Origin of the sequence: Paenarthrobacter nitroguajacolicus (assembly GCF_007786235.1) — a bacterium.
Classification (GTDB): Bacteria; Actinomycetota; Actinomycetes; order Actinomycetales; family Micrococcaceae; genus Arthrobacter; species Arthrobacter nitroguajacolicus_A.
The window spans coordinates 1-57,671 of record NZ_VNFK01000023.1 but is presented as its reverse complement, the minus strand read 5'-3'; the positions used below and the strand labels follow the sequence as shown (position 1 = coordinate 57,671).

Sequence of the window (57,671 nt, the reverse complement as noted above, 5' to 3'; positions counted from 1 at the left end):
ACAGCGCAGCGTCGCCCAAGGTGTCCAAACGCAAAGGCGCCGTGGGAGTGCTGAGGGTGATGGTGCCGGCGTCGGGCCTCAAAATCCCGGCGAGGCAATGCAGAAGGGTGGTCTTGCCGGAACCTGACGGCCCGATGATCGCAATGGATTCACCGGCGTTCGCAATGAAGTCGACGTGGTCCAGGGCGATGCTGCCGGGGTAGTGCTTTGTGAGTTGCTGAGCGTGGAGGATGGCGTTCATAAGACCAGCATCGCCAATGAGCCCACGCCGCAGCGTCCGTCTACCGGCTGAACTCCGCGAGCCGGGGTCCACCCAAGGTATGAGAAGTTACGCCCCTGCGATCCTCAGCCTTGCTACGTTCTCGGCCAGCACCCGGCGCGCATCGTCGCCAAGGAGCGAATCAGTGATGAGCTCGTCGGCCTCTTCCAACTGCGCGATCGAGGCAATGCCCACCACGCCCCACTTGCTGTGATCGGCAAGGACTACGGTGCTCCGCGCAGATGCCATGAAAGCGCGGTCGGTCTCGGCTTCGAGCAGGTTGGGCGTGGTGAAACCAGCCTGCGCGTCCATGCCGTGAACACCCAGGAAGAGGACGTCCAGGTGGAGCTGCTTGAGGGAAGCTGTTGCAATGGGACCCACCAACGCATCCGACGGCGTGCGCTCGCCGCCGATCAGGATCACGGTGGAGCCGAAGCGGGCCGGCCCCGATGAAGCGCCGTGGTGGAACAGGTCCGCGATCCGCACCGAGTTGGTCACCACGGTGATGCGCGGCCCGTTGACGAGTTCCTTGGCCAAGGCCCACGTGGTGGTGCCGGCGCTGAGCCCGATCGCCATGCCTTCCTGGACCATCGTGGCTGCTTCGACGGCGATCGCGTGCTTTTCGTCCGTGAGCTGCGTGGACTTGAGTTCGAAGCCGGGTTCATGGGTGCTTGCATCGCCGGGCAGCTTGGCGCCGCCGTGGATGCGCTCCACACGTCCGGTTTCCTCGAGCGCTTCGATATCGCGGCGCACGGTCATGGGGGAGACGCCCAGCAGTTGCGCGAGGTCCGAGACCCGTACGACGCGTTCGCGCTGGACGGCATCGATGATGGCGGAGTGGCGTGCTGCCTGAAGCATCAGGGCCTTTCTGGGAACCTCGTCAAACGTGGGGCTGAGTCTGGGTCCAGTCTAGGACGCGTGGCTCCCGCAGCGCGGAAGGCAGACGCGGCGGCATCGCCCAAGTGGCTGAACGCACGACGGCGCCGCTCACCCCGGGAGGTGGGCGGCGCCGTCGTGAATTGCCTACTTACGGAGCGATTCGGCGATCTGGGTCATGATGCCGGGGTCGGCCAGTGTGGTGGCATCGCCGGTGTCGCGGCCTTCTGCGATGTCTTTGAGGAGGCGGCGGACGATCTTGCCGGAGCGGGTCTTGGGCAGTTCCGGGACGATCAACAACTGCTTGGGCTTGGCGATGGGGCCGATTTCCTTGCCCACGTGGTTCCGCAGTGCCAGGACGGTTTCGTCGCCGTTGTTCACGGCGTCACCGCGGAGGATGACGAACGCGACGACGGCCTGGCCGGTGGTTTCGTCAGCGGCGCCTACGACGGCTGCTTCGGCGACGGACGGGTGGCTGACGAGGGCGGATTCGATTTCGGTGGTGGAGAGGCGGTGGCCGGAGACGTTCATGACGTCGTCCACGCGGCCCAGGAGCCAGACGTCGCCGTCTTCGTCCTTTTTGGCGCCGTCGCCGGCGAAGTACATGGCCTCGAAGCGGGACCAGTAGGTGTCCTTGAACCGTTCCGGGTCGCCCCAAATGCCGCGCAGCATGGAGGGCCACGGTTCGCGGACCACCAGGTAGCCGCCTTCGCCGTTGGCCACGGACTGGCCGTTTTCGTCCACCACGTCCACGGCGATGCCGGGCAGCGGGACCTGGGCCGAGCCGGGCTTGGTGGCGGTCACGCCGGGCAGCGGGGCGATCATCTGCGCACCGGTTTCGGTCTGCCACCAGGTGTCAACGATCGGTGCGGGGTTGTCCTTCTTCTCGCCATTCTTGCCGGCGTTGCCGCCGATGACGTCCCGGTACCACATCCATGCTTCGGGGTTGATGGATTCGCCCACGGAGCCGAGGACGCGGATGGAGGAGAGGTCGTACTTGTCCGGGATGTCCCGGCCCCACTTCATGAACGTCCGGATCGCGGTGGGGGCGGTGTAGAGGATGGAGACCTTGTACTTTTCCACGATTTCCCACCAGCGGCCCTGGTGCGGGGAGTCCGGGGTGCCTTCGTACATGACCTGGGTGGCGCCGTTGATGAGCGGTGCGTAGGTGACGTAGGAGTGGCCGGTGACCCATCCGACGTCGGCGGTGCACCAGTACACGTCCGTTTCCGGGTGGAGGTCGAACACGGCCTTGTGGGTGTAGGCGCCCTGGGTGAGGTAGCCGCCGGTGGTGTGCAGGATGCCCTTGGGCTTGCCGGTGGTGCCTGAGGTGTAGAGGATGAACAGCGGGTGCTCGGAGTCATGCCCGACGGCGGTGTGCTCGTTGGATGCCTTGTCGACGGTGTCGGACCACCAGAGGTCGCGGCCTTCCACCCAGTTGACGTCCTCGCCGTTGCGCTTGACCACCACGACGTTCTGGACCGTATGACCGGGCTTGGAGAGGGCTTCGTCAACGGCCGGCTTCAGGGCGGAGGGCTTGCCGCGGCGGTACGTGCCATCGGCGGTGACCACGAGCTTGGCTTCGGCGTCCTCGATGCGGGAACGAAGGGCATCCGCGGAGAAACCACCGAACACCACCGAGTGCACGGCCCCGATCCTGGCGCAAGCAAGGAGCGTGATGACGGCCTCAGGGATCATGGGCAGGTAGACGGCCACGCGGTCGCCCTTGGCCACGCCGAGGGACTCGAAGGCGTTGGCGGCCTTCTTCACCTCTTCGGTCAGCTGTGCATAGGTGTAGGTGCGGGTGTCCCCGGGTTCGCCTTCAAAGTAGATGGCAACGCGGTCGCCCAAGCCGTTCTCCACGTGCCGGTCCAGCGCGTTGTACGCCGCGTTGACCTCGCCGCCGACGAACCACTTGGCAAACGGCGGGTTGGACCAATCCAAGGCTTCCGTAAAGTCCTTGTCCCAGGTCAGCAGCTCCCGCGCCTGCTTGGCCCAGAACGCGGGGCGGTCCGCCTCAGCTTCTCCATAGGCGTCAGCGCTTGTTACCGAGTTCGCGGCGAAGTCTGCCGATGGAGCGAACTTGCGGTTCTCGTGCAGGAGGTTTTCAAGGGCCTCTACGTGCGGGGCCTGTCCGTTGTGAGCCGTTGAAGCTGCAGCGGTGGCCGTGGATCCGGTGGTGTCCTGGGACATGGTGAACCTCATCATTCATCGATCTTTGCTGCGCGGATCCTGCCATCAGGTCCACCCTCGAGCCGTCTTCGAGCGTCGAGCGGGACCAGCCGAAGGTCCGCAGAGTGCTGTCCGCCATCAACACTATCGCTTCGAGAGGTCCTACGTGTGCGTGGTCACAAATGCGGCAGCGAGCGGCGCAGTTTTAGCGCCGAATGGCGGCTGGTGCGCTGGGGAACCGTTTACATGACGACGACGGCGGCACGTGCTGCACCGCTGTTCGCGCTGATGCCCGTGGGCGCTTCCTGTAAGCGACCTTGGAGTTTGCTGTGGGCGAAGCTGGATGACCGTTTTCAGCTAGAACCCTGTCAGTGGGGTGGCATAGGCTGAAGAAGTCTTGGGACGCATCTTCTGGCGTGTCCGGTTTGGCCGCGGAATCCCGCGGACATCACCGGGCCGGACTGTCCAAGGCGCCGCCGTACGAAGGAGAAATAGATGAACCAGCTGAGCCCAGGCCCGCACGACTCACAACCGACGGGACCGGACACCACGGCTGGAACGGCCGCCGCTCCTGGCGGCAACGCTGCTGGGAATCCTGCGCCGGAAAACATCGCACCCCCCGCCAAGAATGGATCGGTTACCGGTGACACGGCCAGGAACGGTATTGCCAAGTACGACACCGTAGCCGGGCCATTCACTATCCGGGACCTTACTGTCTTCGGCTCCACGCTCCTGATGTTCGTCGCGTCCCTGCTCCCCATGTTCGGAGCGCGCTACAACCTCTGGAACCTTGGAAACCTGTTTTTCCTGTTGCTGGGCATCATCCTCCCGTTGGTGGTGGTGGTGCTCTTCGTCGCCCGCAGATTGCAGCCTGGCACCATCGTCCGCATCGGGTCACTGTCCGTTGACCAGTTCGCGTCCGTCACGGCTTCCTTCGCTTTCCCACTGTTCTTCCTCACCATTGCCAACTCGTTCAACGGCAGCGTTCTGCTGGGCCTGGTGGGTTCAGTAGGCCTGCTGGCCGCCACGGTCCTGGCGCCGCATCTGCCGTGGCTCTCAGCCGACTTCAAGGGGCGTGCTGAAACGCCGGCCCACGTTGTTGCCCGCGAAGCAGCAGTACCCAGCCGCAAACCGGCTGCTCCCAAAGCCCCCAAAGCTCCCAAACCGACGGGCGGCAGCACGTCTGGTTCGACGCCCAGATACCAGCCACCCGCTGCGGCGGCCGTCCCTGCTTCCTCCAACGCCCCGGGCGGGGGCACACCCGCCGGGCCGAGCCCCTTCGCGCCGCCAGCCACCTATGGAACCGGCACCCCTGGAACTGGCACCCCCGACAGTGGCACCCCTGGAACTTGGCCGTCGACGGGACCGGAAGCACCCGCCGTCGTGCATTCAGCAGACGCGAAGGCAGCGGGGGAGTCTGTACCTGCAGCTGCTGCCCCTTCCAGGGCCGGTGCCTCGCCCGCGACCCCCACGCCTCAGCGTGAGGAACCAACCAGCGAATCGGACGCAAAGGACCACTCTGCGAAGGCCCCGGCTACGGCTCCTGAGACTGCCACCACGCAGCACGCCACGCAGGCTCCCGCAGCGCAACAGCCGGCAGCGCAACAGCCGACAGCGCAACAACCGTGGGCTGCCACCATGGCGACGCCGATTGTCTCGGGCGACACCCGCAAGGTGAGCGACACCATCGGTGCCACCGTGGACCCCGCAAGCCGTCCGGAGGAATCGGACTCGCCTGCCTATGAGGCCTTCTGGTTCGCCGTCGCCCAGCCGCGGACTGCGTACGACGAACACACGGGCCTCCCCTCCTTCACCATTGAACCCGGCGGTTGGGTGCTGGCACTCGAGGACCGCGGCCATGAATTCCTGGTCCAGGACACCGACGGCAAGGTTGGGGTTCTTCGGGAGCTCAGCAACATCGAACGCGGCTAGGCAGGGACACCGTGGCCATCGCTGAAGCTGGTTCGCTGCTCGCACTCAAACGACGGGCACGCAAGATCAACAGGGTTCTTGCCGACAAGTATCCGTATGCGCATGCGGAGCTCGACTTCAGGAATCCATTTGAACTGGTGGTGGCTACGGTCCTCTCGGCGCAAACAACCGACGTGGCGGTCAACCAAGTCACCAAGATCCTGTTTGCCCGCTATCCGGACGCAAAAGCGTTGGCTGAAGCAGACCCGGCGGAATTGGAGACGATCCTTCAACCCACAGGCTTCTTCAGGGCCAAAGCGCGCAATGTGTTGGCGCTCAGCACCCGGCTGGTGGACGAATTCGACGGCGAGGTCCCGGGTCGGCTTGAAGATCTGGTCACGCTGCCCGGCGTCGGACGCAAGACCGCCAACGTGGTCCTGGGAAATGCCTTCGGTGTCCCTGGGATCACGGTGGACACCCACTTCGGACGATTGGCCCGCCGCTTTGGGTGGACGGCATCCGATGACCCGGTGAAAATCGAGTTCGACGTCGCTGAGCTCTTCGAGCCAAGGGACTGGACCATGCTTTCGCACCGCGTAGTGTTCCACGGACGCAGGATCTGCCACTCCAGGAAGCCCGCTTGTGGAGCTTGCCCGGTGGCCAGCCTGTGCCCGAGCTACGGCGATGGCGAGACGGATCCGGTCAAGGCGGCCAAGCTGTTGAAATACGAGCTCGCCCCGGGCAACGAGGCCTTGCTTGAGCAACTCCTGGCGGAGACGCACCGGGCCGCAGAGATCCGCATGGAATCGCAAAGGAGGCCCGGGTGACCGCGCTTGAGGAGCTGTCCGCCTTGGTGAGCCGCTTTGAAGCAGGCCAGCAGCAGCACTCGGCCCTGTGGGAGCGGCTTCCAGTCAGCCCGGAAACCAACCGCCCGGCCGCAGTCCTGATGCTGTTCGGCGTGCTTGATAACGTTCCTGCCGAGTCGGGTCGACCCATCGCCCCCGCCGACCTCGACGTTCTCCTCCTTGAGCGGGCCCACACCCTGGACGATCATCCAGGGCAGGTGGCGTTCCCTGGTGGCAGCGTCGACCCCGAAGACGATTCAGTGGTGGCCGCGGCACTTCGTGAAGCGGTGGAAGAAACCGGCCTGGACGCGGAGGGTGTACGGGTGCTGGGAGTGATTCCGGAACTCGGACTTATCCGCAGCAATTTCCGTGTGACACCCGTGCTGGCGTGGTGGGATGCGCCGTCGCCTGTTCGGGTAGTGGACTATGCAGAGTCGGCGCAGGTCTTCAGGGTCCCGGTCCGCGACCTCCTGGATCCTGTCAACCGGGTCACCGCCACCATCACGCGCTTTGGGCGCACGTACACCAGCCCGGGCTTCACTGTTAACGGCGTGCTGGTCTGGGGCTTCACCGGCATGGTCCTGAGCGGTCTCTTCGACGAGCTGGGATGGACGGTCCCCTGGGATCAAGACAAATTGCGGGACATCGACCTCTAGGTGCCGCGCGGCCCGGCCCCCGGACGTTCCCTGTCAGGCGGCCTTACGGCCCGTCGCCGAACGGTCCACGATCAGTCCTGTGGCAGCGTTCTCCCGCACGGCGTTGATGCCGGCAATGACGCCTTCGAGGTGCGTGAACGTGGGTGATTCGGCCACGACAGTGCCATCGGCCGCGGTGAGGCGGAACCGGAACCCTTCGTCGTTGTCCTTGAGAATTTCAAACCTGCCAGCCATCGCTTCTTCCCCCTATGGATGCTTCCTTGCATACAGACATGGAACGGCGAACCGCGTCCACATAGTGAAAGTATCCAGAACCTCGGATCAACCACCAGTTACTGGGCGGTACCCGTCACAGGAGGTTCATTCCGGCTCATATGGCGAGATATGACTGGATAGTCGTCCGTGTTGGTGCTATTTCGCCTTGTCGTAGGAATCGACGACGGCCACGCTCACCGGAAACTCCACCGGTATCCTCCCGAACATCAGTTCCTTCGCGGCAGTCGCCGCCTCCTCGATGGCACGGATGCAGGCATCCACGGCAACGTCAGGCGCATGAACCATCACTTCGTCGTGCAGGAAGAAGACGAGTTCCCCGGACGGTGCGCCCTCGGCACGCAAGGCCCGCAGGCGCCGTCGTAATTCTGCCAACCAGCAGGCTGCCCACTCAGCTGCCGAGCCCTGGACCACGAAGTTTCGGGTGAAGCGGCCCCGTGAGCGGGCCAGGTTGTCCGCCCGGCGCTGCTCCTCCGCGGTGGTGGATTGCTGGCCGCGCAACCAGCCAGCTGACGGAGGCGGGCTGCTTCGACCGAGGCGCGTAGTTACTGTTCGCCCGGCCTCGCCCTCGCGGGCTGCCTGCTCAACGAACCCCACGGCGCGCGGATAGGTACGCGTGAGCTGCGGCATGAGCCTGCCCGATTCGCCAGTGGTAGCGCCGTAGATGGCACCGAGCAGGGCAATCTTCGCCTTCGCCCGGTCGCCACCGAATCCCTGTGCAGCGATGCCTGCGTAGAGGTCCTTGTCCCGTGCGGCCTCGGCCATCTTGGTGTCTTGGGCCAATGCCACCAGGACCCGCGGTTCCAGTTGGGAGGCGTCGGCGACGATGAGCTTATGGCCCGGATTGGCATGGACCGCGGCCCGGATGTTGCGTGGAATCTGCAGGGCACCACCGCCCCTCGACGCCCACCTCCCGGACACCACGCCGCCCACGACGTACTCAGGGTGGAACCGCCCGTCCCTGACCCACGCATCCAGCCAGGCCCAGCCGTTGGCGGTGTGCAGCCGGGAGAGCTTCTTGTACGCCAGCAGTGGCTGGATGGCCGGGTGTTTGGATTCCTGGAGCTCCCATTGGCGGGTGCTCTTGACCTCGATCCCATTGCGGTGCAGGGCACGCATGAGGTCTTGGGGCGAGTCCGGGTTCAGGCTGGGGGAGTTGAGGATGCTCCTGAGTTCGGCGCACAGAACCTCAAGGGCCGGGGGCCTGTGCCCCAGGGGTGGCCGGGTACCCAAGACCTCGGCGAGGATCTGCTGATGCAGTTCCTCGCGCCACGGGACACCAGCATGCTGCATCTCAACGGCAATGATGGCGCACGCTGATTCGGCGGCCAGCAGCAATTGAAGGCGTTGTTTTTGCTGCTGGTCCGTGGCGGCCTGTGAGACCGCGTGTTGCTGGGCCGCGAACTCCTCTTTGAGCTCAGCCAGCCCTGCTTTGGGATTCTTCGGCGCGATGTCCTCGAAGAGGGCACCTTGATCGGCCGGCGGCGGTGGGGGCTGAAGGGCACGGGGCGGTGATGCGTCATCGTCCTGGGTGAGCTTGACCGCGTGCCTGGCGTAGTCGGTGTGCGCCGTGAATTCAGAATGAGCCAGGATGGCTCCGCACAGTGCGAGGTCATGGCAGCGTTCCAGTTCGATGCCTTGCGCGAGCAGTTCGGGGTACCAGTCCTGGGCACGATGCCACACCCAGCGGGGCCGCTGGGCTTCGAATTCACGCACGACGCCGGCCAGCTCGCCTCGGGTGACAACGCGTGCGTCAGCCGTAGCTTTTCCGGTGGGGGAGATCCTCTGTATGGCTGCGCCTTCCGGGTGGGCGGCGAGCAGCAAGTACATGGTCTCCATTCTGCCTTGTGTGCTGGGGTGGCGTGGTTCGCTGGGGTGTGTGGTTCGCTGGGGTGGCGTGGTTCGCTGGGGTGGCGTGGTTCTCAAACCCGCCGCGGCCGGACAACTTGTCCTCCACACCGCTGGCTATCGACTGCTTGTCCACATAGCCCTCTTGCTTCCTTACGCGGGTCCACAGTTCGAACCATTCTGGGTGGATGGGCAAGCGAGATCGTCGAGACAGACAAAGTCGACACAGACAAACCAGCAGCGAAGCAGTCGAGGTGGGGACGGATGGATCATGGGTGCCGCACAATGCCGCGGAGATCCTCCTCGTCTCCGGCGACGCCTATTTTCAGGAGGAAGCCAAACGGATAGTCGCGGCCGCAGGGGGAACGTTGCGGACGGCCACGGATGTGACAGGGGCCTCCCCCGGATGGGACAGCGCGGATGTCGTTTTGGTGGGCAGCGATGTCCGCGAATTGCCGCCGAGGAGAAGGGTCCCCTCTGTGCTGCTGGGAAAAGCCACAGAAGGGGACGGCTTATGGCGGTTGGCGGCGACACTTGGAGCCGAGCGGGTCGCAGTCCTGCCCGAGGCTGCCGCATGGTTGGCGGAACACCTCAGCATGTCCGGCTCTCCCGACCTCGGGGGGACCGTTCTGGGAATCATCGGGGGGTCGGGCGGAGCAGGAGCCACCACCGCCTCAATTTGGCTCGCCCAGGCTGCGGCCGGCCACGGCATCAGCACCATGCTCATCGATGGTGATCCTTGGGGCGGCGGATTGGAACTGGCCGTTACGGCCGACGACGTCCCAGGCCTACGGTGGCCCGACTTCTCCGAGACACGGGGCAGCATTGATCCCACCCAATTCCGGGATTCCCTGCCCATGGCCGGGGGCTTCGCCTACCTGTCATGGCCCGGGACGCGGGAACCGGTTCATGTCCCTGATGCGGGCGCCCACGCCGCAGTCATGGATGCCGCACGCCGGAGCTTCGAACTCATCGTGGTCGACATTGGGCGCTGTGGTGAGGGACTGAGGACTTTCGCATGGGACTGCGACAGGATAGTGCTGCTCGCTACGCCCAACCTCAAATCCGCCGTGGCGGCAGCGCACCTCCTGAACGAACTCCCACCGGTAGACGCGGGGCTGCTGGTCCGTGGGGGCGGTGCTTCCTCCGTGGATGCTCCGTTCATCGCGGAGTCCCTCGGATTGCCGTTGTTGGGCATTATCCCGGAGTTACGGGGTGTGGCAGCCGGCACCGACGCTGGCCGGTTGCTGGAACTCGGCCGCCGAAAGCCCGTGATCCGTTTTGCGGATGACGTGCTGGAGTTGAACGGAGCCTTCCAGTGAACAGATTTGCCGAAGGAGATCGGCGCCGGCAGGGCCGCCGGTTGGACTCCGTTCTCCTTGAGACTGTACGGGAGTCGGTGCTCGCGGGCAGCGGTCCTGTGACACCGTCCACAGTCGCAGCCGCCGTCCAAGCCAGCGGCCGGTTGCTGGGCACGGCCGGGGCGTTGGAGGCAGTGGAATCCATCAATGCCGAGTTGAATGGGCTGGGACCCCTGCAGCAACTGGCCCACGATCCCGCTGTGACTGACATCTTCGTCAACGGTCCGGATTCTGTCTGGTTGGATCGCGGGAACGGGTTGGAACGCTCGGCCGTTTACTTCGACTCTGAACAACACATCAGGTCGCTTGCTGTTCGGCTGGTTTCAGCCGGCGGCCGTCGATTGGACGACGGCTCTCCCTGCGTGGACGTCCGACTGAACGGTGGCTATCGCGTACACGCTGTCCTCGCACCGATATCCACCGCAGGCACTTTGCTGTCCATCCGCATCCGACGTGAAGCAGTGTTCACTCTGGCTGAGCTGAGGGAGAGCGCCATGTTTTCAGAGCCTGTCGAGGTGGTACTCCGGGCCATCATGGCGCGGAAGCTCAGTTTCCTGATCAGCGGGGCCACTGGTTCCGGCAAGACAACCCTGTTGTCCACCATGCTCGGCCTGAGCCACCCGAAGGAGCGGCTTGTCCTGATCGAGGACGCTGCCGAGCTCAACCCCGTCCACCCACACGTGGTGACTCTTGAATCGCGGCACGGGAATCTTGAGGGCGGAGGTGCGCTGGACCTCGGTGAATTGGTCCGCCAGGCTTTGCGTATGCGGCCGGACAGGCTCATCGTCGGTGAATGCCGTGGCGCTGAGGTCCGTGAACTGCTGACCGCACTCAACACGGGGCACACGGGTGGCGGCGGCACCATCCATGCCAATACGGCCGAAGCTGTGCCGGCACGATTGGTTGCTCTCGGGGCGCTCGCAGGGTTGAGCGCTGAGGCCGTGCGTTTGCAGGTCTCCAACGCTTTGGACGTAGTGATTCACGTCGACCGAACCCAGTCTGGACGGAGAATTGCATCCATCGGCGTACTGGCAGACGGCAACGAGGGCCAGAAGGTGGTGAATGCCCTCTGCTGGAGTCCGTCGGGGATGACCCGGGGTCCGGCGTGGCAGGACCTGGCCGCCAGGCTTTCCTTGGCCTCACCCCCGGCGGCAGGGCCGGCCCCGCAGCACAGGCTGCCGGACTTTGGTCCGTCAGCAGGCACGGGACAAGAACCTTGATCATCGGTCTGGTCCTTGTTACTGCTCTCGCGGCCTGGTTGCACCTCCGGGGCCTCCGCGCTGACGGCCCGCGGGTTCGGATGAGCTTGGGTAATGCGCCCATCGATGGGGGCGAGGTTGCCCATCGCCGTCCGCGGCTTGCTCTCTCGCGGCGGCAGCGGACTGAGCCTTTGTCCTTGGTGGTGTTGGTGCAGCAAATCGCGGCGCTGCTGCGGGGTGGAAGGGGATCTTCCAGGCTCTGGGAGGAGCTGTGGCTTGTCCACGGCTTCCAGGCGACCATGGACGGCGGCCCGCGCGTAGCGGCGGAAAGCCCGGCCCGGCTCTCCGAAGAATCCCTGAAGGTCCTCGCCGCGGTACGGGCAGCGTCGGCAGTGGGAGGCTCACCGGCTCAAGCGATCCGTGGGGCGGCGGGAAAAGTGTTTCGCCGTCGTGGCAGTTCGGAGCGTCGTGTGTGGATGGAGATGGCCGCCTGCCTGGAGGTGGCCGAAACCAGCGGGTGTCCCCTTGCCGATCTCCTCGCTCGATTCGCAGCCCAGCTGGAAGCCGAAGAGGACGCTGAAGCCGCACGGCAGACGGCGCTCGCAGGGCCCAAGGCAACCGTTCGGCTGTTGTCGTGGCTGCCGGTGTTCGGGTTGGTGCTGGGGATGGCCCTGGGGGTTGATCCGTTGGGAATCCTCCTGGACAACATCTGGGGTGTTGCCACTCTTGGTGCCGGGCTCCTGCTGACGGTGGCCGGACGGGTTTGGTCATCACGCCTGGTGGTGTCCGCTTCCGGAGGTGTCTGATGGCCGGGGTCTGGATCCTCATCATGATGGCCGTCCTGGCATTGGCTGCATTCGTTGGTTTCGCCTTGCCGGCGCGGGTGAGGTCCCGGTTTGGTGGAGGCAGCGGGGATGACACCGCGCCGGACTACTCTTCGCGACGGCCCGGCGTCGCAGTGGAGGTCAGGGAACCGTTGCACCTTCCCGACGGTCTTCGCGATACAGCGATGATGCTGGAGCTGATGGCGTCAATGCTTGATGCCGGGGCTGGAATAGGCCGGGCGTTGGAACTCATTGCCCGGTGCGCCGCGCCTCCAATCAGCCAGTCGCTGAGGCCCGTGGTGGCCGCGCTGGCGATTGGCGTCGACTGGGAAACCGCTTGGCGGGCGCCCACCAAACACGCCACCGAAGTCGTGCGGTTGAAGGATGCACTGGCTTTCGCTGCCCTGACAGGGGCCCCTTCGGCGGCCATTCTGTACGCGCAGGCCGCCAGGGAGAGGCGCGAGCAATTTCGCGCCGCGGAGAAGCGGGCGGCTGCCTTGGGCGTGAAGCTTGTGGTTCCTCTGGGCTTGTGCTCCTTGCCGGCCTTCATCTGCCTTGGCATCGTCCCCGTACTGATTGCGATGCTTCCCTCCGGTTGAGCTGTGACAGCTGACCACTTTCCCTCCACATCCGGAGCGCACAGAGGTTTATCCACTTGACGTGATCCCTCACTTTCGGGGCTCTTTGCGGCACGGAAGAGTCGAACCAGCCGGCGAAAGCGCTGGCATATATGAAAGGAACTCCACCCGTGAAAACACTGTCCACTACACTTCCCGACCTTCTCAGTGATGTGCCCCAGGACCGGCCGGCTGAAGTCCCTGAGGCTTCCTCCGGGATACCGATGACAACCCAGCAATACGAACTCTCCGAGTACCAGTTGGAACATAACGATCTCGAGCAATCCGATCTTGGGGACGAACCCGGGCAGTACGAACTGGGGCAGTATGAACCGGGGCAGTACGAACCCGGCTTAGAGGACCTTGAGGAGTTCGAGGACGGGCGACTTCAGGACGATGGCTTCTGGACGCGGGCAAGCGCCAGGACCAAGCTGATGGGCTCCGAACTGGGCATGGCCACGGCCGAGTACGCTATCGCCACCCTTGCCGCGGTAGGCCTCGCGGGCTTGCTGGTGGTCATCCTTCGCAGCGAGGAAGTCCGGGGTTTCCTGCTCAACCTGATCCGCACGGCACTGTCCTTGCCATGACGTACGTGCTGCCTGCCCGCTGGAGAGCCTCCCATGGCGGTAAGGAACGGGGTGCGGTCACCGCTGAGTTCGCCGTCGCTTTGCCAGCTGTGATTCTACTTTTGGCATTCCTGCTGGCAGGCGGCGCTGCGGGCATCACCCAGCTGCGGTTGGAAGAAGCGGCCAGGGCCGGAGCACGTGCTTCTGCCAGGGGCGAGGCACCCGCTTCGGTGGACGGGATCGTCAAACGCCTTGCCGGAGAGGGAGCGAGTTCAACCCAGACCCACGACGGCGAATGGCTCACTGTGACGGCTTCGTCACCTGTCGGGGGAGCACTGGGGCACCTTATCCCGTGGAAGCTGACAGCATTTGCGTCTGCCAGGGGAGAGGCCGGTACGCCGTGAACGATGTGCTGCCGGCTTCCCCTCCCGACCGCGGGTCCGGGACGGTTCTGGCGCTGACATTGGGCGCCGTCGTGATGGCGTTGCTGGTTGTGGTGGTTCTCCTCGCGCAGGCCGCGGCCATGGGGACCCGTGCTGCCACCGCCGCAGATCTCGCAGCACTGGCCGGGGCCGATGCCGCTCGGGGCCTCACTCCCGGAGACCCGTGTGCCGTGGCCGCGGACGTAGCGGGACGCCACCAGGCGAAACTCACTTCCTGCACCGTAGTCGGCGGGGAGGAGGTGGAAGTTGCGACGGAACTGGCACACCCTTTCCAGTGGGGTGTTGCCAGCGGCAAGGCGCGTGCGGGGCCGCCTCCGTAAGCCGCCGTAGCCGCGGCTGCTCGCTTCGGCACAGCGTCGGTTAGACCGCGTCCTTCAGCAATACGCCAAGGAGAGTGATGGCGGCTGCCTTGTCCAACGGGTTGTTCTTGTTGCCGCATTTGGGGGACTGAACGCAGGACGGGCAGCCGGCGTCGCATTCGCAGGCTTTGATGGCCTCACGTGTGGCCGTCAACCATATCTTGGCCTTCTCGAAACCCCGTTCAGCGAATCCGGCGCCGCCAGGGTGGCCATCGTAGACAAAGATCGTGGGTACCCCGGTGTCAGCATGCAGAGCGGTCGACACGCCGCCGATGTCCCAGCGGTCGCTGGATGCCACCAAGGGGAGGAGGCCGATGGCGGCATGTTCAGCGGCATGCAGCGCACCAGGAAACTGGGCTTCCACCAGCCCGGCCCCATGCAGTGAACGGTTGTCCACCACGAACCAAACGGCCTTGGTAAAGAGGTCGCGGGCACCGAGTTCCAGCGGTTCCTCACCGAGGATCTCATTCGAAATCAAGGCTTTTCTCTGGAAGGAGACTACTTGGGTGGTCACTTTGACGTCGCCGAAATGCACGGTGATGTCACCCCATTGGACCGAGCGCGACGTTTCCAATACTTCGATCTGGGTCACGTCCCGTGCCGTGGTGTAGAAGTCGGGGTTCACTCGCCGCACCATCACGCAATGGTCCGCTTCGTTCAGGTCCTCCACCAGGTAGCTCTCGCCTTGATGGACGTAGATGGCACCCGTGTGTGCTTGATAGTGCGTCTGTGGCGAGTCCATGGTTCCCAGGAGGGACCCTGTCTCGGCGTCGACTATGCTCACCGGACCACCACCATCTGCCCGGAGGTTCACCATCCCGGCAGCGCTCTCGGGATGGGTCCAGAACCACCCCGCGGGCCGCTTGCGCAGATATCCCTGGACCACCAAGCGGTCCAGGAGGTCCTCGGCGGTGGGACCGAAGAGATCCAGCTCCGCCGGTCCGATAGGCAACTCGGCCGCGGCCGCGCAAAGGTGCGGCCCCAGGACGTAGGGATTGCCCGGATCGAAGACGGTGGCTTCCACGGACACGTCGAAGATCGCTTCCGGATGGTTCACCAGATAGGTGTCCAAGGGGTCGTCGCTGGCCACGAAGGCGGCGATGGCGTCTTGGCCTGCCCGCCCTGCCCGGCCGATCTGCTGGAAGAGCGACGCGCGGGTACCCGGCCAGCCAGCCACCAGCACGGCATCAAGCCCCGAGATATCGATGCCCAATTCAAGGGCAGAGGTGCTGGAGACCCCCAGCAGCTGACCGGACCTCAAAGCTTGCTCCAGGGCGCGCCGTTCTTCCGGCAGATAGCCGGATCGATAGGCCGCCACTCGGCCCGGAAGGCTGGGGTCAACCTCGTCCAGCAGTCTTTTGGTGATGGACGCAATGGACTCCGCCCCTCGTCGGGACTTGATGAAGGCGATGGTCCTGACGCGGGACGAAACAAGGTTGGCCAGGATGTCCGCGGTTTCGGCCACGGCTGTCCTGCGCTGTTTGGCTCCATTTTCACCCTTGACGTCAGTCAGCGCGGGCTCCCAGAAAGCCACGGTGGTGGAGCCGTGTGGAGAACAGTCTTCGGAAACCTCCCGGACGGGGGCCCCGATCAGCCTCCCGAAGGAAACTCCGGGGTCGGATGCCGTGGCGGAAGCAGCAATGAATATCGGCTCAGGGAAGGACGTCCCTGCGCCGTAGTAGGCGCAGATCCGGCGCAGCCGGCGCATCAGGTTGGCCACATGCGAGCCAAACACGCCGCGGTAACTGTGGGCCTCGTCCACGATCACGTACCGCAGCCTCCGGAAGAACCTCGCCCACCACGTGTGGTTGGGAAGGATGCCGAAGTGCAGCATGTCCGGGTTGGCCAGGATGAAATTGGCGTGGTCACGGATCCAACGGCGCGACGAAACGTCGGTGTCGCCGTCGTAAGTTTCCGCCCGCACGGTTGGCAACTTCAGCGAGCGGATGGCTGCGAGCTGGTCCGCTGCCAGGGCTTTCGTGGGGGACAGGTACAGGGTGACCGCGCCGTCGTCGTGGATTTTCCCGGGATCGGACAGGACCCGCAGCTCCGAGCGGTGGATCGCGTCCAAGGCGGGGAGCTGGTAGGCGAGCGATTTGCCGGAAGCGGTTCCGGTAGCGATGACTACGTGCTGGCCGGAATGGGCGAGCTCCGCGGCCTGGATCTGGTGTCTATAGGGTTCGTGGATGCCCAGCGATCCGTAGGCCGCCACGACATCCGGGTGCACCCAGCCAGGCCACGGTTCGTTGACGGCTTTTCGGGCAGGGATCGTGTGGACATGGCGCAGCTGCTCCGGGTCCGGAGTCCGGCCCAGCATGGAGATCAGCGAATTTGGTGCAGCCACCGAATCATTCTGTCACTGTGCGGGCACGCAAACGGCGGCGCCCGTGGGCACCGCCGTCGAACATGGCCGCGAAGCGGCGCTTCTCAGGCCCCCGAGAGATCTGATCCTTCCGCGCCGCTGACCGACATCATGAGCACGTGGCAGACCACGTCCCAGCCAAGATGGGAGTAGAGCTTCTGGCCGTCCAAGGATGCCAGGAGAAGCCCGTTTTCGACGTCGTGCGAGAAAGCCTGGGCAGCGAGGGCCTTCATGATGAAGCTGCCCAAGCCGCGCCGTTGGAACTGTGGTTCAGTGACGATCTTGTCGAAGACCGCGGTGCCGTCCACCACGAACACCCGACCGCTGGCGGCAACTTGTTCACCGGAGTGGACCACTGCGTGATGGACTCCGTTCGCTTCCGAGGTGGCAAGTTCGAGATCGTCGTCCGGGAGCCATGGATCTTCGGCGTCCTGGGTTTCCATGTCCACGATCATCATGGTTTGCGAAGCCGATGTCACCGTGAGCCCGTGCTGTTCAGCCAGGTACTTGTACCGTTGGACGTCGTTGGTGAGGACCGTCAGGATCCGGGTGGGGGCTTCTGCGGTCTTGGCCGCCAAGGCGGTGAACTCTTCGTCCGAGGGGTCATGGGCGAAATACTCCCAATCACCGGTCTTGTCGGCGCGAAGAGCGGCAGGGAAGCGTCCTTCTTGGCGTGACTGATAGCCGCGGCAACCGGACCAACCGGCTACCCAGACTTCCAAGAGGTGCGCAATGTCTTCAACCAAGGCGTCTGGACTCATGTAGAGAGACTATGCCAGCACCCGGTGAAGCAACAGAGCGTAGTCAGCCGAAGGATCGTTGCTTATGGAATTGTGACTTCTTCACCCGCGAGGGCATCCGGCGCCCCCCGGCAAAGGTGGATTTTACTGCACCCAGTACCCTTGAATAGTGGCTTTGAACCGAATTGTGCTCTTCTATGGCTTTACCCCGATCGCCGACCCCGACGCCGTGCGTCTGTGGCAGCGCGCCCTGTGCGAAAAGTTGGGACTCACCGGCCGGATCCTTATCTCGAAGGATGGCATCAACGCCACTGTGGGTGGCGAGCTGAACAACATGAAGCAGTATGTGAAGACGACGCGCGAATATCGGGGTTTCCACGGCATCGACTTCAAATGGTCCGAAGGCAGCGCCGCGGACTTCCCGCGCCTCAGCGTCAAGGTCCGCGATGAAATCGTGTCGTTCGGGGCTCCCGGTGAGTTGAAGGTGGACGACTACGGCGTTGTCGGGGGCGGCAGGCACCTGCAACCCGAGGAACTCCACGCCCTGGTGGACGCCAAGAAGTCCAGTGGCGAAGATGTGGTGTTCTTCGACGGCCGCAACGCGTTCGAGGCCCAGATTGGCAAGTTCAAGGACGCGATCGTTCCGGATGTGGACACCACCCACGACTTCATCAAGGAACTCGATTCGGGGAAGTACGACGACCTCAAGGACAAACCGGTCGTCACCTACTGCACGGGGGGCATCCGCTGCGAAGTGCTGTCCAGCTTGATGGTCAACAGAGGCTTCAAAGAGGTTTACCAACTGGACGGCGGGATCGTCCGCTACGGCGAAACGTTCAAGGACAAGGGCCTTTGGGAGGGCTCCCTCTATGTGTTCGACAAGCGCATGCACGTGGAGTTCAGCGAGGACGCGAAGACCATCGGTGAATGCGTCCGTTGCGCGGCGCCCACCAATAAATTCGAGAACTGCTCCAATCTCAGCTGCCGCACGTTGACCCTTTACTGTGCGGAGTGCGCTTCCAGCCCTGAGACGCTGCGATGCCCCGGAGGCTGCGAAGCCGCCTAGGGGCTTCAGAGCCTGCTCACCCTGTAAGCGAAGTTGGCGTCCGACCTGGACCCGACGGTGATGGACAGCACGGCGTCTGTCTCCAGTTGCACCACGCTCACCCGAGCGTTGGCGCACCCCAGCGTCAAGTCCACGAGCTCTGCCTCGCCCACTTTGACGGCGAACATCACCCTGCGTGTCCCACGGCACGCCAACGTCACCGCATAGGTCCCACCGGGCAACTGGACGGTTTGCTCAGACTTGGACTCGCCAGGGTTAAGGTAGCCACTGCTGGAGTAGAACGACTGCCCTTGCGATTCGGGCAACGCCGATTTTGCCCACTCGTCCAGGGCATCGCCGGTGACTGTCTGCTCCAGCGCAGGGTCGGGCGGAAGAACCACATTGCCCGCTGTTGACGTGGGGCTGGCCTCCGGCCTGCCGTCGTCGTCGTAGGTGTATTCGCACGCCGTCATGCTGCCGCACATCACAATGAGAAGTCCGACGGCGGCCCTCGCCAGCCGCTGCGACCTCACCGAGCGAGCTGCCTTGCTGCCCATGCACTGACTTTACGCCCGCGCAGCCGATGGCTGAAGGTATTTCCGGGGAGGCAGTGGTGACGTTCTAGCTCGCTGTTGGTACGAGGTGATAGGCGAAGATCAATGGGGCATCGACGCTGCTGGTGGAGATACTGAGGGGACCGCTGTCCTGTACCTTGATCTTCACCACATCGAGGCTGCCGTTGCACGCTGCGGCTGCGTCGGCCACCTTGTTGCCGTCCGAAGACACTGCGAAGTACGCCTTGCCGCCTCCGTCGCACGCCATGGTGAGTGTGTAGTTCCCGGCAGGCACGCTGGACGCTTCCTTGGTCAGCGGGTCCCGGTTGAGGATCTTGCCGGAGTCTTCCAGAACCGGGCCTGTGGCCGCCGGGAGGACCTTTTCCTTCCACGCGGGGACGTCCGCGTCCGCGATGTTGGCCTGCGGCTGGCAGGCGCAGACTCCCAGCAGTGTCGCCGCAGTGATGGCAACAAGGCCCGCTCGGCGGCTTGTGGTGGAGAAGTTGAGCATGATTCCAACGCTACCGGTTTCCGGGGCGGGTCTTTGTCCACATACCGCAGACCAAAGGATCCACGGGCCCCTGTGCCGCCCCTACACTTGCAAGGTGACTGACACACCTTCTTTGTTTACCGCCGGCAATATTGACGATGCCCCCCGCAGCGACCATCCCCAGCTGCTCTTGGCGCTCGCCGCGGACCTTCGTGCCGTCTCCTACACGGTGGACGGTGTGGCGGAACATCTGGGAGAGGCCGCCTCGGAGGCACTCGGCAGGGACCAACTCGTTCCGGCACTCCTTGCCAGTGAGCGGCTGGCAGATTCCAAGGACACAGCCATGAGGTCGCTGGCAGCGGTTGTCCGCCTCTGGCTGCTCGCGGTCCCACAGTCCGTCATCGACATGGACGCGGCCCTTCCCGGCATACGAACGCAAGGGCTTGAGGAACTGGGCTTGGTCACAGTGGACTCGGGAGTCGTCCGGGCCAAGGTTGACCTGCGCCCTTATGGTTGGGACGCCAACACGGATGGCACCGGCGGGGCGGAACTCTGGGTTGCCAGCGACCTCGCAGCCCACCAGCAGCCGGGAGTCCTGCGGCATGATCACGTCCTGGGAATTGGGCGGGCATCCACCACGTTGGTCCAAACCACGTTCCGGCAGCACACCGAGCGTGCCCTGGACTTGGGAACGGGATGCGGCATCCAGACATTCCATCTCTTGCACCACTGCGAGCATGTGACGGCCACGGACATTTCCGCTCGGGCCCTCGCCTTCACCCGCTTCAACCTGCTGCTGAACGCAGCAGAGCTGGGGCTGGACCCCCATGACTTGGAGAAGCGGGTGAGCCTCCGGCTGGGCTCGCTCCTGGAACCAGTTGCGGGCGAAAAGTTCGGTCTGGTCGTGTCCAATCCGCCTTTCGTGATCACGCCGCGCACAGGAGGTGAATCGTCATCCGAGCAATTCACCTACCGCGACGGTGGACTTCCCGGCGACGAGATCGTCTCTTCCCTCATCCAGTCCCTCGCCGGGGTCCTCGCGCCGGGTGGCACGGCCCAGATGCTGGGCAATTGGGAGATTGCGTCGGAAACGGCCTGGAAGGACCGGCCCACAGCATGGCTCCAGGGCTCTGGCCTGGACATCTGGTTCATCCAACGGGAACAGGTGGGACCTGAGCAGTACGCGGAGACCTGGCTGCAGGACGCCTCGCAGAACCGTGAAGGTGAGCAATATAGGGAGTCGTACGCCGCTTACCTGCGTGATTTCGCGTCGAGAAACGTGGATGGTATTGGCTTCGGCATGGTCTGGCTGCGCCGCCCGGAATCCGGGCACTCGGCCGTGATCAACCGTTTCGAGGAAATCACCTACCCCATCGAGCAGCCCATCGGCCCGCACTTGGGCGCCGCCGTGGAACGAGCCGATTGGTTGGCGGCCCATCCAATACAGGGTGCGCACCTGGTGGTGGCGGAGGACGTCACTGAGGAACGGCACCAGCGCCCAGGGGCAGTCCATCCCGGAGTCATCCTCCTGCGGCAGGGCGCTGGTCTTCGTCGAACCAACCTGCTGAGCACAGAGCTCGCCGGCTTCGTCTCGGCCTGCGATGGCGAGTTGTCCGTTCAGCAGATCGTCTCGGCACTGGTGGCGCTCCTGGGCGGTGGCGAAGATTTCGATGAAGCTGCCTTCCGTGAGGGGCTGTTCCGCGATGTCACCAACCTGGTCCTGGAGGGGTTCCTGCTCCCGGACCCGGCGCAGGTCAGCGCATGATCCGGGATGCGGCGCCGCGCTCATCAAACACCGGACCTCCGGGAAGTGACCCTGACTACACTGATGAAGTGACTGCGAACAATGAAACATCCCAGGCGTCAGGCGACGTTCCTCGGCGGAAGCGTGCCGAGAAGACCGTTGAGATCACTGATCCCAAGGCTATCCGGGCATTGGCGCACGCTGCCCGGATCGAGGTCATCTCCGAGCTCTACGCCACGCAGGTCAGCCACACAGCCACGGAACTCGCTGCCAGGACCGGTCTCACGCCCAGTGCCATGAGCTACCACCTTCGGGCCCTCCAAAAGTGGGGGATCGTGGCTCCGGCCGAGAACGCCGGCGATGCCCGGGAGCGTCGCTGGAAAGCTGCCGGAACAGACTTCACCATCTCGGGAGGCAGCGTTGCCAGTCCCGAGATAGCCGTGGTGGATCTGGAGCTGGATGCCTTCCGGCGCCGGGCTTCCGCTTTCGCCAAGGCCCGCGGGGAACGCCGTCAACGGGGGGAGGCCGGGGAAGAACCGGCAGCGGTTGTCCTCTCCAGCAACTTGCTGTACCTGACCAACCCACAGCGCAGGGAACTTTTGGACAGAATCCGTGAGGTAGTACGGGAGTACGAACTTGAGGATCCCACTCAGATACCCGAAGGGGCCGAACGTGTGGCAACCTTGTGGTCAATGATCCCGGATGACCGCGTAGCACCCGGTCAGTAACTGCCCCGCCGGGCCGTCGAATGTCCGTCCTGGTTTCCGCACCACAACGCAGGATTCTGCAAACTATGGTGAACTAGGCCAATATGGGCAGCAGCCCAAATACACATTTTTTCTGTAGGAGCACCGTGCCCAGCAAGGCAAAAACCGGCAAGAAACTCGTGATCGTGGAGTCTCCCGCCAAGAGCAAGACCATCGCCAAGTATCTTGGCGAGGGCTTCATCGTCGAGGCTTCGATCGGCCACATCCGGGATCTCCCGCAGCCCTCGGACCTCCCTGCCGAACTGAAGAAGACCTCGCTGGGCAAGTTCGCAGTAGATGTCGAAAACGACTTCAAGCCGTACTACGTTGTTTCCCCGGACAAGAAGAAAAAGGTTGCCGAGCTCAAGGCACAGCTGAAAGACGCTGATGCGCTCTATCTCGCAACCGATGGGGACCGCGAAGGCGAGGCCATCGCGTGGCACCTCCTGGAGGTCCTGAAGCCCAAGGTTCCCGTTTACCGCATGACCTTCGGTGAAATCACCAAGGAAGCCATCCACCGCGCCATGGACAACCTGCGCGACGTTGATACCGCCTTGGTGGATGCCCAGGAGACGCGCCGCATCCTGGACCGCCTTTACGGCTATGAAATCTCCCCCGTCCTGTGGCGCAAGGTAGCCCGCGGACTCTCAGCGGGCCGTGTGCAGTCCGTGGTCACTCGCATGGTGGTTGACCGCGAACGTGAACGCATGGCTTTCCGGGCAGCGTCCTACTGGGACCTGACAGGCCAGTTCGGTGCAGGCTCAGGCTCGTTCAAAGCCAAGCTCGCCGCTGTGGATGGCGCCAAGGTTGCCAGCGGCCGCGATTTCAACGACAACGGCCAGCTCACCTCCTCCAACGTGGTTCACCTCAACGAGGAACTGGCGACGTCGTTGGCCGCCGGCCTGGAGAACGCTGATTTCCGCGTCCGCTCGGTAGATACCAAGCCTTACACGCGCCGCCCCGCAGCGCCGTTCACCACGTCCACCCTGCAGCAGGAAGCCGGCCGTAAGCTCCGCTTCTCGTCGAAGAGCACCATGCAGGTTGCCCAGCGCCTGTATGAAAACGGCTACATCACTTATATGCGTACCGACTCATCGGCGTTGAGCGACGAGGCCCTCACAGCATCCCGCCGTCAGGCCGCTGAACTCTATGGTCCCGAGTATGTGCCCCAGAGCCCACGCGTCTACGCCAACAAGGCTGCCAACGCCCAGGAAGCCCACGAAGCCATCCGTCCTGCTGGTGACTCTTTCCGGACCCCGGCTCAGGTTGCCAAGCAACTGAGCGGCGACGAGTTCCGACTCTACGAGCTCATCTGGAAGCGTACGGTCGCTTCCCAGATGGCTGACGCAAAGGGTTCTACTGCCACTATCCGCCTCGGTGCAGTGGCCGCTGACGGACGCGACGCCGAGTTCTCGGCTTCCGGTACGGTCATCACCTTCCCCGGCTTCCTTGCAGCCTATGAAGAGGGCAAGGACGAGAGCCGTGGGGACGACGAATCCGACGAAGCCCGTCGCCTTCCGAACGTTGCCAAGGATGATTCCCTCACGGCTTCGGACATCGTGGCCGTCGGCCACGAAACGTCGCCGCCGCCGCGCTACACGGAAGCGTCGCTGACCGCTGAGTTGGAAAAGCGGGGCATCGGCCGTCCGTCCACCTACGCGTCCACCATTTCCACCATCCAGGACCGTGGCTATGTCCGTAAGCAGGGCTCCGCTTTGGTTCCCAGCTGGATCGCATTCTCTGTTATCCGCCTCTTGGAGCAGCACTTCACCGACTACGTGGACTACGAGTTCACCGCAGATATGGAAGGTGACCTGGACAAGATCGCCAACGGCCAGGCCGTCGGTGCCGCCTGGCTCAAGCACTTCTACTACGGTGAAGACGCAGACCCCGGCCTGCTGAGCATCGTCAACAACCTCGGCGAAATCGATGCCCGGGAGATCAACTCCGTGCCCATTGCCGAGGGCATCACGCTGCGTGTCGGAAAGTTCGGCCCGTACCTTGAAAGCTCCATTCCCACAGTGGACGAGAAGACCGGCGAGGTGGTTGAGTCCGCACGGGCCAACGTCCCCGAGGAACTTGCCCCGGACGAGCTCACGGCTGCGAAGGCCAAGGAACTCATGGAGACCGCAGCCCCCGAGGAGCGGGTGTTGGGTACTGATCCGCACACGGGCCACACGGTTGTCGCCAAGAACGGCCGCTACGGTGCCTACGTCACCGAGATCATCCCGGAGATGACCGAGGAACAGTTGGCCAACCAGCCGGTGGAGTACTACAAGAACGGCAAGCCCAAGCCGCCGAAGAAGCCTGTAAAAGCCAAGCCGCGAACGGGTTCGCTGTTCAAGTCCATGACCGTGGATACAGTAACCCTGGACGAGGCCCTGCAACTGATGAGCTTGCCCCGGGTCCTCGGCGAGGATGCGGACGGCAACCCCATCACCGTGCAGAATGGTCGCTTTGGGCCGTACCTGAAAAAGGGTACGGACTCCCGGTCCATCGGATCCGAAGAGGAAATCTTCACCATCACGCTGGAACAGGCCCTGGAGATCTACTCGCAGCCCAAGCAGCGCGGCGCACGTGCCTCGGTCCCGCCGCTGGCAGAGTTCGGCCCGGACCCTGTCTCGGAGAAGAACATCGTGGTGAAGGAAGGCCGTTTCGGCCCGTACATCACCGACGGCGTCACCAACATTACGGTCCCGCGTTCCACCTCGCTGGAGGAACTGACTCGGGAACGCGCCGTCGAACTTTTGGCGGAAAAGCGCGCCAAGGGGCCGGTCAAGCGGACCACTACCCGCAAGGCCCCGGCGCGGAAGACCGCAGCCAAGAAGTAGCATCAATGCCGGCCGGGATTGCTTTCGTGAATTGCGTCCCGGCCTGCATCGTGGTCGAGTAGAACCATGACTGAACAGACGGTTTCTCCGGACAACGAACCTTTGAACGACCTCGAAGCGAAGCTCGCTTTGGCCGAACAGCCGGACGCGAACCCGGTGGACGTCATCCTCGCCTTCCTGAACAACGAGGTTTACCTTGTCAGCTCTGAAGCTGTGGACGGCCCTGATTCCTCCGTGGAGCCGTTGGTGCTCTCGAATGCCGACGGCCAGCCTGTCCTGGCGGTTTTCAGCCACCCAAGCCGCGTGGATGAGCGTTTCCTCGAAGCGGCCCCGCACGTCCTGGGCACCATGGGTTCAGCGATCCTCGGCAACATTGGGGATGAACTGGGCATGGTGATCAATCCCGGAAGCGAGTTCGGCTTCGAAATCGACCCTGAAGGCATTGCCAACATCCGCCGCGACTTCAAAAGGGCCGACGAAGCCGGAGAGCCCGTCGAATAACGGGCGGGTGCAATCCAGTCGGCGAAACCTGGCTTACAAGTTGCTTCACGGGCTTCGGTTCGGGGAATAATGGCAGAATGCGTCTTGGCGTTCTCGACATCGGGTCCAATACCGTCCATCTCCTGCTGGTGGATGCTCATCCCGGCGCGCGCCCGGTAGCTTTCGCTTCCCATAAGCGCCCGCTCTCGCTGGTGCAATACCTGGACGACGATGGCAACATCAACGACGCCGGGCAACACGAGCTCATTGAATTCGTGCTGGAAGCTTGGGAGTTCGCCGCCAGGCACAAAGCGGAGGATCTCCTCGCATTCTGTACCTCGGCCATCCGCGAGGCCACCAACGGTCCGGAGGTTTTGGCAAGGGTCAAACATGAAACCACTGTGACCCTCCAGGAACTCACTGGCAGCGAAGAAGCCTCCATGACCTTCTTCGCGGTCCGGCGCTGGTATGGGTGGGGCGCAGGGCCCATCCTGGACTTGGACATCGGAGGCGGTTCCTTCGAAATGGCCTACGGAACGGATGAGCTCCCGGAGCTTGCCACGTCCGTCCCGCTCGGTGCCAGCCGCCTCACACGGGACTGGCTCCACGACGACCCTCCTACTGCCAAGAGCGTGAAGGAACTACGACGCTACATTCGCTCCACCCTGAAACCCGTGGTCCGCAACTTCCACGAACTTGGCCGTGCAAACCTGGTGGCCGGGACGTCCAAGACGTTCCGTTCACTGGCTCGAATCGCCGGTGCCGCACCGAGCGCTGCGGGACCTTACGTGAAGCGGGAACTGCACGCGGCGGACCTTGGCCTGTGGGCTCAACGTATCTCCGCCATGACGGTGGAAGACAGGTTGTACCTTCCCGGCGTCTCGGATGCCCGCGCCCGCCAGTTGTTGGCTGGTGCCCTGGTTGCCGAGGCTGCTTTGGAACTCTTTGAATTCCCCAAAATGGAGATTTGTCCCTGGGCACTCCGCGAAGGCCTGATCCTTCGCCGCCTTGACCAGTTGGTCTTCGAGGAAGCTCTTGATCCTGCGCCCCATGTGGGCAAGCGCAAGAAGGACAAGTCCAAGAAGAAAGCAGCCAAGGAAGCGGCCAAGTCTACGGACAGTGACGAGGCCCGGCCCATAACTGAAGAATTCCCTGTCCCTGTAATTTCCCCTTCACCCATCCCGGCCCCAGTGGCAGGCGGGCTGGCCTCCTGAGATGAGCAACGACGTCGATCCTGAAGTGAATGACCGCCAGATTCCAGTGGCGCTGTCCAGCGCCTCCGTCTACCCCCTGAGCGTCCATGACGCCTTCGCCGTGGCTCAGGACTTGGGCTACGAGGGCGTTGAGGTGATGGTCACCAACAATGCGGTGAGCCAGAATCCTGACGCCCTGATTCAGCTCAGCCACCGGTACCACCAGAAGATTGTTTCCATCCATGCCCCCACGCTGCTGTTGACGCAGCAGGTGTGGGGGACTGCGTGGAGCAAGATTGAGAAGTCCTGCCAGATGGCCGCTGAGGTGGACTGTGACACAGTCGTGGTGCACCCGCCTTTCCGCTGGCAGTCGAACTATGCCGAGAACTTCGTAGAGGGCGTTCGCGAAATGGCAGCGACCTACCAAGTTCGTATCGCTGTGGAGAACATGTACCCATGGCGCGTCCGTGGGCGGGAGGCGTTGGCTTACCTGCCGCACTGGGACCCGCTGGGACAGGATTACGACGACGTCACGTGGGACTTCTCGCACGCCGCCACTGCGGGGGCCAACAGTTTGGAAGCCATCACGGCGTTGGGCAGCAAGCTCCGGCACGTCCACCTCACTGACGGGTCGGGTTCGGGCAAGGACGAGCACCTGGTTCCGGGCACCGGGACACAGCAGTGCGCCGATGCCCTGCAGCATTTGGCGTCCAGTGGCTTTGACGGTGTGGTGGTGGCGGAGATTTCCACCCGCAAGGCAAAGGTAGCGGGGGAGCGCGAGGAAATGCTGGCCGAAACCCTGCGCTTCGCGCGGCAGCACCTCAGCATCCCGTTGGTCCGCAGCGGAGACAACTAACGGCGTCGAGCCTCTGACCGCGGCTGTCGCCCTGCTACGGGGCGGCAGCTGCGGTGTTTAACGGGTGTATGCCAGGCTTAAATGCGAAAGCACCGGCGGCCGAATCGGGAAATGGGGGAAAACCCGCCCGGCCACCGGTGCTGCTGGCGGACATCCCCATGCCCGCCTCATCACTCGCACCCTCAATGAGGTAATAACTACGTTAGGCACCCTGCATGGGTGCTGCCTGCAATAACCTTGGGAACTTGCTGGGAATCCTGATATTCGGAATCCGTTAGACCCCGTCCGAGACCAACTGCAATGATGGAGCCATGAGCAACCGAATCGCATTCCTTGGCTGTGGATCCATGAACGAGGCAATCCTGGGTGGCCTTCTCGCCGCAGGGACGGACCCGTCCGACATCGTCGCCACTGTCCGGCGTGCGGAACGTGCAGACGAGCTGGCGCAGCGCCATCACGTCATGGCTATCGCGGGCGAGGAGGAGCCAGACAACAACAAGTTGGCCACCAAAGGCTCCGGGATGGTCATCCTGGGCGTGAAGCCAGTGGGCATCACGGACCTTGCCCGGGAAATCAGCCCGGCCCTGGCAAAGGACACCATCGTGGTCAGCGTTGCTGCGGCTGTGTCGATCGCTCAGCTGGAAGCTGCCCTGCCGGAGGGGCAACCGGTGATCCGCACCATGCCCAACACGCCCGCACGGCTGGGACGGGGCGTCGTTTCTGTCTCGCCCGGCACCCATTGCACGCCGGATCAGCTCGAAAAAGCCAAGAAGGCGCTTGCCGGCGCCGGCACCATAGTTGAGATCCCCGAAGAGCAGGTGGATGCCCTGTCCGCCATCAGCGGCTCCGGCCCGGCCTACGCGTTCTATCTGGCCGAGGCGATGGCCGCTGCTGGTGTCGAGCTCGGCCTGGATGCGGAGCTGTCCGTCATGCTGGCCCGCGAAACCGTGGCGGGCGCCGGCTTCATGCTGGCCGAGCCGGGCGCCAACCCCACTGACCTCCGCGTCGCCGTCACCAGCCCCAACGGAACCACCGAGCGCGCCATCGCGGCCTTTGACGATGGCGGGATCCCCAAGATCATTGCCGATGGAGCCCGCGCCGCCGCAGCCCGCGCGGCGGAAATCACCAAGCAGCTGGGCTAAGGCCCAACCCTAAGGTCGCGCTGCGAAGCGCTCCAGCAGGTCCACGTGTCCGGACACGATCAACATGTCGTGGCCGGACACTTTGGTTTCCGGCCTGGCGTACGTGAAGTCCTCGCCGGGTGTCTTCACGCCCACGATCGTCACGCCGTACTTGGAACGCACTTTGGACTCTTCCAACGTGAAGCCGACGGTTTCCTTGGGCGGGTACATCTTGACGATGGCGTAGTCGTCGTCGAACTCGATAAAGTCGAGCATCCGGCCGGACACGAGGTGGGCTGCCCGGACACCGGCGTCGGCCTCGGGGTAGATCACATGGTTGGCGCCGATCCTGGTGAGGATCTTGCCGTGGGAGGGCGTGATGGCCTTGACCCACAGGTGCTGGATGCCCAGGTCCACCAGGTTCACCGTGATGAGCACGGACGATTCGATGGACGTACCCACGCCGACTACGGCAGAGCTGAACTCCTGGGCGCCAAGCTGGCGCAAGGCGTCGATGTTGGTGGCGTCAGCCTCCACCACATGGGTCAGCACGGGCGCCCACTTCTGGACGAGGGTGCGGTCGCGTTCGATGGCCAGGACTTCACGGCCCTGCTTCACCAGTTGCTCGGCGGTAGCGGAACCGAAACGGCCCAGGCCAATGACCAGCACTGGCGCGTTGTGGGCGGGGCGGTTGGCGGCCCCCGTGGTACTAGCCAATGATTGGCCTCTCTTCCGGGTAGTGGTATAGCTGGCTGCGTTGGCGCAGTGCCAGGCCGGCAGCCAAGGTTACGGTGCCGACGCGGCCGGCGAACATCAGTGCGGTAAGGACATAAACGCCCGACGGCGGCAGCTCGGCACTGAGGTTGGTGCTCAGTCCCACGGTGGCGAAGGCGGAAATGGATTCGAAGAGCACCCGGTCCAGGGAAGCGCCGCTGATGGAGAGCAGCAGGAACGCGGCCACGGACACCAGGGTGGCGCCCGCGACGATCACGGAGATAGCCACGCGCATGGTGCCCTGGGGAATGGTGCGACCGTAGACTTTGACGTCCGCGTCGCCTCGGGCTTCGGCCATGATGGCGAGGAACATGACGGCAATGGTGGTCACTTTGATGCCGCCCGCGGTGGAGGCGGAGCCACCCCCGGCGAACATGAGGGCGTCAGTGAGAAGCATGGTGGTGGATTCCATATGGTTTTGGTCCACCAGGTTGAAGCCGCCGGAACGTGTCATGACGGAGGCGAAGAGCGAGTGGGTGATCTTGTCACCCAGATCCATTTGCCCGATGGTGCGCACATTGTCCCACTCCATCAGACCCCAGAGCACCGTGCCTGCCGCGAGGAGGATGAAGGAGACCTGGATGGTGAGCTTGGTGTGGAGATTCCACTTCTTCCAGTTGAGCCCGTTTTGCTGGAGCACCATCACCACGGGGAAGCCCAGGCTGCCGAGGAAGACCCCCAGCATGAGCGGAATCAGAATCCAGAGGTCGGTCTCGTAGGGGACGATTCCGTCGGAGTGCGGAGTGAAACCGGCGTTGTTGAAAGCGGAAATGGAGTAGAACACGCCATGCCACACGGACTGCCAAAAGTCTTCGCCGAGGATCATGAAGCGCGGAATCAGTGCCAGTGCCAGCACCGCCTCAATGACCACCGAGGTCACGATGACGATCCGCAGCAGGGTACCAACTTCGCCGAGCCGGCCCGCGTTGTTCATGGCTTCCTGGGCGATGAGCTTGCCGCGCACGCCCAGGCGCTTGCTGACCATGAGGGCCAGCAGGGAGGCGAGCGTCAAGGTGCCAAGGCCGCCAACGAAAATGCCCACCAGGATGACGAGCTGACCGAAAAAGGTCCAGTGGGTGGCGGTGGATACCACCGTCAATCCGGTAACGCACACGCTGGAGACAGCAGTGAACATGGCCTGGTGCAGGGGAGTGACCGTACCGGCCGTGGAGGCGGCGGGGAGGGACAACAACCCGGTGAACACCAGGATCACCACCGCGAAGACGGTCAACGCCAAACGCGCCGGTGAGGTGTTGGCAATGTTGTCGATGAAGTCGCGTACGCGGGTGAAGATCCAGAGACCTTCCCGCTCCTGCTGGTTGGGTTGCCAGTTGGTCGGGCTCGTGGACCGCGACTGGCTTTGAGACATGGCGCTCTTCCTCGGTTGAACAAGCTTTCTTGAGTAGTAAACCACTATTCCCGCGGTGTAACCGGGCGAACGGGTCCTCCGGCCTCAGGTAGCCTGTTCTGGATGAACTCCAGGCTTGGAACCACAGCTTCCAGCATTACGCGCTCCGCACTGCCAACGACGGTGGTGTGGGATCCAGCCATGACTGCCTACAACTTTGGGCCTGGTCATCCGATGGCGCCGCAGCGGCTCGAACTTACGGCCCGGCTGGCTGAATCATTGGGATTGTTCGAGCACCGGCATGTGGCGGTGGAAGCACCCGGTGTGGCAACCGACGTCGAGCTTTTCTCGGTCCACAGCCGCGAGTATGTGGAGGCTGTACGCCGCGTCAGTGAAGACCCGTCCTATCCCGAAGAAGATCGTGGCCTGGGCACGGAGGACGATCCTGCGTTTGCCGGAATGCACGAGGCCAGCGCCCGACTTGCCGGCGGCTCGCTTCTGGCGGCCGACAGCATCCTATCCGGGCACGCTGTTCGTGCCGTGAACTTCAGCGGTGGCATGCACCATGCAGCGCGGGAGCGGGCCAGTGGCTTCTGCGTATACAACGATGTCGCCATGGCCATCCAGCGGTTGCTCGACGGTGGTGTGCAGAGGATCGTCAGCATTGACGTCGATGCCCACCACGGCGATGGAACGCAGAGTATCTTCTGGAACGACCCCCGTGTCATGACCATCAGCCTGCATGAAACAGGCCTCACCCTTTTCCCCGGGACGGGTTTCGCCAATGAAACCGGAGGCCCGGACGCGCCCGGAACAGCAGTGAACGTGGCGCTCCCTACGTTCACGGGAGACGCGGCCTGGCTGCGGGCCTTCCATGCCGTGGTCCCTCAGCTCGTAGGCGCCTTCCAACCCGAAGTGATTGTCAGCCAGCACGGTTGTGATTCCCATCGTGACGATCCCCTGACGCACCTCAACCTGAGCGTCGACGGGCAGCGTGAGGCGGCGTCCGCCGTCGCAAGCCTTGCTGCCCGCTACTGTGACAACCGCTGGATCGCTACCGGGGGAGGCGGATACGACGTCACTGGCGTGGTTCCGCGTGCATGGAGCCACCTGATCGGGATGGTGACCCAACGCCCGGTGCCACTCAGCACCCCGGTGCCGGAAGCCTGGCGAACATACGTGAAGGAAACGTACGGTGTGTGGGCCCCGGAGACCATGGGCGACGACGTGGACGTCTGGTGGCGCTCCTGGGAGGTCGGCTACGATCCTGCGGACGAGGTGGACCGGACCGTCATCGCCACGCGCAAGGAGATTTTCCCGTTGTACGGGTTGGACCCCTGGTTCGACTGACGTCCCCGGGTTACGGCTCGGACCCCTGGTTCGACTGACGTCCCCGGGCTACGGCTCGGACTTCTCCGTCTGGAAGACCACCCCGGCGGCGCCGATGAGCCAGCCCAACAGGGACAACGCGAAAGCTCCGATGAGGTCCGTGGACGCTTGCCCTTTGAACAACCAGACCACCAGGACCAGCATGCCCATGGTCATGTAGACCATGATGGCGAAGATCACCCGGCCTGAGAGTTTCATGGCCACCTCCGCGGGACGGACCATGGGGTTGGGGTCGCCCGCCTTCTGGTTCTCGCTCTTGACCTCAGCGATGGTGAAACCCAGCGCCGACGCCGTCAACGAGCTGAGCGAAGTAGCGAGCACTCCCGCCGCGGTCACCAGGGCGCCGTTCAGTTCGGGCGCATCAGCCCCACCGGTGGGCACCCAGGTCCCTACGCGCACGAGCACGGTGGCCCACACCAACACGAATAGGGCGAGGAACACCGCCGCAATGATGTTGAAGATCTGTCGCCGAAAGAAGTCAGTCATAGCCACTCACCCCGCGCTATGGCGGCCGGGGCCTGGGGGCCCGGACGGACCGTGACTCTGTTGTAGCACCAGCGATGGGGAGGGTCAACGAATGCCCGCTGCATCACAACGAAATAGGGATGCCAATCGGCGTATATGTCGCTAGGGTGTAAGGCATGGTGACTGACGACGTATTTGCCGTCATAGCTGAGGCAACCAGGCGCGACATCCTGGTCTCCCTCCGCTCTGGGGATAAAGCAGTAGGCGAACTGGTGGAAGAACTGGCTGCAAGCCAGCCCACGATCTCCAAGCATTTGAAGGTGCTCCGCGAGGCTGATCTCGTCAGCATGCGCGCGCAGGGCCAGAAGCGCTTCTATGCGCTGAATCCCAAGCCGCTCGCCGGCGTCGCGAGTTGGTTGGAAACGTTCGACGTCGGACCGGCGGCGCCCGCCGTCGTCGCGCCTTCCTCGGAGGTGCCCGCTGCTGCTGTGGACGCCGCCCCTGCTGTCGCGGCGCCTGAGCCCCCGGCCACCACCCGTGCAGATGCCGTTGGTCAGGCAGTGAAGGTCCACGCAAGTGGAACGCCGGTGTCGTTGGACTTGGCGTCGGATGACACGGTTCCCCAGCAGATCGGCCGCACCGTGGGCCGCGCCGCTACCAAGGCTGCTGACCTTCTGGCCAACCTCCCGAACCTGCCAAATCTTCCCAAGTTCGGGCGGAAGCGGTAGCGGGCGCCAAGCTAACGTGACCTTCCTCACATTGTGAGTTCTTGTCAATCTCCTGTTTCCTTGTGTTTTCAACGATTTTCTACAGTTGTGTTAACTCCGCAGCCGGGGTCACATTCCCATCGGATGGAGATCCCATGTCCCGTGGTGCAACCATGAGCGGGACTAATCGTCTCGCCGCGGGTCGGCGCACTGAGGATAGGAACACGCATGGATTCAAGGCTCGAAGCTGTCCGGGACACCGTGTTGGCGCGGAACCCGGGGGAGAAGGAATTCCACCAGGCCGTCACTGAGGTCTTCGAAAGCCTTGGTCCCGTCCATGACCGCCACCCTGAGTTCCTTGAAGGGGCCGTCCTCGAGCGTCTCTGCGAACCCGAGCGCCAGATCATCTTCCGGGTCCCCTGGACGGACGATGCCGGCCGGGTCCACGTAAACCGCGGCTTCCGGGTGGAGTTCAACTCCGCCCTGGGCCCGTACAAGGGCGGACTCCGCTTCCACCCGTCCGTCTACCTGGGCATCGTGAAGTTCCTGGGCTTTGAGCAGATTTTCAAGAACGCCCTCACGGGCATGCCGATCGGCGGCGGCAAGGGCGGCTCGGACTTCGATCCCCGCGGGCGCTCAGACGCCGAAATCATGCGGTTCTGCCAGTCCTTCATGACGGAGCTATACCGTCACATCGGCGAATACACGGACGTGCCCGCTGGTGACATCGGCGTGGGCGGCCGCGAAATCGGCTACCTCTTCGGCCAGTACAAGCGCATCACCAACCGCTACGAATCCGGCGTCCTCACCGGAAAGGGCATCTCCTGGGGCGGCTCCCTGGTTCGCCCAGAGGCCACAGGCTACGGCACGGTGATCTTCGCCCAGGAAATGCTCAAGACCCGGGGTGCGTCCTTCGACGGCCAGCGTGTTGTGGTGTCCGGGTCGGGCAACGTCGCGATTCACGCCATCGCCAAGGCGCAGTCACTCGGCGCCACCGTGGTGGCCTGTTCCGACTCCGCCGGTTACATCGTGGACGAGGCGGGGATCGACGTCGCCCTTTTGAGCCAAATCAAGGAAGTGGAGCGCGGTCGCCTCACGGACTACGCCGCACGCAGGCCGGGCGCCAGCCATGTTGCCGGCGGTTCCGTATGGGATGTCACCGGGACCGTGGCCCTGCCGTGTGCCACCCAGAACGAGCTCGATGGCGATGCTGCCGCCAAACTGGTCAGCAACGGACTGATCGCCGTTGCCGAGGGCGCCAACATGCCCTCCACGCGTTCCGCCGTATCTGTGTTCCAGGAAGCCGGAATCCTGTTCGGCCCGGGCAAAGCGGCCAACGCCGGTGGTGTCGCTACGTCGGCGCTCGAAATGCAGCAGAATGCCAGCCGCGATTCGTGGTCCTTCGAGCACACCGAACAGCGCCTTACCGACATCATGGTGGGTATTCACGACCGCTGCGCGGCGACCGCTGATGAATATGGTGCGCCCGGCAACTACGTGGTGGGCGCCAACATCGGCGGCTTCGTCAAGGTTGCCGACGCCATGCTGGCGCAGGGCCTGATCTAGCCCCTCCCCAACCCAAAAGCAGAGGCCGTTTTGAGCATTCAAAACGGCCTCTGCTGCTATTTACTTGGGTGCTTTAGTGCTGCAGCAGCCGTACGTGGTCCGGGTTGAGGTCCGAGACCTTGCTGACGCCCAGGAGTGCCATGGTCCGTGTCATGTCCTTCTCAAGGATCTGGATGGTGCGGTCCACACCCTCGCGTCCGCCGGCCATCAGTCCGTAGAGGTAGGCGCGGCCGATCAGGGCGAAGTCGGCACCCAGTGCCAGCGCGGCCACGATGTCCGCACCGCTCATAATGCCGGTGTCCAGCATGACGGCTGCCTTGCTGTTGTCTGCCTTCAACGCCGAGGTAACCTCCGGCAGCAGGTGGAACGGGATGGGTGCACGGTCCAGTTGGCGGCCGCCATGGTTGGACAGGATGATTCCGTCGGCGCCGTGGTCCACTACCTTGCGGGCGTCTTCCACGGTCTGGATGCCCTTGACCACCAGCTTGCCCTTCCAGGTTTCGCGCAGCCAATCGAGGTCCTCGTAAGTGAGGGTGGGGTCGAACATGGAGTTGATGAGGTCCGCCACGGTCCCCGTGTAACGCGAGAGCGACGCGAACGTGAGGGGTTCGTGCGTGAGGAAGTTGAACCACCAGGCCGGGCGGTAGGAGGCATCCAGGACGGTCTTCAGCGTCAAGGCCGGCGGGATGGTCATGCCGTTGCGGACGTCGCGCAGGCGGGCACCTGCAACGGCCGTGTCCACGGTGACCATGAGGGTGTCGTTGCCGGCCTTGGCGGCGCGGTCGATCAGTTCGAGCGAGCGGTCGCGGTCCGTCCACAGGTACAGCTGGAACCAGTTGCGTCCGTGGGGAGCGGCGGTGGCGACGTCTTCGATGGATGCGGTGCCCATGGTGGACAGGGTGTAGGGAATGCCTGCGGCCTCAGCGGCTTGCGAGCCGGCGTATTCGCCCTCGGACTGCATCATGCGCGTGAAGCCGGTGGGTGCGATGCCGAAGGGGAGGCGTGATTCCTTGCCGAGAATGTCCGTGCGGAGATCGATCCGGGACACGTCGCGCAGGATGCCCGGGCGGAACTCGATGTCCTGGAAAGCCTGCCGTGCCCGGCGCAGCGTGATTTCTTCTTCGGCAGCGCCGTCGGTGTAGTCGAACGGAGCCTGCGGAGTGCGGCGCTTGGCGATGTCCCGCAGTTCCCAGATAGTGCTGGCGCGCTTGAGCCGCGCGGTCTTGCTGAACTCGGGTTTCTTGAACTGCATCAGCGGTGCCAGGTCCGCGACCTTGGGGACGCGACGCTTCAGTGCCGGAGGCTGCACGACGGCGGGACGCGGCTGGGGCGGGCGGGTCACGTTTTCGTCGCTGCCCGCATTGGCGGGTGCGGCCGTGATCTTGGGATCGAGGGTGTCGGTCATGCGGTTCTCCCTTGAATTCTGTGGTCTTACCACTGTGGTCTAACCACACTGTAATCCATGTGGTTGGACCACATCAACTAGTATTCCGTTATGCGTACCCACGAGTTGGTCCTGCAATGGATCGAGAAGCAACTGTCTGATGGAGATCTTGCCCTGGGCGGTCGGCTCCCCGGGGAACGCGCCATGGCCGAGCAGCTCCAAGTGTCCCGGACCTCCGTGCGGGAAGCCGTCAGGATCCTTGAGGCGATGGGGGTGGTCCGCGCCGGCGTGGGTTCGGGCAAGGATGCAGGAACGGTGGTTATCGCCGAGCCGGGGTCTGCGCTGGGCTCCACCCTCCGGCTGCATGTGGCAACGCGGCACCTCCCGGTGGCCGACATCGTGGAAACCCGCGTCCTGCTGGAGTCGTGGGCGGCGGAGCGGGCCAAGGTAGGCGTTCCGGAGCTGGAGGAAGCCGCGGAATTGCTGGATCAAATGGATGCTGCCGCGGATATCGACACTTTCCTGGCCTTGGACGCGCGGTTCCATGTGGCGCTCGCCCAAGCCGCAGGCAATACCGTGGTCAGTGCCATGATGGCCTCGCTGAGGGGTGCGATCGAGAACTACGCGGGCGAGCTGACCGGGAACCTTCCTGACTGGAACGCGACATCCACCAGGCTTCGGGCCGAACACCGCGCCATACTCGCCGCCGTCAACAGCAACGACGGCGCCGAAGCAGCTGAGCTTGTTGCCGCCCACATCCAAGGCTTCTACACGGAGGCCGGCGTCGGCTCAAACCCTCCGCCGAACTAACAGTTGATGACAATGTCCGCGCCGAACATTGTCATCAAGTGTCAGCTCGCGGGCCGGAGGGCCGGGGCGGCGGTGCTCTTGCGGATCTCCACCCGCGGTGAGAACTCGTCCTGGGCCTGGATCGATGCTTCGCCGGCCTGCTGAATCTGCTCCCGCATCCTGCGCCATGCCAGGCTACCGAGTTCATTGATGGGCACGGCTGCTGTAGTGAGCGGCGGCGTGGTGTATTTAGCAAACGGAATGTCGTCGAAGCCAGTCACGGAAATGTCCTCCGGCACACGGATTCCGCGCTCATGCAGGCCGCTGAGCAGGCCCATGGCCACGAGGTCGTTGAACGCCAGAATGCCTGTGGCGCCGCTGGCAATGATGGCCTCCGTGGATTCGTGGCCGGAGTCGAAGTTGGACCCGCCGTGGAGCAGCTCCAGTTCGATCTCCGGATGCTCCGCCCGGAATTGGTCCAGGCCCACCAACCGTTGGCGGTTGGACGCGCTGTGCTCGGGACCGGACAGGAAGACCAGGCGGCGGTGACCAAGGGAGACCAGGTGCTGCGCCAGCTCCTGGATGCCTTGCCCATAGTCGACGCTCAGGCTCGGGGTGTTGGTGGCAATCGTGGTGCGGTTGATGAGCACCAGGGGGTGCAGGGTGGGCGCCAGCTCCTCGAGTTCGGCGTCTGCCATGCGGGGAGCGCAGAGAACCACGCCGTCACAGCGACGACGAGCTTCGCCGGCCAGGATCGCTTCCTCGCTGGTGACTTCGGAGGAGTCCGCAATAAGGACCCGGTACCCGTCCTGGGCCGCTGCGATGCTGAGCCCGCGGAGGATGGCCTGGAACGTGGGGTTGGCCAGGTCCGGGACCACGATGCCGATGGTGTCGGTCTTGCCAAGCGCCAGGCTTCTGCCTACGGGGTTCGGTTGGTACTTCAGTTCCACCGCAGCGGCCCGGACCCGCGCGGCGATTCCCGGGTCCACGGCGGCGTTACCGTTCATGACGCGGGACACGGTGGCGTGCGAGACGCCAGCCTTCTCCGCGACGTCGGCAATGCCAACGCGCCTGTTGGTGTTCCTGCGTGCCATGTGGCCCCTTCCCATTGGTCGCCCTCCGCATGCTCCGTCGTTGGAGCAATGGTTGACGTGACCACCAGAGTCTTGATACAAAGCTTATAACGCTCTGAGAAAACGCTTTCTCATGATTCTTCCACATGAAGCCGGGCCGTCAAGCGGTTCACTCCTGCCTTTTGAAAGGGGCATACCCCATGGTCAACATGGTCAACGTAGACTCAGCCGAGACCCAGACCGCGTCAGCAGATACGGCAGCCCAGAAAGAAGGACACCAGCGCACCCGCATTGCCCTGATCGGCACCGGAGGACGCTCGGAGATGTACATCCGGGCCATCTACGGACAGCACGCGGATGTCGCCGAACTCATTGCCCTCTCGGACGTCAACCAGGGCCGGGTGGACTTCTACCAGGAGCTCATCAAGGAACTCGGCGGAACAGAGCCGGTGGCTTCCTTCGAGCCAGGCGAGCTCACCAGCTTCATCCAGGCCAATGACATCGAACGCGTCATCGTCACGACGCCCGACTACACCCACGCGGACTACATCGTCGAGGCGCTCGAGGCGGGTGCCGACGTCGTGGTTGAAAAGCCGCTAACCATCGATGTTGAGGGCTGCCGCCGCATCACCGAGGCGGTCGCAAAGACGGGCCGCAATGTTGTGGTCACGTTCAACTACCGCTACTCGCCGCGCAACAGCGCGCTCAAGGAAGTCATCCAAAACGGAGTGATCGGCAAGGTCACGTCCATTGACTTCAGCTGGGTGCTGGACACGGTGCATGGTGCTGACTACTTCCGTCGCTGGCACCGCGAAAAGAAGAATTCCGGTGGCTTGCTCATCCACAAGGCTTCGCACCACTTCGACCTCGTCAACTGGTGGATCAACGATGTTCCGGAACGCGTTTTCGCCTCAGGCGGCCTGCGCTTCTATGGCGACAAGAACGCTGCCGAGCGAGGGTTGGGCGCACGTCCTGAGCGTGGCACCGTTGACGGCCTTGAGCATGATCCGTTCCGCTTGGACATGCGCGAGGACGAGCGCTTGAAGGCGCTGTACTACGACAACGAAAAGTTTGACGGCTACATCCGCGACCAGGATGTCTTCACCGAGGGCATCACCATCGAGGACAACCTTGCCCTTGTGGTGGACTACCAGGGCGGACCCACCCTGAGCTACTCGCTGAACGCCCACAGCCCCTGGGAAGGCTACTGCGTCACCGTCAACGGCACTGAAGGCCGGGCGGAACTCGAAGTGGTGGAGCGCGCCGCCGTCGAGTCCAGCACCGACAAGAAGACCGTGGTTGACCCGAGCGCGACGCCCATCGAGGAAGAGGACGCCGTGCGCCGCAACGGCGAACGCCTGGTGGTCCAGCGCCATTGGGAAGCTGCCTACGAAGTCCCCATCATCAACGGCGAAGGTGGCCACGGTGGCGGCGACAACCTGCTGCTTTCGGACCTGTTCAACGGCCCCGGCGTCGACCCGCTGGGCCGCCCGTCCGGCTACATCGACGGACTCCGCTCAGTATCCGTGGGCATCGCCGGCAACCAGTCCCTGGACACTGATCTTCCCGTCCGCATCAGCGAACTTGGCCTCGGCGCCGATCTCAGCCGCGGCCAGTCCTGACCGGCTCACTACCCACGCAAGGAAAAGACCATGAGCAGGATTTTCGTCACCGGTGGTTCCGGCAGGCTCGGCCGCAGCGTTGTGGCCGGTCTCGCCGAAGCAGGCCACAAGGTGATTTCCGTCGACCGGGACGCCCTCCCGGCGGAGCAGCTGCCCGCTGGCGCCGAGCAATACACTGCAGACCTTCTGGCACCGGGTGAGGCAGAGCGCCTCATCCGGGAAACAGCGCCCGACGCCGTCATCCACCTCGCTGCTATTGCCGTACCTTTCAGCGCACCTGAGGACGTCATTTTCAGCACGAATACCCGGCTCGCCTTCGCGGTAGTCAGCGCGGCCACCGACTCCGGTGTGCCCAAGATCGTGACGGCAAGCAGTCCCACTGCCCTGGGCTACGGCTCACCGGCCGGGTGGCTGCCGCCGTCGTTCCCCCTTGACGAGCGGACGCCGCCCAAGCCGTGGAACGCCTATGCGCTGTCCAAACTGATTGCCGAGCAGACTGTGCAGATGTTCGCTGCGGCGCAGGGGGACAAAATCCGGTACGCGGCTTTCCGTCCGTGTTACGTGATTTCCCCTGAAGAATGGGAAGGCGCGCTGACGCAGCAAGGACACACAGTCCGCGAACGCCTGGATGACCCCGCCCTCTCTGCGCCAGCCCAGTTCAACTACGTGGATGCCCGCGATGTCGCCGACTTCCTGGACGTGCTCCTGGACAAAATGGACACCATCCCCAACGGTGAGGTGTTCTTCGTGGGCGCCAAGGATGCCCTGGCTACAGCGCCCTTGGCGGAATTGTTCCCACGCTTCCTGCCGGGCAGCGGCCCCCTGACCGAACACTTGACCGGCACCAGCCCGGCGTTCTCCATCGACAAAGCCCGCGACCTTCTGGGCTGGGAGCCGAAGCGCACCTGGCGCATCGAGCTCACCCCGCCCTACGAAGGCCCCGACACGGCAGCATCCGATCCAGCAGCACTCAACGACGAGAACCACGCCGGCCTGGTCCCGGCGGGAGCAACCAAGGAGAAACCATGAATTTCGACGGCGTACTGTTCTTCCCCGTCACTCCCTTCGCCGAAGACGGCTCGGTGGACGTACCCCTGCTCAAGGAGCACATCACGTCCCGGCTTCCGTTCGGTCCAGGCGGGGTCTTCCCCGCCTGTGGCACCGGCGAATTCCATGCCCTGTCCATCGACGAGATCCGCACCGTGGTGACCGCCGCCGTCGAGGCTGTCGCGGGAGCCGTTCCCGTGGTCTCCGGTGCCGGTGGCCCGCTGGGACACGCCATCGCCGCGGCCAAGGTGGCTGAGGAAGCCGGCGCCGACGCCCTCCTGGTGCTCCCGCCCTACCTGGTCACCGGCCCAACAGACGGTGTGGTGGCCTACGTTGAGGCCATCGCTGCGGCGAGCAGCCTGCCCGTGATCGTCTACCACCGCGGCACCGCCAAGTTCACCGCCGAAGCGATCACCCGCCTCACCGCCAACCCGAAGGTCGTTGGCTTCAAAGACGGCATCGGAGACGTGGGGTTGGCCCAGGAAATCGTGTCTGCCATCAACGCGAGCGGGCGCACGGACTTTGCGCTCTTCAATGGCCTCCTCACCGCCGAACTGACCCAGGGCGCCTATCGGGGCCTAGGTATCCCCCTCTACTCCTCGGCAGCGTTCGCCATGGCTCCCGAAATCGCCAAGGCCTACTACGACGCCTACATCTCCGGCGACGAAGAACGCCGTCACGCGCTGCTCGAGGGTTTCTATGCGCCGCTGGTCCGCCTGCGCGACCAGACCCCTGGCTTTGGCGTTTCCCTTATCAAGGCCGGCCTGAGGCTCGCGGGGTTGCCCGTTGGTCCGGTCCGCCCGCCATTGGTTGACCCCAGCGAGGAACAACTGCTGGAGCTCAAAGCCATCCTGGCCAAGGGCCACGAGCTGGCCGGTAGCTGATGCCCGCCCGCATTACGGGCCTCACCACCCGGCTGATCACGGTGCCGCTGCTGCGCAGCTGGGGTGCGGAGGCGCCGGAGAACCATGTGATCGTCACCGAGCTGACAACGGACGACGGCGGCAAGGGCCACGGCTTCTCGTGGACTCCCACCATCGGTCCCCAGGCGGTGAAGGCCCTCCTGGACCACGACATCGCTCCGTACATCCTGGGCTTGGAAGCGAACCCGGAGATGGTGTGGGACCAACTGTGGAAGCGGCTGCATGAGGCCGGCGGGGGAGGTCTCACCACCATCGCGATGGCCGGTGTTGACTTGGCGCTCTGGGACCTGAACGCGCGCCAGGCAGGCACCTCCGTCACGGGGCTCCTGGGCCAACGCCAGGAGTCCGTGGAAGTGTACGGTTCCGGCGTGAACCTGCACTACTCCTTGGAGCAACTCGTGGAGCAAGCCCAGCGATGGGTTGCCGCGGGACACAACGCGGTGAAGATCAAGGTGGGTAAGCCCGAGCTCAGGGAAGACGCCGAGCGCGTTGCCGCCGTGCGCCAGGTGATCGGCCCTGACCGGCTGCTCATGATCGACGCCAACCAGCGTTGGGACCTCGCCCACACGTTCCGTGCCTTGGATGTTTTGGGGGAGTACGGACTGGAGTGGCTGGAAGAACCGATTCGCGCCGACGACCTCTGGGCTTACCGCCGCTTGCGCAAGCACTCGCCGGTGCCCATTGCCCTGGGTGAGAACGTCCACACCATCTACCGCTTCCGCGACTTCATCGAAGCGGAAGCCGTGGACATCATCCAGCCCAACATCGTCCGGGTGGGCGGCATTACGCCGTTCCGCAGGATTGTTGAACTGGCCCGCGCCAACAGCATCAGGGTGGCCCCTCACCTGCTACCGGAGCTCTCCGGGCAGTTGGCGCTCACCCTGGCCGAAGCCGTAAGCGTGGAGGACGTGGAAGATGCCTCGTTCGCGCAACTTGGCATCCTGGCAGGACCTTCGCCGGTACGCATCGGCAACAGCAGGCTCAGCTCTGCAGGTCTTCCCGGAATCGGCTTCGAGTTCACTGGGGAACCATCACATCCGCAGGTGTCCGCTATTGAGAACAAAGGAAACCGCATTGAGTACAGCAACTCTTGACCTGACAGCCATCACGGCGGCCGCCACTGAAGCTGCGAAGGTGACCGCAGCAGCGTCCGACGCCGAACGCGCGGCCTGGCTGACCGCCGTCGCCGACGCTTTGGACGCGAACGTCACCGAGCTGGTAGCGATCGCAGACTCCGAAACGAGCCTCGGCACCGTCCGGCTGACGGGTGAGGTGGCGAGGACCAGCGGGCAGCTGCGGCTGTTCGCCAACGTCATCACTGAAGGCTCCTACCTGGAGGCCGTCATTGACCACGCTGACCCTGCGGCCACTCCGCCCAAGCCGGACCTGCGCCGCATTCTGCGTCCGATCGGCCCCGTGGCTGTGTTCTCGGCGTCGAACTTCCCGTTCGCCTTCTCCGTAGCGGGCGGCGACACCGCGTCTGCTTTGGCTGTTGGCTGCCCGGTGATTGTCAAAGCGCACTCCGGTCACCTCCGTTTGTCCGAGCGGACCGCCGAGATCGTCGCTGAGGCCTTGGCGAAGGCCGGAGCCCCGGACGGAATCTTTGCCTTGGTCAGCGGACGCGAGGCCGGCACGGCACTCGTCCAGGACCCGGCCATCAAGGCAGTCGGCTTCACCGGCTCCATCCCCGGTGGCCGCGCACTGTTCGATCTCGCTTCGTCCCGCCCGGAGCCGATCCCCTTCTACGGTGAGCTGGGCAGCTTGAACCCCGTGGTCATCACGGCAGACGCCCTGGCCGAGCGTGGACAGCAGCTCGCAGCAGGCCTCGCGGGCTCGTTCACGATGGGAGCCGGACAGTTCTGCACCAAGCCCGGGCTCGTCTTCATTCCGGCGGGAACGGACTTCGCGTCGCACCTCGCCGAGGCGAGCAAGGACAAGCCCACGGCCGCCATGCTCACCGAGCGCATCGCGGAAGCCTATCCGGACGGCCTGCGTAACGTCGCAGACCAGCCCGGTGTCGCCGTCGTGGCCGGCACGGTGGAGCAGGACAGCCTGGCCGACGGTGCCGCACCCGTGGTGTTCTCCACCAGCGCCGCCAATGTGCTGGAACGCCCGGAGGAGCTGCTGGAAGAGTGCTTCGGCCCCACCACGCTGCTGATCGAATACGCCAACCAGGAAGAACTGTCGGCGGCGCTCGCCAAGGTCCCGGGCAGCCTGACGGGCACGGTGCACGCACAGCCCGGCGAGGACGTCTCCGCGCTGGTGGAACAGCTCAGCACCTTGGCCGGCAGGGTACTGTTCGACGGCTGGCCCACAGGGGTTGCCGTGAACTGGGCCCAGCAGCACGGTGGTCCCTACCCGGCCACCACGTCGCTGTTCACGTCCGTGGGAGCAACCGCGGTACGCCGCTTCCAGCGCCCGGTGGCCTACCAGGACGCACCCGAGACCGTCCTGCACCCGGCCCTGCACGACGCCAACCCGCTGGGCATCCCGCGGCGCGTGGACGGGGTCCTGACGCTCGGCTAACGCAACCAACACGAAAGGGGCGGGGTCACCAGCACGGTGACCCCGCCCCTTTCGTGTGGCCGCAGGAGTTACGGGCGCAGTGTCAGGGGCGCAGTGTCAGGGGCGCAGTGTCAGCGGACGACGGCGGCCGTCCACCTCGGTGGTCGGCCACCGCTCGTCTACGGTCAGGATGCGCAGGCCGGAATCCGTGAGCAGCACGGTGTCCTCGATCTTCACGCCGGGCCCGGACGGGTTCCACGTGAAGGGCTGGTTGAGGACGATCGTGTCCGTGACCTCGGCGGTGACCCGGGGGTCGCGGCCTGCGTAACCAGCGGGGCCACCCTGGTGGTGGAGCGTCCACTGATCGTCGCCGAATCCGTGGCGGGCGTAGGCTGCCTTGATCTCGGTGAACACCTCGTCGAGCCGTGCTCCCGGTAGCGTGGCCCGGAAGATGTCGGCCTCCACTGCTGCGATGCGGGCCTCGGCGTCGAGCTCTTGGGCAGTTCCGGCGTCGAAGGCTACCCAACGGGTGACGTTCGCAACCAAGCCGTTCCGTCGGGCGCACACCACGGCCATGGCACGGCGGCCGAGGGGGGAGTGGGTAGCCAGCGGATGCCGGAAGTCGCTCCGGCCAGCACCGTTGCAGAGGAGGACCAGTGGCTCGGCGCCCCCAGACACAATGCGGGCGGCCAGCTCGGAAACCAGCTGGAACTCCGTGGTCTCCGGGGTCGCAGCCGTGAGGACATCCGTCATGGCTGTGGCTGCGTCGGCGGAAAGTGAGGCATACCGTGCAGCCTCGGCAGGCAGGAGTTGCTGGCGGGCCGCCCGCAGCTCCGTGGCGACGGCGGCTTCCACCAAGGGGTCACCGTCGACCGCAAGACCCGCCGCCGCAGCATGCAGCTGGCCATGCCACGGCACGGTGTCCAGGCTGACGCCTTCCGGCAATTCTTCGGCAGCGATCCGCCCGGCCTCGTTGTTGAACGTGACAAGGTGGTCGCCGGAACGGTCCACCAGAAGGGCGGCGATGGGATCGCCGGCCAGGCTGATGTGGACGCGGCTGCCGTCCAGGTACCAGGTGAGCGCGGTGTTGGACGTGAGCAGGAGCGAGTCGCGGCCGGCAGCGTCCAGGATATCCAGCACGCGCCGGCGCTTCACTGCGCGGTCGGCTACGTTACCGGGAGCCGTGAGGGACGCGGACGTGGTTTGAGTGGGTGTGGTCATGCCGATTCCCCCAGAGTAGTGATGAGCTGTTCAATGTCTTGTGTTGCCAGGAAGCCGTCCGCAATGATCACGGTGACGGTCCGGTGGACAGGGCGTCCGGGTTCGGCGGCCACCGCCGTATCCCACGCCAGGGATAATCCGACTCCGGGATAGCCCGAATGCCGCACGAACCAAGGATCCGGGGCCTGCGGCGAGGCGAGGAAGACGAGTGTGGCCGGGTGTCCCAGCCCGGGATCGCCCGTGGCATGCGCCGCGCCGGACGCTCCGGCGTCGAACGTTCCCGACCACGCCAGCCATGGCGCGACGCTGCCGTGCACTGCATCCTCGCCCCGTGCCTCCGGGGTCCAGATGGTGGCATCGCCAACCTTCGGCAAGCGCCAAAAGAAGCCGCCGTAACCGCCCTGCCGCCGCCCGTTGGAACCGGGACTGCCCAAGGGCACGGCACGGCCGGTGGCGGACTCCAGCGTGAAGTCCAGGGTCAGTTTCCACGCGGAATTCCCGACGGCGGCCCAGCGCCACTCGCGTTGCTCGCGGAGCACAGGTGATCCGTCGGGCCCGATCCAGCTCAGCTGCTCATGGCGTCGCCCATCACCGTGTTCCGCGGAGTCGGTGACGATGTGTCCATGGTCCTTGCGCCAAACATAGCCCCCGGCCTCGCGCGTGTAGGTCCGTCCGCCCCAGAAGTTGATGCCGTCCACGTCCTGGAGGGCCACGCCTGCTCCGAGGTGCCACACGTGGTCCTCCGGGACGTGGTCGGTCACCACAGTTCCGGCCAAGGTGCGCACGGGGTGGAGGTACGGGCGCGGGGACGATGTTGCCCGGATGAGGGACCCGTCCTGGAGGGTGGCGACAGGGGTTCCGTTGATCTGGAGGGTAGGCCCGCCGGACATAGTCCATGGCGCCCCCAGCTCCGCAAACGTGGCCTGGCCCAGCGCTGCCCGTCGGATCAGGGATTCGATGCCGTGGACTACGGGGTGGGCGTCGCCGTCTTCGCCTTCCCACGTCACCCAGTCAGCGTGGATCGGCTGGGGTGGGTGCGCCGTGCGGATGGCTTCAAGCACCGACGCGTACGCTCCGGCGCCGCTGAGCGGGCTGAGCAGATCCGCCTCGTTGCCTGCATCCAACAGGTTCTCCAGCAGGTCCGTACGGCCGAACGTCTCGCTGCGGACACCCTCCGGCGTGGTGATCTCCACGCGATCTTCCGTATAGGAGAGGGTGAGCTGGCCGAGCGTGCCGTAGACGGTGACCGACGGCGGGGACTGCACAGGTGCGCAGAGCGTTAGCGCGCATGTCAGGACGGTGCCGTCAGTGGTACGCACCCGCACTACCGAGGTGTCGTCACTCTCTGTTTCGTTGGCCCTGTAAAGGTCGGTGTCCACGGACTGCACGTCAGCCACGGTCCTGGCACCTGCCAGGCGCAGCCCGGTGGCCACGGCGTGCGCCAGTGCGTTGGTGGCTACGCCGTCCACCACGTCGGTCCCGTTCAGGCTGCGCTTTCCGGCCCATCGAGATCGCTTGTAGTACGCCGTGGTCCGAAGCCACAAGCCTGTGGCACTGATGCCCCGGACCTCGCCGATTTCACCGGATGCCACCAAGGCTTCGATCGCGGGCAGGGCCTCTGATCCCAAGCTCTGGAACCCCACCTGCACCAGGCGGCCGGCGCTCGCCGCGGCTGCCATCACTTCTTCGTATTGCGCCATGGACGCTACCGGCGGTTTTTCGAGGTACACGTTGGCGCCGGCTTGGAGAGCCGCGAGGGCCAAGGGTGCGTGGGTTTGGATGGGCGTCGAAACGATGACGACGTCCGGTGCGGTCCCAGCCGCCAGGAGCTCGTCGAGGGAAGCGTAAACCTTCACTCCGGGGCCGAGTGCTCCGTCGGCGGGAGGCAGGGGATCGGCAACGGCCACGAGTTCAAGGGCACCGGAGGCAGACAGCCGATGCAGGTTATCCAGGTGGCGTTCGCCGAAGCCATGCACCCCTACCAACGCAATGCGGGGAAGCCGGGGGGTGACCTCCATGGCGATGGCGGTTGAGGTTTGAGTCATGAATCTGTCCTAGCGAGGTCAGGGGCGGGTGAATTGGTGCGGGGCCGGGGCTCCAGGGCAGAGGCGAGGAACGCTGCCGCTTCCTCTTGCATGGCCGGCGTGAAAACATGTGGCTCCTGCCAGAAGCTGCCGGTGTATCGTTCGGGCGGCAAGCGCTTGGACAGGTACGCATCGGCGTCGCGCATTCCCTGTTCCGGGAAGAGCTGGTCGTCCAAGGCGTACTGGATCATTGCCTGGGCCTGGGACCGTGCGGCGAGGTCGGGCCAATCCCCAAGCCTCGCGAGGCCGGGGGAATGCAGCAACCACGAGTGCGCGTCCAGGTAGGCCGGCAGCAGCGAGGCGAACGTGGTCATCATGCACGTCACCACATAGCCGCGGATCAGGGGGCTCAGGGCAGCGAGCACCAAGGCCCGTCCACCCCCGCCCGAGAACCCGAGACAACCGAGCCGATCCGGGTCCACGCCGGGAAGCGTGGCGAGGATCCCCAGCGCTGCGAGATCGTCATGCGCAACCGTCCCGGCCACACTGCTGCCGAGGAGAGTCGCGGCTTTCGCCACGGTTTCCTCGTGGGCGGCAGCCGCTGCGTTGTACTGTTCCGCTGCGGAAGGTTCGACGCCGGCCTCCCGCCAGAGTGCCCGCTGGCCGTTGACGGCGCCGGCTGTCCGCCACGGCAGGGGATCGAGGCCGAAGCGGCGGCTGCCCCACATGAAAGTGTCGTGGGCCAGGACAGCGAAACCCTGTTGCGCCAACCACGTTGCGAGGGCCCGGCCGCCGTACAGCTTCGCCCGGACCTCGAGGGGCTGTAACTCAAGGGGCAGATTACCGGGCAATTCGCTCGAGGAGGCGCCGCCGTCGTCATCCGTTCCGGAAGGAAGGGACACGAGCCGATCCGCGCCGTGGACCTTGATGCCGCCGTGGCAGTGCAAGGCCAGCAAACCGGGAAGCGGACCCGCAGCGTTGGCTGGCCGGACGAACCACGCGGTGGTTCTGGGCCCAAAGCCCAACTGCCAGGAGAGCCGAGAGGTGATGACGCCGTCGTGTTCTGTTTCCACGTGGACGGTGTACGGAAGTTCTGTTGTTACGGCGGGAACCCCAAGTGTGTCAGCCAGCTGCTGGGCATCAGCGGAGGCGGCTATATGGCGTCGCCCCATGTAGGCGGGCCAGTCTTCGTAATTGCCCAGCGCGCTGGGCCGGGAGGGCGAGTCTGCCACGTCAGCCCCGGTCATGGCAGGTGTTGTAGGTGGGAAACAATAGTGTCCTGCCTTATCGATGCGGGAGGGTGTGCTGTAGCGCACGCCGGGCTTCTTCAGCGTGGGAAATCGATGTGGGCGCCTTCCGAAGAAAACGCTTTCTCAAAAATTAGCAAAAGGCTGTACATGGGTCAAGAAAACGTTTACTTTGGTACGGAGCCGCTGAACGCCGGGACCCGAATCCTGGTACTTCGCAGGGGTAGCGCCGGACGAACGGCGGCGTCCCGGACGGCAAGCATCAACACATTCGTAGTCCGTGGATGGCCACGATGACCAAAGGAGACCACATGGCCGCATATGAATACACGGGGGCGCCGCAGGGCGTCCGCGGTCAGGCAGGGGGGAAGCAATGAGCGCTATTGGCGAACTCTCTACGATGACCCGGCGCAAGGGCCCCATGACAAAGGAAGAGAAGAAGGCTAACGGCCGCGACAACAAGGCCGCTTACATCTTCCTCCTGCCCTGGCTTGTCGGCCTGGTGGTCATCACCGTGGGACCCATGCTGATGTCCCTGTATCTTTCCTTCACGGACTACAACCTCCTGCAGCCGCCGGAATGGGTGGGCCTGGACAACTTTGTCCGCATGTTCGGTGATGCCCGTCTCCACAACTCGCTGCGCGTCACGTTCACGTACGTGCTGGTGGGTGTTCCGCTCCAGCTGGCCGTTGCCCTGTTGATTGCGCTGGTCCTGGATAAGGGTCTTCGCGGCCTTCCTTTCTACCGCTCCATCTTCTACTTGCCGTCGCTGCTGGGCGGCTCCGTTGCCGTTGCCATCCTGTGGAAGCAGATCTTCGGCACGACTGGCCTGGTGAACCAGGTCCTGGCAATGATTGGCATCGAGGGCCCCGGGTGGATCTCGGACCCCAATACCGCTCTTGGCTCCATCATCCTGCTGCACGTCTGGACCTTCGGCAGCCCCATGATCATCTTCCTGGCCGGTCTTCGCCAGATCCCCAACATGTACTACGAGGCCGCAAAGGTGGATGGGGCCACCACGATTCAGCAGTTCTGGCGGATCACGCTCCCTATGCTGAGCCCCATCATCTTCTTCAACCTGGTGCTGCAGATCATCGGTTCGTTCCAGTCGTTCACCCAAGCGTTCATCGTCTCCGGCGGTAACGGCGGCCCATCCGACTCCACCATGTTCTTCACCCTGTACCTGTACCAAAAGGGCTTCGGCCAATTTGATATGGGTTACGCCTCAGCGATGGCCTGGTTCCTGCTGGTCATCATCGGTGTCTTCACTGCCATCAACTTCATCGCTTCAAAGTATTGGGTGTTCTACGATGACTAAACTTCAGACCCTCCCCGCCGCTGGTGACTCCGCCGACAAGACGGCCAAAAGCCCGCGCCGCCGTGAATCCCCGGGAAACTTGGCCTTCAGCCGCAGTGCCCGCATCAAGGGCCTGATCAAGCACGCCATCCTCATCCTTGTGGGCGGCGTGATGATCTACCCGCTCTTGTGGATGGTGGTTTCCTCCCTGCGCCCGAACGACCTCATCTTCCGTGAGCCCGGCCTCTGGCTGGACAGCCTGGAAATGAGCAACTACACCGATGGCTGGTCGGCGCTCACGCATCCATTCGGCCACTACATGATCAACTCCGCCATCGTGGTCCTAGGCTCGATCGTCGGTAACCTGATCTCCTGCTCCATGGCCGCGTATGCCTTCGCCCGCCTGCAGTTCAGCGGCAAGAAGCTCTTCTTCGGCATCATGCTGCTGACCATCATGCTGCCCTTCCACGTGGTCATCGTGCCCCAGTACATCCTGTTCTCGCAGATCGGCTGGGTGAACACTTTCTGGCCGCTGATCGTGCCCAAGCTCCTGGCCACGGACGCGTTCTTCGTGTTCCTCATGGTCCAGTTCATCCGCGGAATCCCGAAGGACCTCGACGAGGCTGCACGTATTGACGGGGCCGGCCATCCCAGGATCTTCCTCCGCGTCATCCTGCCCCTGATGGTCCCGGCCCTGGCCACCACCACCATCTTCACCTTCATCTGGACCTGGAACGACTTCTTCGGAGCCCTCATTTACCTGACGGACCCGGACATGTTCACTGTGCCCGTGGCGCTGCGGGCGTTCGTTGACTCCCAATCGGCCACCAGCTGGGGATCACTCTTCGCGATGTCCATCGTGTCGCTCTTCCCCGTGTTCTTGGTGTTCCTCTTCGGACAGCGCTTCCTGATTAAAGGCATCGCAACCACCGGCATCAAATAGGCATTAAGGACACTTCCCAGTAGGGCCCCTGCGGCTTTGATCGGCTATTGCCGACTAATCCGCGAGCCTCGAAGTGTGCGATGGGCTCCGGACGGGGACTGCGGTGCCCTGTCCGGAGCCCCTGAGCACACTGCTAATACAAGTAGCAGTCTTGTCATACAAGATTGTGACTTGTATCATAAAGTAAGCGAGAAAGCGTTTTCTCATTCGCAACAAGATCAAAGAAGATCGGAGACAACAGTGCCGGTATTTCCAAAGGGTGAAGCAGTCGCCCCAGCAGGCGCTTCGGGACGCGACACCTCGGAACCCAAAGCCAAGCAGCCCAAGCGCAGGCTTCGTGCATCCGCCCTCATCGCAGCCACGGCTGCGGCAGTCCTGGCCCTGACCGCCTGTGGTGGGGGAGCGGAGCAGAAGAGCGCCGACGGCAAGGTGGAGCTTCGATTCTCCTGGTGGGGTGGCGACAAGCGTGCGCAGTTGACGCAGGAGGCCATCGCAGCGTTCGAGGCTGAGAACCCGAACATCAAGATCAAGGCCGAGTACGGAGACTGGTCCGGTTACTGGGACAAGCTGGCAACCCAGGTTGCAGCCAACGATGCCCCGGACATCATCCAGATGGACGAAAAATACATCACCGAGTATTCCACCCGCGGTGCCCTCCTGGACCTGTCCAAGTACGACGTCGACACGTCCAAGCTGGATGAAGCGGCACTGAATGCCGGCAAGGGCGAGAAAGGCCTGACGGGTATCGCTGCCGGTATCAATGCCGCCACCATCCTCGCCAACCCGGCGGTCTTCCAGGCTGCGGGCGTCGCGCTTCCGGATGACAAGACCTGGACCTGGGAAGACTTTGAGCGCATTGCAGCCGAGGTCACGGCCAAGTCTCCCAAGGGAACCTATGGCGCTGCCGCGTATGGAACGGATGAAGCCTCCCTCGGAGTGTGGCTGCGCCAGAACGGCAAGTCGCTTTACACCCAGGATGGCAAGCTCGGCTTCGAGCCCTCGGACATCAAGGGTTACTGGGAATTCCTGAAGCAAATGAGCGAGAACAAGGCAGTACCGACGGCTTCGGAGATTGTTGAGGCGGAAGCGGCACCTCTGGATCAGAGTGGCTTGGCGACCGGCAAGAACGGCATGGCGTTCTGGTGGTCCAACCAGCTTCCGGCGCTCGAGAAGGCCGCCGGCGGCGAACTGCAGATCCTCCGTTTCCCGTCCAAGACGGGCAAGGCTGAGGACGCCGGTCTCTGGTACAAGGCCTCGCAGTTCTGGTCGGCATCATCGCGGACCAAGCACCCTGAAGAAACGGCCAAGTTCATCGACTTCCTGACCAACAACGTCAAGGCCGGAGAAATCCTGCTGGCCGACCGTGGTGTCTACCCGAACTCCGAGGTCCGCGACGCAATCGCCCCGAAGCTCGCCAAGGCGGACGTCAAGGTAGTCGACTTCATCGGTGCCATCAAGGAAGAGCTCGGTGAAGCACCGGCTGCTCCGCCGAAGGGGGCTGGTGCCATCCAGGAAATCATCAAGCGCTACACGTCCGAGGTCATGTTCAACAGGCTCTCGGCCGAAGAAGCCGGGAAGAAAGCCGTGGACGAAATGAAGTCCGCCATCAGCTAGCTTCTACGCAACGGGAACCGCGCCCCGGGCGATCATTCGTGATCCGCCCGGGGCGCGGTTTTTAGTTTGGGGCCCTCAAGTAGCTGGCAGTAGTGGTTGTTCCCAGCGCTGGGAACAACCACTACTGCCAGTCAGTTGGGTCAGTCCTCCGCGATGACGGCCACGGCTCCAGCGGGTATCACGCCACTGAAGCGCGAGCCGCTCAGCAGATCGTCGCCGTCGGCCTTTACCGTGGCGTCCTCCCTGCCGTGGTTGATGGCGAAGAGGAAGGTGCGGCCGTCATCGGCCCGCCTGCGTGTGAGCTCGACGCCGGCAGCCGCCTCGGTCACGGCCGCCACCCGCGCTTCTTCCACCAGTCGTGCGGTCAGTGCATCGACGCCGGCGGCGTCCGGGAGCGTGGCGAGGTACCAGGCCGAACCGGTTCCAACCGTGCGTCGGGTCAATGCCGGGACACCGTCCAGGGGGTAGTCGGTGAAGGTTGCCAGGACTTCGGTGGCGGTCCCTGCCGAAACGTGCTCGCTCCACACGGAGCCAACCGTTCCGTCGCTCAACGTCACTGCGGTGCCGGGGAACAGTGGATGGAACTCTTCGCTGCTGACCCCCAGCAGTCCGCGGAAAGCACCGGGGTAGCCGCCGAGCCGGACGTGGTCCCGTTCGTCGACGATGCCGCTGAAGTAGCTGATGAGTACCGTGGCTCCACCCTCGGCAGCGGCGGCTATGGAAGCAGCCGCAGCGTCTGTCACGGCGTAGAGGGTGCAGACCAAGATGAGGTCGTATCCGGAGAGGTCGGCGGAGGGGTGCACGAAGTCAGCAGTGATCCCACGCAGGTACAGGGCGCGGTGGAAGGCGCGCATCGTATCGAGGTATCGCAGCGAGTTGTTCGGGTGTGAATCAAGTTCCGAAGCCCACCACGCTTCGTAGTCGAACAGGATCGCCACCCGCGATTCGACGCGCGAGCCCTTGATCGGTTCCAGTTTGGACAACGCGTTACCGAGGTCCACCACGTTCCGCCATACCTGGGTGTCGCGGCCACCGTGGGGGACCATGGCCGAGTGGAACTTCTCGGAGCCGGCCTTGCTTTGCCGCCACTGGAAGAACATGACGGCGTCGGCGCCGCGGGCCACGTGCGTGAGCGAGTTTCGGATCATTTCGCCGGGCATCTTGGGCTGGTTGTGCGGCTGCCAATTCACCGCCGAGGTCGAGTGCTCCATGAGGATCCACGGATCGCCGCCGGCCACCCCTCGAGTCAGGTCGGCGCTGAACGCGAGCTCGATTTCGCGCTCAGGGTCTGCCGCCACAAGGTAGTGGTCGTTGGCAATGACGTCCATATCCTTGGCCCAGTCGAAGTAGTCCAGGGTCTTAGTGGCGCTGGAGACCATGAAGTTGGTGGTTGCCGGAATGTCCGGGGTGACCTCGCGGATCACGGCCAGCAACTGGCGGTAGTAGTCCATGAACGCCCAGGAATTGAACCGCGCAAAGTCCAGCTGCTGCCCCGGGTTGAGCGTGGTGGGAGCAGCGCCCGGCGGGATGATCTCTTCGAAGGAGGCGTAATGCTGGGACCAGAATGCGGTGCCCCAGGCCTCGTTGAGTGCCTCGATGGAACCATAGCGGCGTTCCAGCCACGCGCGGAAAGCGGTGGTGTCTTCTTCGCCGTAGAACTCGCCTACGTGGCAGCCAAGTTCGTTGTCCACGTGCCAGAGAGCCAGCGCAGGATGACCCTTGTAGCGTTCGGCGATGACGCGCGTCATGGCTGTCGCGTACCGGCGGTAAACAGACGACGACGGCGTGTAGTGGCGTCGCGAGCCCCGTTCCAGCCTGGTTCCTTCCGCCGTTACCGGCAGGATTTCCGGGGACTTGCGCGCCAGCCAGGCCGGCGGTGATGCGGTGGCGGTGGCGAGGGCAACTTTGATTCCGGCTCCGTGGAGGTTGTCCATGACGTCGTCCAACCAGCCGAAATCGTAGTGTCCTTCGGTGGGTTCCAGGAGGCCCCAGGAGAAGATGCCGACACTGAGGAAGTTGACGCCGGCTTCCTTCATGAGTTCGATGTCTTCGCGCCGGATCTCTTCGGGCCACTGTTCCGGGTTGTAGTCCCCGCCATAAGCGAGGCCTTTAAGGCTGTTCCAGACGGACGGGGTGCGTGGGATTTCAGGGGAGGACAAGGGGACTCCTTCGTCGGGCGGACCGGGCTGGTGTGGGTGGAGCTCAGGTATGAGTGCAGCGTATCTGTGAAAACGCATTCTTCGGAAAACGCTTGCCCAGACTCTCGATTAGGGATATTGTATCGATTCAGAACGAGTGTAAGCGAGATCACTGCCACGTTGTAGAGAACTCGGAAGCTTGCACCAACTGAGCAAGGAGGCTCTCATGATCGATAGAAGGAAATTCCTCACCACGGTGGCTCTCGGCACTGCATCTGCCGCGTTCCTCTCCGCGTGCGGGCAGTCCTCTTCCAGCGGGCAGACCGGTTCCGCTGACAACCCTGTCACCATCACCTACACCTGGTGGGGCAATGACGACCGTGCCGAGCGCACGCGTAAGGCCATTGCCCTCTTTGAGTCCAAGAACCCGGACATCAAGGTCAACGGCAACTTCTCCGACTTCGCGGGGTACTGGCAGAAGCGCGCCACGGAAGCCGCCGGCGGTGGCCTGCCGGACGTCATGCAGTGGGACCTGTCCTACTTGCGCGACTACGGTCAGCGGAACCAGCTCCTGGACCTGGGCACCGTCAAGATCAACACCGACGCCTTCGAGAAGTCCCTTCTTCCCTCGGGCCAGATCCGGGGCAAGACCTACGGCATCCCCACCAGCACCAATGCTTTTGCGGTGTACTACGATCCCGCCAAGCTCGCCTCCCTGGGGATCGCGGAGCCGGATGGAAGTTGGAACTACAAGGAATTCAACGCATTCCTGGCCGAGGTTGGCGCCAAGGGCAACGGCACCCTGTTCGGCGGCACCGACTACACCGGTATCTGGTGGAACTTCAACATCTGGCTGCGGCAGAACAACATCCAGGCCTTCACCGAGGACGGCAAGCTTGGGTTCTCCAAGGACGACCTGAAGAAGTGGTGGAACCTCACTGCGGACCTCCGCGGCACCGGTGCGATTGTGGGCGAAGACAAGGCAACCCAGTTGCTTCCCAAGTCCCCGTTCGGCTCCAACGTCACTGCCACGGAAGTTACCTGGGACAACTTCATGGCCGGCTACCTCGCGGACAGCGGCGCCAAGGAACTCAAGCTGGTGCCGGTCCCTTCGGATGATCCGGACAACCTGGGCCTGTTCCTCAAGCCGTCCATGTTGATGGTGGCCAGCGCGAAGACCAAGTACAAGGACGCCGCTGCACGCTTCATCGACTTCATGGTCAACGATCCCGAGGTGGGTCAGATCTTCAAGACCTCCCGCGGTGTACCGGCGTCGAAGACCCAGCGCGACGGTACCACCTTCGAAGGCACCGACAAACTCGTGGTCGATTACGAGAAGTCCATTGAAAAGTATCTGAAGGACGCTCCCGAGCCGCCCATCGTCGGTTTTGGCACCCTCGAGTCCACGTTCAAGCGGGTCACCCAGGACCTGAACTACGGCAAGCTCACCGTGGACGGCGCAGCGGATGCGTGGTTCAAGGAAGCCGAAGACCTCATCAAGCAGAACGCCTGATCCAGACCCTCTGTGTCTGAACCTGGCTTCCCCAACTGACGGACTGATCTCGTGACTCAAAGCCCAACCCTGAGCAGGCGCTCCGCTTCCGCTCCCACGCCGCCGCGTAAATCGCGCCGGCGTGGGGCGGACGCCCGCGCCGGCTACACGTTCCTGTTGCCCTGGCTGCTGGGATTCATCGCCCTGACCGTGGGCCCGATGATTTCCTCGCTGTACCTCTCCTTCACCAACTACAACCTCTTCGACGCCCCCAAGTGGATCGGCTTCGATAACTACGTCACCTTGTTCCAGGACGAACGATTCCTGCAGTCGGTGGGCGTGACCATGAACTACGTGATCTTCGGAACCCCGCTGAAGCTCGCGGCGGCGTTGGCGATCGCGATGCTGCTCAACAGCAAACGCAAGGGCCAGGGTTTCTACCGGTCCGCGTTCTACGCCCCCTCCCTGATCGGCGCGTCGGTGTCCATCGCGATCGTGTGGAAAGCCATGTTCGGCGATTCCGGCCCAGTGGACCAGGGCTTGTCCTTCTTCGGGATCAACCTTGGCGGTTGGGTGGGCAACCCGAACATGACCATGGGCATGATGATCCTGCTGACGGTCTGGCAGTTCGGCGCCCCGATGGTGATCTTCCTGGCCGGCCTGAAGCAAATCCCGGCCGACCTGTATGAGGCGGCGTCGATGGACGGTGCCGGCCCGGTCCGGAAGTTCCTGAACATCACCTGGCCCATGCTTTCCCCGGTGATCTTCTTCAACCTGCTGATGGAAACCATCCACGCGTTCCAGATCTTCGCCTCGGCCTACATCATTTCCAACGGTGAAGGCGGCCCGGCAGGATCCACCCTCTTCTACACCCTCTACCTGTACTTGCGCGGTTTCTCCGATTTCCGGATGGGCTACGCCTCGGCGATGGCCTGGCTCCTGGTGATCGTGGTCGGCATCATCACGCTGATCTTCTTCAAGACCTCCAAGTCCTGGGTCCACTACAGCGGTGATGCAAAGTGACAACCATGTCAACCCCCACCCAAACCCCGCCCACAACACCGGCGCCGGTCTACAACCCGAAGTCCGAATCCGTCACGGCCAAGCGGATCAAGAGCACCATCTTCCACATCATTGCCCTGGCACTGGTGGCGATGGTCCTCTACCCGGCCCTATGGATGATCTCCGCAGCGTTCAAGCCGAACTCCGAGATCGGCGGCGCGAACAACGCGTTGTGGTCGGCCAACTTCAGCTTCGACAACTTCGCCACGGCCATGGAAGGCATCGGCGGGGTCTCCACGCTGACGTTCTTCACCAACTCGTTGATCCTGGCCGTCGGCGCCGTCGTCGGCACCGTGCTCTCAGCGTCGATCTCCGCCTACGCCTTCGCCCGGATCAACTTCCCGGGCCGCGGACTGTTCTTCGGCATGATGATCGCCACCTTGCTGTTGCCCTTCCATGTGGTGATCATCCCGCAGTACATCGTGTTCCAGCAGCTCGGCCTGGTGGACACTTACGTGCCGCTGCTGATCGGCAAGTTCCTCGCCGCGGACGCATTCTTCGTCTTCCTCATGGTCCAGTTCATGCGCGGCCTCCCGGCCGAACTCGACGAAGCAGCCCGCATCGACGGCGCCGGACACGCCCGGATCTTTGGGTCCATCATGCTCCCGCTGATGAAACCGGCCCTGATCTCCACCTCGATCTTCTCCTTCATCTGGAGCTGGAACGACTT

At 63.9% G+C, this 57,671-nt stretch carries 51 protein-coding genes (1 of these 51 running past the window's edge); 33 read left to right on the top strand and 18 right to left on the bottom strand.

Annotated elements, in window-relative coordinates; all coding sequences use genetic code 11:
- The 3 genes from FQP90_RS21115 to acs form a co-directional block, all read right to left on the bottom strand.
- On the bottom strand, positions 1-241 hold the start of the coding sequence (locus tag FQP90_RS21115; protein ID WP_144653026.1) for an ABC transporter ATP-binding protein. 509 nt of this gene lie to the left of the window's left edge; the window shows 241 of its 750 coding nt (coding positions 1-241); it begins with the start codon at positions 239-241; its stop codon lies off the left edge, out of view.
- A gap of 87 nt (positions 242-328) precedes the next feature.
- On the bottom strand, positions 329-1,117 hold the full coding sequence (locus FQP90_RS21110; RefSeq protein ID WP_144653025.1) for a DeoR/GlpR family DNA-binding transcription regulator: 789 nt from the start codon (positions 1,115-1,117) through the stop codon (positions 329-331).
- A gap of 165 nt (positions 1,118-1,282) precedes the next feature.
- A complete protein-coding gene (gene acs, locus FQP90_RS21105; protein ID WP_144653034.1) occupies positions 1,283-3,328 on the bottom strand; it encodes an acetate--CoA ligase in 2,046 nt (681 codons plus the stop codon).
- 474 nt (positions 3,329-3,802) lie between these two features.
- Between acs and FQP90_RS21100 the strand changes: the two genes are divergently transcribed.
- Genes FQP90_RS21100 through FQP90_RS21090 form a run of 3 tightly spaced genes read left to right on the top strand, consistent with a single transcriptional unit; the run spans position 3,803 to position 6,719 of the window.
- Complete coding sequence (locus FQP90_RS21100; RefSeq protein ID WP_144653024.1) at positions 3,803-5,239, top strand: hypothetical protein; 1,437 nt, start codon at positions 3,803-3,805, stop codon at positions 5,237-5,239.
- 11 nt (positions 5,240-5,250) lie between these two features.
- Positions 5,251-6,045, top strand: coding sequence for an endonuclease III (gene nth / locus FQP90_RS21095; protein ID WP_144653023.1), 795 nt, complete (start codon positions 5,251-5,253; stop codon positions 6,043-6,045).
- Positions 6,042-6,719, top strand: coding sequence for an NUDIX hydrolase (locus tag FQP90_RS21090; RefSeq protein ID WP_144653022.1), 678 nt, complete (start codon positions 6,042-6,044; stop codon positions 6,717-6,719). Before nth ends, FQP90_RS21090 begins: the two co-directional genes overlap by 4 nt.
- 33 nt (positions 6,720-6,752) lie before the next feature.
- Here the strand turns inward: FQP90_RS21090 and FQP90_RS21085 are convergent, their stop codons facing one another.
- The gene (locus tag FQP90_RS21085) at positions 6,753-6,953 is read right to left on the bottom strand and encodes a YegP family protein (RefSeq protein ID WP_144653021.1); all 201 of its coding nucleotides are present in this window, start codon (positions 6,951-6,953) and stop codon (positions 6,753-6,755) included.
- Between the two features lie 177 nt (positions 6,954-7,130).
- Entirely contained in the window at positions 7,131-8,822 is a 1,692-nt protein-coding gene (locus tag FQP90_RS21080; RefSeq protein WP_144653020.1) for a bifunctional 3'-5' exonuclease/DNA polymerase, read from the bottom strand.
- 293 nt (positions 8,823-9,115) lie between these two features.
- On the opposite strand from FQP90_RS21080, the gene ssd reads away from it, so the two are divergent.
- From ssd to FQP90_RS23690, 7 genes are all read left to right on the top strand, one after another.
- A complete protein-coding gene (ssd, locus tag FQP90_RS21075) occupies positions 9,116-10,162 on the top strand; it encodes a septum site-determining protein Ssd (RefSeq protein WP_244296905.1) in 1,047 nt (348 codons plus the stop codon).
- Positions 10,159-11,421: a TadA family conjugal transfer-associated ATPase gene (locus tag FQP90_RS21070; protein WP_144653018.1), complete on the top strand. Its 1,263-nt coding sequence runs from the start codon at positions 10,159-10,161 to the stop codon at positions 11,419-11,421. Before ssd ends, FQP90_RS21070 begins: the two co-directional genes overlap by 4 nt.
- Positions 11,418-12,206: a type II secretion system F family protein gene (locus tag FQP90_RS21065; protein ID WP_167510534.1), complete on the top strand. Its 789-nt coding sequence runs from the start codon at positions 11,418-11,420 to the stop codon at positions 12,204-12,206. The genes FQP90_RS21070 and FQP90_RS21065 overlap by 4 nt, the downstream gene beginning before the upstream one ends.
- Positions 12,206-12,823, top strand: coding sequence for a type II secretion system F family protein (locus FQP90_RS21060; RefSeq protein ID WP_144653017.1), 618 nt, complete (start codon positions 12,206-12,208; stop codon positions 12,821-12,823). Before FQP90_RS21065 ends, FQP90_RS21060 begins: the two co-directional genes overlap by 1 nt.
- A gap of 149 nt (positions 12,824-12,972) precedes the next feature.
- Positions 12,973-13,428: a DUF4244 domain-containing protein gene (locus FQP90_RS21055; protein WP_144653016.1), complete on the top strand. Its 456-nt coding sequence runs from the start codon at positions 12,973-12,975 to the stop codon at positions 13,426-13,428.
- The gene (locus tag FQP90_RS21050) at positions 13,425-13,811 is read left to right on the top strand and encodes a TadE family type IV pilus minor pilin (protein ID WP_144653015.1); all 387 of its coding nucleotides are present in this window, start codon (positions 13,425-13,427) and stop codon (positions 13,809-13,811) included. The genes FQP90_RS21055 and FQP90_RS21050 overlap by 4 nt, the downstream gene beginning before the upstream one ends.
- A complete protein-coding gene (locus tag FQP90_RS23690; protein WP_280116001.1) occupies positions 13,808-14,170 on the top strand; it encodes an Rv3654c family TadE-like protein in 363 nt (120 codons plus the stop codon). Before FQP90_RS21050 ends, FQP90_RS23690 begins: the two co-directional genes overlap by 4 nt.
- 40 nt (positions 14,171-14,210) lie before the next feature.
- Here the strand turns inward: FQP90_RS23690 and FQP90_RS21040 are convergent, their stop codons facing one another.
- Positions 14,211-16,526 (bottom strand): DEAD/DEAH box helicase, encoded by a 2,316-nt coding sequence (locus tag FQP90_RS21040; RefSeq protein WP_439898663.1) that lies wholly within the window; start codon positions 16,524-16,526, stop codon positions 14,211-14,213.
- A gap of 110 nt (positions 16,527-16,636) precedes the next feature.
- Positions 16,637-17,332, bottom strand: a complete 696-nt coding sequence (locus FQP90_RS21035) for a GNAT family N-acetyltransferase (RefSeq protein WP_144653012.1) — start codon at positions 17,330-17,332, stop codon at positions 16,637-16,639.
- Positions 17,333-17,480: 148 nt separating this feature from the next.
- On the opposite strand from FQP90_RS21035, the gene trhO reads away from it, so the two are divergent.
- On the top strand, positions 17,481-18,377 hold the full coding sequence (trhO, locus tag FQP90_RS21030) for an oxygen-dependent tRNA uridine(34) hydroxylase TrhO (RefSeq protein ID WP_144653011.1): 897 nt from the start codon (positions 17,481-17,483) through the stop codon (positions 18,375-18,377).
- A gap of 5 nt (positions 18,378-18,382) precedes the next feature.
- On the opposite strand, the gene FQP90_RS21025 is transcribed toward trhO, so the two are convergent.
- On the bottom strand, positions 18,383-18,913 hold the full coding sequence (locus tag FQP90_RS21025) for a hypothetical protein (RefSeq protein ID WP_144653010.1): 531 nt from the start codon (positions 18,911-18,913) through the stop codon (positions 18,383-18,385).
- A gap of 64 nt (positions 18,914-18,977) precedes the next feature.
- Positions 18,978-19,421 carry a hypothetical protein gene (locus FQP90_RS21020; protein ID WP_144653009.1) on the bottom strand — a complete coding sequence of 148 codons (444 nt, stop codon included), beginning with the start codon at positions 19,419-19,421 and terminating at the stop codon, positions 18,978-18,980.
- A gap of 94 nt (positions 19,422-19,515) precedes the next feature.
- Here FQP90_RS21020 and FQP90_RS21015 point away from each other — a divergent pair, with 94 nt between their 5' ends.
- From FQP90_RS21015 to proC, 7 genes are all read left to right on the top strand, one after another.
- Positions 19,516-21,165, top strand: a complete 1,650-nt coding sequence (locus FQP90_RS21015; RefSeq protein ID WP_167510533.1) for a N5-glutamine methyltransferase family protein — start codon at positions 19,516-19,518, stop codon at positions 21,163-21,165.
- The gene (locus tag FQP90_RS21010; protein ID WP_144653007.1) at positions 21,162-21,872 is read left to right on the top strand and encodes an ArsR/SmtB family transcription factor; all 711 of its coding nucleotides are present in this window, start codon (positions 21,162-21,164) and stop codon (positions 21,870-21,872) included. The genes FQP90_RS21015 and FQP90_RS21010 overlap by 4 nt, the downstream gene beginning before the upstream one ends.
- Positions 21,873-21,997: 125 nt before the next feature.
- Positions 21,998-24,721 carry a type I DNA topoisomerase gene (gene topA / locus FQP90_RS21005; RefSeq protein ID WP_144653006.1) on the top strand — a complete coding sequence of 908 codons (2,724 nt, stop codon included), beginning with the start codon at positions 21,998-22,000 and terminating at the stop codon, positions 24,719-24,721.
- Between the two features lie 66 nt (positions 24,722-24,787).
- On the top strand, positions 24,788-25,222 hold the full coding sequence (locus FQP90_RS21000) for an SseB family protein (protein ID WP_144653005.1): 435 nt from the start codon (positions 24,788-24,790) through the stop codon (positions 25,220-25,222).
- A gap of 77 nt (positions 25,223-25,299) precedes the next feature.
- Complete coding sequence (locus tag FQP90_RS20995) at positions 25,300-26,415, top strand: Ppx/GppA phosphatase family protein (RefSeq protein ID WP_144653004.1); 1,116 nt, start codon at positions 25,300-25,302, stop codon at positions 26,413-26,415.
- A gap of 1 nt (position 26,416) precedes the next feature.
- The gene (locus FQP90_RS20990; protein WP_144653003.1) at positions 26,417-27,250 is read left to right on the top strand and encodes a sugar phosphate isomerase/epimerase family protein; all 834 of its coding nucleotides are present in this window, start codon (positions 26,417-26,419) and stop codon (positions 27,248-27,250) included.
- A gap of 311 nt (positions 27,251-27,561) precedes the next feature.
- On the top strand, positions 27,562-28,392 hold the full coding sequence (proC, locus tag FQP90_RS20985; protein WP_144653002.1) for a pyrroline-5-carboxylate reductase: 831 nt from the start codon (positions 27,562-27,564) through the stop codon (positions 28,390-28,392).
- Between the two features lie 9 nt (positions 28,393-28,401).
- Here proC and FQP90_RS20980 read toward each other — a convergent pair whose 3' ends face one another.
- On the bottom strand, positions 28,402-29,040 hold the full coding sequence (locus FQP90_RS20980) for a potassium channel family protein (protein WP_011775951.1): 639 nt from the start codon (positions 29,038-29,040) through the stop codon (positions 28,402-28,404).
- 40 nt (positions 29,041-29,080) lie between these two features.
- Positions 29,081-30,514: a TrkH family potassium uptake protein gene (locus tag FQP90_RS20975; protein WP_144653001.1), complete on the bottom strand. Its 1,434-nt coding sequence runs from the start codon at positions 30,512-30,514 to the stop codon at positions 29,081-29,083.
- A 102-nt stretch (positions 30,515-30,616) separates the two neighbouring features.
- On the opposite strand from FQP90_RS20975, the gene FQP90_RS20970 reads away from it, so the two are divergent.
- Positions 30,617-31,843 carry an acetoin utilization protein AcuC gene (locus FQP90_RS20970; RefSeq protein WP_144653000.1) on the top strand — a complete coding sequence of 409 codons (1,227 nt, stop codon included), beginning with the start codon at positions 30,617-30,619 and terminating at the stop codon, positions 31,841-31,843.
- 48 nt (positions 31,844-31,891) lie between these two features.
- On the opposite strand, the gene FQP90_RS20965 is transcribed toward FQP90_RS20970, so the two are convergent.
- Positions 31,892-32,368 (bottom strand): hypothetical protein, encoded by a 477-nt coding sequence (locus FQP90_RS20965; protein WP_144652999.1) that lies wholly within the window; start codon positions 32,366-32,368, stop codon positions 31,892-31,894.
- 155 nt (positions 32,369-32,523) lie between these two features.
- On the opposite strand from FQP90_RS20965, the gene FQP90_RS20960 reads away from it, so the two are divergent.
- Positions 32,524-33,075, top strand: coding sequence for an ArsR/SmtB family transcription factor (locus FQP90_RS20960; RefSeq protein ID WP_144652998.1), 552 nt, complete (start codon positions 32,524-32,526; stop codon positions 33,073-33,075).
- 207 nt (positions 33,076-33,282) lie between these two features.
- On the top strand, positions 33,283-34,620 hold the full coding sequence (gene gdhA / locus FQP90_RS20955) for an NADP-specific glutamate dehydrogenase (protein ID WP_144652997.1): 1,338 nt from the start codon (positions 33,283-33,285) through the stop codon (positions 34,618-34,620).
- Between the two features lie 73 nt (positions 34,621-34,693).
- Here gdhA and FQP90_RS20950 read toward each other — a convergent pair whose 3' ends face one another.
- Positions 34,694-36,025, bottom strand: a complete 1,332-nt coding sequence (locus tag FQP90_RS20950; protein WP_144652996.1) for an alpha-hydroxy acid oxidase — start codon at positions 36,023-36,025, stop codon at positions 34,694-34,696.
- Between the two features lie 90 nt (positions 36,026-36,115).
- Here FQP90_RS20950 and FQP90_RS20945 point away from each other — a divergent pair, with 90 nt between their 5' ends.
- A complete protein-coding gene (locus tag FQP90_RS20945) occupies positions 36,116-36,814 on the top strand; it encodes a FadR/GntR family transcriptional regulator (protein WP_144652995.1) in 699 nt (232 codons plus the stop codon).
- Positions 36,815-36,855: 41 nt separating this feature from the next.
- Here the strand turns inward: FQP90_RS20945 and FQP90_RS20940 are convergent, their stop codons facing one another.
- Positions 36,856-37,887 carry a LacI family DNA-binding transcriptional regulator gene (locus FQP90_RS20940; RefSeq protein ID WP_144652994.1) on the bottom strand — a complete coding sequence of 344 codons (1,032 nt, stop codon included), beginning with the start codon at positions 37,885-37,887 and terminating at the stop codon, positions 36,856-36,858.
- A gap of 188 nt (positions 37,888-38,075) precedes the next feature.
- Between FQP90_RS20940 and FQP90_RS20935 the strand changes: the two genes are divergently transcribed.
- The 5 genes from FQP90_RS20935 to FQP90_RS20915 are packed head-to-tail and all read left to right on the top strand — an operon-like array spanning position 38,076 to position 43,984.
- Positions 38,076-39,488: a Gfo/Idh/MocA family protein gene (locus FQP90_RS20935; RefSeq protein WP_144653032.1), complete on the top strand. Its 1,413-nt coding sequence runs from the start codon at positions 38,076-38,078 to the stop codon at positions 39,486-39,488.
- 30 nt (positions 39,489-39,518) lie between these two features.
- The gene (locus FQP90_RS20930) at positions 39,519-40,517 is read left to right on the top strand and encodes an NAD-dependent epimerase/dehydratase family protein (protein ID WP_144652993.1); all 999 of its coding nucleotides are present in this window, start codon (positions 39,519-39,521) and stop codon (positions 40,515-40,517) included.
- Positions 40,514-41,419 (top strand): 5-dehydro-4-deoxyglucarate dehydratase, encoded by a 906-nt coding sequence (locus tag FQP90_RS20925; RefSeq protein WP_144652992.1) that lies wholly within the window; start codon positions 40,514-40,516, stop codon positions 41,417-41,419. Before FQP90_RS20930 ends, FQP90_RS20925 begins: the two co-directional genes overlap by 4 nt.
- The gene (locus FQP90_RS20920) at positions 41,419-42,552 is read left to right on the top strand and encodes a mandelate racemase/muconate lactonizing enzyme family protein (protein ID WP_144652991.1); all 1,134 of its coding nucleotides are present in this window, start codon (positions 41,419-41,421) and stop codon (positions 42,550-42,552) included. Before FQP90_RS20925 ends, FQP90_RS20920 begins: the two co-directional genes overlap by 1 nt.
- Positions 42,533-43,984 carry an aldehyde dehydrogenase (NADP(+)) gene (locus FQP90_RS20915; protein ID WP_144652990.1) on the top strand — a complete coding sequence of 484 codons (1,452 nt, stop codon included), beginning with the start codon at positions 42,533-42,535 and terminating at the stop codon, positions 43,982-43,984. Before FQP90_RS20920 ends, FQP90_RS20915 begins: the two co-directional genes overlap by 20 nt.
- Before the next feature lie 96 nt (positions 43,985-44,080).
- On the opposite strand, the gene FQP90_RS20910 is transcribed toward FQP90_RS20915, so the two are convergent.
- The 3 genes from FQP90_RS20910 to FQP90_RS20900 are packed head-to-tail and all read right to left on the bottom strand — an operon-like array spanning position 44,081 to position 48,455.
- Positions 44,081-45,184 (bottom strand): M24 family metallopeptidase, encoded by a 1,104-nt coding sequence (locus FQP90_RS20910; RefSeq protein ID WP_144652989.1) that lies wholly within the window; start codon positions 45,182-45,184, stop codon positions 44,081-44,083.
- Positions 45,181-47,229 carry a DUF6807 family protein gene (locus tag FQP90_RS20905; RefSeq protein ID WP_144652988.1) on the bottom strand — a complete coding sequence of 683 codons (2,049 nt, stop codon included), beginning with the start codon at positions 47,227-47,229 and terminating at the stop codon, positions 45,181-45,183. Before FQP90_RS20905 ends, FQP90_RS20910 begins: the two co-directional genes overlap by 4 nt.
- Complete coding sequence (locus FQP90_RS20900; RefSeq protein WP_167510532.1) at positions 47,226-48,455, bottom strand: dienelactone hydrolase family protein; 1,230 nt, start codon at positions 48,453-48,455, stop codon at positions 47,226-47,228. The genes FQP90_RS20905 and FQP90_RS20900 overlap by 4 nt, the downstream gene beginning before the upstream one ends.
- Positions 48,456-48,828: 373 nt before the next feature.
- Here FQP90_RS20900 and FQP90_RS20895 point away from each other — a divergent pair, with 373 nt between their 5' ends.
- From FQP90_RS20895 to FQP90_RS20885, 3 genes are all read left to right on the top strand, one after another.
- Positions 48,829-49,773, top strand: coding sequence for a carbohydrate ABC transporter permease (locus FQP90_RS20895; protein WP_144652987.1), 945 nt, complete (start codon positions 48,829-48,831; stop codon positions 49,771-49,773).
- Positions 49,766-50,695 (top strand): carbohydrate ABC transporter permease, encoded by a 930-nt coding sequence (locus FQP90_RS20890; protein WP_144652986.1) that lies wholly within the window; start codon positions 49,766-49,768, stop codon positions 50,693-50,695. The genes FQP90_RS20895 and FQP90_RS20890 overlap by 8 nt, the downstream gene beginning before the upstream one ends.
- Positions 50,696-50,935: 240 nt before the next feature.
- A complete protein-coding gene (locus FQP90_RS20885) occupies positions 50,936-52,309 on the top strand; it encodes an ABC transporter substrate-binding protein (RefSeq protein WP_144652985.1) in 1,374 nt (457 codons plus the stop codon).
- A gap of 140 nt (positions 52,310-52,449) precedes the next feature.
- Here FQP90_RS20885 and FQP90_RS20880 read toward each other — a convergent pair whose 3' ends face one another.
- On the bottom strand, positions 52,450-54,468 hold the full coding sequence (locus tag FQP90_RS20880; RefSeq protein WP_144652984.1) for a beta-galactosidase: 2,019 nt from the start codon (positions 54,466-54,468) through the stop codon (positions 52,450-52,452).
- Positions 54,469-54,673: 205 nt separating this feature from the next.
- Between FQP90_RS20880 and FQP90_RS20875 the strand changes: the two genes are divergently transcribed.
- The 3 genes from FQP90_RS20875 to FQP90_RS20865 all read left to right on the top strand — a co-directional run.
- Positions 54,674-55,960: an ABC transporter substrate-binding protein gene (locus FQP90_RS20875; protein WP_144652983.1), complete on the top strand. Its 1,287-nt coding sequence runs from the start codon at positions 54,674-54,676 to the stop codon at positions 55,958-55,960.
- A gap of 51 nt (positions 55,961-56,011) precedes the next feature.
- Positions 56,012-56,962: a carbohydrate ABC transporter permease gene (locus tag FQP90_RS20870; RefSeq protein WP_144652982.1), complete on the top strand. Its 951-nt coding sequence runs from the start codon at positions 56,012-56,014 to the stop codon at positions 56,960-56,962.
- A partial coding sequence (locus FQP90_RS20865) for a carbohydrate ABC transporter permease (RefSeq protein ID WP_144652981.1) occupies positions 56,959-57,671 on the top strand: 713 nt, incomplete at its 3' end. The genes FQP90_RS20870 and FQP90_RS20865, both read left to right, overlap by 4 nt.

Coding starts and splice junctions, on each gene's coding strand:
- FQP90_RS21020 (WP_144653009.1), bottom strand. CDS start 19,421: ATGCTCAACTTCTCCACCACAAGCCGCCGAGCGGGCCTTGTTGCCATC.
- FQP90_RS20930 (WP_144652993.1), top strand. CDS start 39,519: ATGAGCAGGATTTTCGTCACCGGTGGTTCCGGCAGGCTCGGCCGCAGC.
- FQP90_RS20905 (WP_144652988.1), bottom strand. CDS start 47,229: ATGACTCAAACCTCAACCGCCATCGCCATGGAGGTCACCCCCCGGCTT.
- FQP90_RS20945 (WP_144652995.1), top strand. CDS start 36,116: ATGCGTACCCACGAGTTGGTCCTGCAATGGATCGAGAAGCAACTGTCT.
- FQP90_RS20975 (WP_144653001.1), bottom strand. CDS start 30,514: ATGTCTCAAAGCCAGTCGCGGTCCACGAGCCCGACCAACTGGCAACCC.
- FQP90_RS20965 (WP_144652999.1), bottom strand. CDS start 32,368: ATGACTGACTTCTTTCGGCGACAGATCTTCAACATCATTGCGGCGGTG.
- FQP90_RS20875 (WP_144652983.1), top strand. CDS start 54,674: ATGATCGATAGAAGGAAATTCCTCACCACGGTGGCTCTCGGCACTGCA.
- FQP90_RS20935 (WP_144653032.1), top strand. CDS start 38,076: ATGGTCAACGTAGACTCAGCCGAGACCCAGACCGCGTCAGCAGATACG.
- FQP90_RS20925 (WP_144652992.1), top strand. CDS start 40,514: ATGAATTTCGACGGCGTACTGTTCTTCCCCGTCACTCCCTTCGCCGAA.
- gdhA (WP_144652997.1), top strand. CDS start 33,283: ATGGATTCAAGGCTCGAAGCTGTCCGGGACACCGTGTTGGCGCGGAAC.
- FQP90_RS21080 (WP_144653020.1), bottom strand. CDS start 8,822: ATGTACTTGCTGCTCGCCGCCCACCCGGAAGGCGCAGCCATACAGAGG.
- FQP90_RS21010 (WP_144653007.1), top strand. CDS start 21,162: ATGATCCGGGATGCGGCGCCGCGCTCATCAAACACCGGACCTCCGGGA.
- FQP90_RS21100 (WP_144653024.1), top strand. CDS start 3,803: ATGAACCAGCTGAGCCCAGGCCCGCACGACTCACAACCGACGGGACCG.
- FQP90_RS21040 (WP_439898663.1), bottom strand. CDS start 16,526: ATGCTGGGCCGGACTCCGGACCCGGAGCAGCTGCGCCATGTCCACACG.
- FQP90_RS20960 (WP_144652998.1), top strand. CDS start 32,524: ATGGTGACTGACGACGTATTTGCCGTCATAGCTGAGGCAACCAGGCGC.
- acs (WP_144653034.1), bottom strand. CDS start 3,328: ATGTCCCAGGACACCACCGGATCCACGGCCACCGCTGCAGCTTCAACG.
- FQP90_RS21110 (WP_144653025.1), bottom strand. CDS start 1,117: ATGCTTCAGGCAGCACGCCACTCCGCCATCATCGATGCCGTCCAGCGC.
- proC (WP_144653002.1), top strand. CDS start 27,562: ATGAGCAACCGAATCGCATTCCTTGGCTGTGGATCCATGAACGAGGCA.
- FQP90_RS20970 (WP_144653000.1), top strand. CDS start 30,617: ATGAACTCCAGGCTTGGAACCACAGCTTCCAGCATTACGCGCTCCGCA.
- FQP90_RS20995 (WP_144653004.1), top strand. CDS start 25,300: ATGCGTCTTGGCGTTCTCGACATCGGGTCCAATACCGTCCATCTCCTG.
- FQP90_RS20950 (WP_144652996.1), bottom strand. CDS start 36,025: ATGACCGACACCCTCGATCCCAAGATCACGGCCGCACCCGCCAATGCG.
- FQP90_RS21060 (WP_144653017.1), top strand. CDS start 12,206: ATGGCCGGGGTCTGGATCCTCATCATGATGGCCGTCCTGGCATTGGCT.
- FQP90_RS20920 (WP_144652991.1), top strand. CDS start 41,419: ATGCCCGCCCGCATTACGGGCCTCACCACCCGGCTGATCACGGTGCCG.
- FQP90_RS20890 (WP_144652986.1), top strand. CDS start 49,766: ATGACTAAACTTCAGACCCTCCCCGCCGCTGGTGACTCCGCCGACAAG.
- FQP90_RS21000 (WP_144653005.1), top strand. CDS start 24,788: ATGACTGAACAGACGGTTTCTCCGGACAACGAACCTTTGAACGACCTC.
- FQP90_RS20990 (WP_144653003.1), top strand. CDS start 26,417: ATGAGCAACGACGTCGATCCTGAAGTGAATGACCGCCAGATTCCAGTG.
- FQP90_RS21085 (WP_144653021.1), bottom strand. CDS start 6,953: ATGGCTGGCAGGTTTGAAATTCTCAAGGACAACGACGAAGGGTTCCGG.
- FQP90_RS21035 (WP_144653012.1), bottom strand. CDS start 17,332: ATGAGTCCAGACGCCTTGGTTGAAGACATTGCGCACCTCTTGGAAGTC.
- FQP90_RS21025 (WP_144653010.1), bottom strand. CDS start 18,913: ATGGGCAGCAAGGCAGCTCGCTCGGTGAGGTCGCAGCGGCTGGCGAGG.
- FQP90_RS20900 (WP_167510532.1), bottom strand. CDS start 48,455: ATGACCGGGGCTGACGTGGCAGACTCGCCCTCCCGGCCCAGCGCGCTG.
- FQP90_RS20940 (WP_144652994.1), bottom strand. CDS start 37,887: ATGGCACGCAGGAACACCAACAGGCGCGTTGGCATTGCCGACGTCGCG.
- FQP90_RS20895 (WP_144652987.1), top strand. CDS start 48,829: ATGAGCGCTATTGGCGAACTCTCTACGATGACCCGGCGCAAGGGCCCC.
- FQP90_RS20910 (WP_144652989.1), bottom strand. CDS start 45,184: ATGACCACACCCACTCAAACCACGTCCGCGTCCCTCACGGCTCCCGGT.
- FQP90_RS21050 (WP_144653015.1), top strand. CDS start 13,425: ATGACGTACGTGCTGCCTGCCCGCTGGAGAGCCTCCCATGGCGGTAAG.